Source organism: Streptomyces sp. NBC_00078 (assembly GCF_026343335.1).
GTDB lineage: Bacteria > Actinomycetota > Actinomycetes > Streptomycetales > Streptomycetaceae > Streptomyces.
On sequence record NZ_JAPELX010000001.1, the window covers coordinates 8,156,332 to 8,212,592 of the forward strand.

At 70.8% G+C, this 56,261-nt stretch carries 48 protein-coding genes, 1 tRNA gene and 7 pseudogenes (2 of these 56 only partly in view); 27 read left to right on the forward strand and 29 right to left on the reverse strand.

Annotation, left to right across the window (positions count from 1 at the left end; genetic code table 11):
- From OOK07_RS37950 to OOK07_RS37960, 3 genes are all read right to left on the reverse strand, one after another.
- Positions 1-2,310, reverse strand: partial view of an RICIN domain-containing protein gene (locus OOK07_RS37950; protein ID WP_266801018.1) — the 5' portion only. It extends 744 nt beyond the left edge of the window; only the first 2,310 of its 3,054 coding nucleotides appear in the window; the start codon lies at positions 2,308-2,310; its stop codon lies off the left edge, out of view.
- A gap of 852 nt (positions 2,311-3,162) precedes the next feature.
- Positions 3,163-3,879 carry a GH12 family glycosyl hydrolase domain-containing protein gene (locus OOK07_RS37955; protein WP_266801019.1) on the reverse strand — a complete coding sequence of 239 codons (717 nt, stop codon included), beginning with the start codon at positions 3,877-3,879 and terminating at the stop codon, positions 3,163-3,165.
- 136 nt (positions 3,880-4,015) lie between these two features.
- Positions 4,016-4,144: a hypothetical protein gene (locus OOK07_RS37960; protein WP_266801020.1), complete on the reverse strand. Its 129-nt coding sequence runs from the start codon at positions 4,142-4,144 to the stop codon at positions 4,016-4,018.
- Between the two features lie 1,068 nt (positions 4,145-5,212).
- Between OOK07_RS37960 and OOK07_RS37965 the strand changes: the two genes are divergently transcribed.
- On the forward strand, positions 5,213-6,595 hold the full coding sequence (locus tag OOK07_RS37965; RefSeq protein ID WP_266801022.1) for a condensation domain-containing protein: 1,383 nt from the start codon (positions 5,213-5,215) through the stop codon (positions 6,593-6,595).
- 356 nt (positions 6,596-6,951) lie between these two features.
- On the opposite strand, the pseudogene OOK07_RS43855 reads toward OOK07_RS37965, so the two are convergent.
- The 4 genes and pseudogenes from OOK07_RS43855 to OOK07_RS37980 all read right to left on the reverse strand — a co-directional run bounded on the left by OOK07_RS43855 (position 6,952) and on the right by OOK07_RS37980 (position 9,954).
- Positions 6,952-7,586 (reverse strand): annotated as a pseudogene (locus tag OOK07_RS43855) (copper amine oxidase).
- A 67-nt stretch (positions 7,587-7,653) separates the two neighbouring features.
- Positions 7,654-8,601, reverse strand: a pseudogene (locus OOK07_RS43860) (copper amine oxidase); the annotation flags it as partial.
- A 120-nt stretch (positions 8,602-8,721) separates the two neighbouring features.
- Positions 8,722-9,144: pseudogene (locus OOK07_RS37975) on the reverse strand (family 43 glycosylhydrolase); the annotation flags it as partial.
- 48 nt (positions 9,145-9,192) lie between these two features.
- The gene (locus OOK07_RS37980; RefSeq protein WP_266801023.1) at positions 9,193-9,954 is read right to left on the reverse strand and encodes a TetR/AcrR family transcriptional regulator; all 762 of its coding nucleotides are present in this window, start codon (positions 9,952-9,954) and stop codon (positions 9,193-9,195) included.
- A gap of 228 nt (positions 9,955-10,182) precedes the next feature.
- Between OOK07_RS37980 and OOK07_RS37985 the strand changes: the two genes are divergently transcribed.
- The gene (locus tag OOK07_RS37985) at positions 10,183-11,526 is read left to right on the forward strand and encodes a glycosyltransferase (RefSeq protein WP_266801024.1); all 1,344 of its coding nucleotides are present in this window, start codon (positions 10,183-10,185) and stop codon (positions 11,524-11,526) included.
- 213 nt (positions 11,527-11,739) lie between these two features.
- Here OOK07_RS37985 and OOK07_RS37990 read toward each other — a convergent pair whose 3' ends face one another.
- The 5 genes from OOK07_RS37990 to OOK07_RS38000 are packed head-to-tail and all read right to left on the reverse strand — an operon-like array spanning position 11,740 to position 14,816.
- Positions 11,740-11,862 (reverse strand): hypothetical protein, encoded by a 123-nt coding sequence (locus OOK07_RS37990; RefSeq protein WP_266801026.1) that lies wholly within the window; start codon positions 11,860-11,862, stop codon positions 11,740-11,742.
- Positions 11,862-12,242 (reverse strand): hypothetical protein, encoded by a 381-nt coding sequence (locus OOK07_RS43340; protein ID WP_323183017.1) that lies wholly within the window; start codon positions 12,240-12,242, stop codon positions 11,862-11,864. Before OOK07_RS43340 ends, OOK07_RS37990 begins: the two co-directional genes overlap by 1 nt.
- Positions 12,242-13,489 carry a glycosyltransferase family 2 protein gene (locus OOK07_RS37995; protein ID WP_323183018.1) on the reverse strand — a complete coding sequence of 416 codons (1,248 nt, stop codon included), beginning with the start codon at positions 13,487-13,489 and terminating at the stop codon, positions 12,242-12,244. Before OOK07_RS37995 ends, OOK07_RS43340 begins: the two co-directional genes overlap by 1 nt.
- Positions 13,486-13,749, reverse strand: a complete 264-nt coding sequence (locus OOK07_RS43345) for a UDP binding domain-containing protein (RefSeq protein ID WP_323183049.1) — start codon at positions 13,747-13,749, stop codon at positions 13,486-13,488. The genes OOK07_RS37995 and OOK07_RS43345 overlap by 4 nt, the downstream gene beginning before the upstream one ends.
- A gap of 17 nt (positions 13,750-13,766) precedes the next feature.
- The gene (locus OOK07_RS38000) at positions 13,767-14,816 is read right to left on the reverse strand and encodes a nucleotide sugar dehydrogenase (RefSeq protein ID WP_323183020.1); all 1,050 of its coding nucleotides are present in this window, start codon (positions 14,814-14,816) and stop codon (positions 13,767-13,769) included.
- Positions 14,817-14,975: 159 nt separating this feature from the next.
- On the opposite strand from OOK07_RS38000, the pseudogene OOK07_RS43865 reads away from it, so the two are divergent.
- Positions 14,976-15,179, forward strand: a pseudogene (locus OOK07_RS43865) (glycoside hydrolase family 15 protein); the annotation flags it as partial.
- An 81-nt stretch (positions 15,180-15,260) separates the two neighbouring features.
- On the opposite strand, the pseudogene OOK07_RS38010 reads toward OOK07_RS43865, so the two are convergent.
- The 6 genes and pseudogenes from OOK07_RS38010 to iolC form a co-directional block, all read right to left on the reverse strand.
- Positions 15,261-15,784, reverse strand: a pseudogene (locus tag OOK07_RS38010) (NAD-dependent epimerase/dehydratase family protein); the annotation flags it as partial.
- 173 nt (positions 15,785-15,957) lie between these two features.
- Positions 15,958-16,740: a GntR family transcriptional regulator gene (locus OOK07_RS38015; protein ID WP_266801028.1), complete on the reverse strand. Its 783-nt coding sequence runs from the start codon at positions 16,738-16,740 to the stop codon at positions 15,958-15,960.
- A 124-nt stretch (positions 16,741-16,864) separates the two neighbouring features.
- On the reverse strand, positions 16,865-18,751 hold the full coding sequence (gene iolD, locus OOK07_RS38020; RefSeq protein ID WP_266801030.1) for a 3D-(3,5/4)-trihydroxycyclohexane-1,2-dione acylhydrolase (decyclizing): 1,887 nt from the start codon (positions 18,749-18,751) through the stop codon (positions 16,865-16,867).
- Positions 18,751-19,653 carry a 5-deoxy-glucuronate isomerase gene (gene iolB / locus OOK07_RS38025; protein WP_266801031.1) on the reverse strand — a complete coding sequence of 301 codons (903 nt, stop codon included), beginning with the start codon at positions 19,651-19,653 and terminating at the stop codon, positions 18,751-18,753. Before iolB ends, iolD begins: the two co-directional genes overlap by 1 nt.
- 28 nt (positions 19,654-19,681) lie before the next feature.
- Positions 19,682-20,560, reverse strand: a complete 879-nt coding sequence (locus OOK07_RS38030) for a Cgl0159 family (beta/alpha)8-fold protein (RefSeq protein WP_266801033.1) — start codon at positions 20,558-20,560, stop codon at positions 19,682-19,684.
- Between the two features lie 13 nt (positions 20,561-20,573).
- Positions 20,574-21,551 (reverse strand): 5-dehydro-2-deoxygluconokinase, encoded by a 978-nt coding sequence (gene iolC / locus OOK07_RS38035; protein ID WP_266801035.1) that lies wholly within the window; start codon positions 21,549-21,551, stop codon positions 20,574-20,576.
- A gap of 288 nt (positions 21,552-21,839) precedes the next feature.
- On the opposite strand from iolC, the gene OOK07_RS38040 reads away from it, so the two are divergent.
- Genes OOK07_RS38040 through OOK07_RS38060 form a run of 5 tightly spaced genes read left to right on the forward strand, consistent with a single transcriptional unit; the run spans position 21,840 to position 26,797 of the window.
- Positions 21,840-22,859: a sugar ABC transporter substrate-binding protein gene (locus tag OOK07_RS38040; RefSeq protein ID WP_266801037.1), complete on the forward strand. Its 1,020-nt coding sequence runs from the start codon at positions 21,840-21,842 to the stop codon at positions 22,857-22,859.
- Complete coding sequence (locus tag OOK07_RS38045; protein ID WP_266802216.1) at positions 22,859-23,935, forward strand: ABC transporter permease; 1,077 nt, start codon at positions 22,859-22,861, stop codon at positions 23,933-23,935. Before OOK07_RS38040 ends, OOK07_RS38045 begins: the two co-directional genes overlap by 1 nt.
- A gap of 4 nt (positions 23,936-23,939) precedes the next feature.
- A complete protein-coding gene (locus OOK07_RS38050) occupies positions 23,940-24,854 on the forward strand; it encodes an ATP-binding cassette domain-containing protein (RefSeq protein ID WP_266801039.1) in 915 nt (304 codons plus the stop codon).
- 1 nt (position 24,855) lies between these two features.
- Entirely contained in the window at positions 24,856-25,758 is a 903-nt protein-coding gene (locus OOK07_RS38055; RefSeq protein ID WP_266801040.1) for a sugar phosphate isomerase/epimerase family protein, read from the forward strand.
- 19 nt (positions 25,759-25,777) lie between these two features.
- Positions 25,778-26,797 (forward strand): Gfo/Idh/MocA family protein, encoded by a 1,020-nt coding sequence (locus OOK07_RS38060; protein ID WP_266801041.1) that lies wholly within the window; start codon positions 25,778-25,780, stop codon positions 26,795-26,797.
- Between the two features lie 5 nt (positions 26,798-26,802).
- On the opposite strand, the gene OOK07_RS38065 is transcribed toward OOK07_RS38060, so the two are convergent.
- Both OOK07_RS38065 and OOK07_RS38070 read right to left on the reverse strand, forming a co-directional pair.
- Positions 26,803-27,246 (reverse strand): GNAT family N-acetyltransferase, encoded by a 444-nt coding sequence (locus tag OOK07_RS38065; RefSeq protein ID WP_266801043.1) that lies wholly within the window; start codon positions 27,244-27,246, stop codon positions 26,803-26,805.
- A 34-nt stretch (positions 27,247-27,280) separates the two neighbouring features.
- The gene (locus tag OOK07_RS38070; RefSeq protein ID WP_266801044.1) at positions 27,281-28,222 is read right to left on the reverse strand and encodes a MerR family transcriptional regulator; all 942 of its coding nucleotides are present in this window, start codon (positions 28,220-28,222) and stop codon (positions 27,281-27,283) included.
- Between the two features lie 104 nt (positions 28,223-28,326).
- On the opposite strand from OOK07_RS38070, the gene OOK07_RS38075 reads away from it, so the two are divergent.
- Positions 28,327-29,922, forward strand: coding sequence for an alpha/beta hydrolase (locus OOK07_RS38075; protein WP_266801045.1), 1,596 nt, complete (start codon positions 28,327-28,329; stop codon positions 29,920-29,922).
- On the opposite strand, the gene OOK07_RS38080 is transcribed toward OOK07_RS38075, so the two are convergent.
- The 4 genes from OOK07_RS38080 to OOK07_RS38095 form a co-directional block, all read right to left on the reverse strand.
- Positions 29,871-30,893: a Gfo/Idh/MocA family protein gene (locus tag OOK07_RS38080; protein ID WP_266801046.1), complete on the reverse strand. Its 1,023-nt coding sequence runs from the start codon at positions 30,891-30,893 to the stop codon at positions 29,871-29,873. The genes OOK07_RS38075 and OOK07_RS38080 overlap by 52 nt on opposite strands.
- A 284-nt stretch (positions 30,894-31,177) precedes the next feature.
- Complete coding sequence (locus OOK07_RS38085) at positions 31,178-32,182, reverse strand: Gfo/Idh/MocA family protein (RefSeq protein WP_266801047.1); 1,005 nt, start codon at positions 32,180-32,182, stop codon at positions 31,178-31,180.
- 106 nt (positions 32,183-32,288) lie between these two features.
- Positions 32,289-33,065 (reverse strand): SDR family oxidoreductase, encoded by a 777-nt coding sequence (locus tag OOK07_RS38090; RefSeq protein WP_266801048.1) that lies wholly within the window; start codon positions 33,063-33,065, stop codon positions 32,289-32,291.
- Positions 33,066-33,081: 16 nt separating this feature from the next.
- Positions 33,082-34,245, reverse strand: a complete 1,164-nt coding sequence (locus tag OOK07_RS38095) for a phytanoyl-CoA dioxygenase family protein (protein WP_266801049.1) — start codon at positions 34,243-34,245, stop codon at positions 33,082-33,084.
- A 130-nt stretch (positions 34,246-34,375) separates the two neighbouring features.
- Between OOK07_RS38095 and OOK07_RS38100 the strand changes: the two genes are divergently transcribed.
- On the forward strand, positions 34,376-35,419 hold the full coding sequence (locus tag OOK07_RS38100; protein ID WP_266801050.1) for a LacI family DNA-binding transcriptional regulator: 1,044 nt from the start codon (positions 34,376-34,378) through the stop codon (positions 35,417-35,419).
- A gap of 11 nt (positions 35,420-35,430) precedes the next feature.
- Positions 35,431-36,048, forward strand: a complete 618-nt coding sequence (locus OOK07_RS38105; protein WP_266801052.1) for a poly-gamma-glutamate hydrolase family protein — start codon at positions 35,431-35,433, stop codon at positions 36,046-36,048.
- On the opposite strand, the gene OOK07_RS38110 is transcribed toward OOK07_RS38105, so the two are convergent.
- The gene (locus OOK07_RS38110) at positions 36,035-37,189 is read right to left on the reverse strand and encodes a Gfo/Idh/MocA family protein (RefSeq protein ID WP_266801053.1); all 1,155 of its coding nucleotides are present in this window, start codon (positions 37,187-37,189) and stop codon (positions 36,035-36,037) included. The two genes, OOK07_RS38105 and OOK07_RS38110, sit on opposite strands and share 14 nt — an antisense overlap.
- 133 nt (positions 37,190-37,322) lie before the next feature.
- Here OOK07_RS38110 and OOK07_RS38115 point away from each other — a divergent pair, with 133 nt between their 5' ends.
- Positions 37,323-38,327: a LacI family DNA-binding transcriptional regulator gene (locus OOK07_RS38115; protein ID WP_266801054.1), complete on the forward strand. Its 1,005-nt coding sequence runs from the start codon at positions 37,323-37,325 to the stop codon at positions 38,325-38,327.
- Between the two features lie 23 nt (positions 38,328-38,350).
- Here OOK07_RS38115 and OOK07_RS38120 read toward each other — a convergent pair whose 3' ends face one another.
- Positions 38,351-38,695, reverse strand: coding sequence for a cupin domain-containing protein (locus OOK07_RS38120; protein ID WP_266801055.1), 345 nt, complete (start codon positions 38,693-38,695; stop codon positions 38,351-38,353).
- 121 nt (positions 38,696-38,816) lie between these two features.
- Between OOK07_RS38120 and OOK07_RS38125 the strand changes: the two genes are divergently transcribed.
- From OOK07_RS38125 to OOK07_RS38155, 7 genes and pseudogenes are all read left to right on the forward strand, one after another.
- The gene (locus OOK07_RS38125) at positions 38,817-39,329 is read left to right on the forward strand and encodes a hypothetical protein (protein WP_266801057.1); all 513 of its coding nucleotides are present in this window, start codon (positions 38,817-38,819) and stop codon (positions 39,327-39,329) included.
- A 38-nt stretch (positions 39,330-39,367) separates the two neighbouring features.
- Entirely contained in the window at positions 39,368-39,961 is a 594-nt protein-coding gene (locus tag OOK07_RS38130) for a hypothetical protein (protein ID WP_266801059.1), read from the forward strand.
- Between the two features lie 26 nt (positions 39,962-39,987).
- Positions 39,988-40,872, forward strand: a complete 885-nt coding sequence (locus tag OOK07_RS38135) for a dioxygenase family protein (protein ID WP_266801061.1) — start codon at positions 39,988-39,990, stop codon at positions 40,870-40,872.
- Positions 40,869-41,951 (forward strand): maleylacetate reductase, encoded by a 1,083-nt coding sequence (locus tag OOK07_RS38140; RefSeq protein WP_266801063.1) that lies wholly within the window; start codon positions 40,869-40,871, stop codon positions 41,949-41,951. Before OOK07_RS38135 ends, OOK07_RS38140 begins: the two co-directional genes overlap by 4 nt.
- A 52-nt stretch (positions 41,952-42,003) precedes the next feature.
- A pseudogene (locus OOK07_RS38145) lies at positions 42,004-42,096 on the forward strand (PIG-L family deacetylase); the annotation flags it as partial.
- 182 nt (positions 42,097-42,278) lie between these two features.
- Positions 42,279-43,778: a sensor histidine kinase gene (locus OOK07_RS38150; RefSeq protein WP_266801065.1), complete on the forward strand. Its 1,500-nt coding sequence runs from the start codon at positions 42,279-42,281 to the stop codon at positions 43,776-43,778.
- A 38-nt stretch (positions 43,779-43,816) separates the two neighbouring features.
- Positions 43,817-44,461 (forward strand): response regulator transcription factor, encoded by a 645-nt coding sequence (locus OOK07_RS38155; RefSeq protein ID WP_266801067.1) that lies wholly within the window; start codon positions 43,817-43,819, stop codon positions 44,459-44,461.
- 361 nt (positions 44,462-44,822) lie between these two features.
- Here OOK07_RS38155 and OOK07_RS38160 read toward each other — a convergent pair whose 3' ends face one another.
- On the reverse strand, positions 44,823-45,629 hold the full coding sequence (locus OOK07_RS38160) for an alpha/beta fold hydrolase (RefSeq protein WP_266801069.1): 807 nt from the start codon (positions 45,627-45,629) through the stop codon (positions 44,823-44,825).
- 161 nt (positions 45,630-45,790) lie between these two features.
- On the opposite strand from OOK07_RS38160, the gene OOK07_RS38165 reads away from it, so the two are divergent.
- From OOK07_RS38165 to OOK07_RS38175, 3 genes and pseudogenes are all read left to right on the forward strand, one after another.
- Entirely contained in the window at positions 45,791-46,366 is a 576-nt protein-coding gene (locus OOK07_RS38165; RefSeq protein ID WP_266801071.1) for a PadR family transcriptional regulator, read from the forward strand.
- A 2-nt stretch (positions 46,367-46,368) separates the two neighbouring features.
- Entirely contained in the window at positions 46,369-47,349 is a 981-nt protein-coding gene (locus OOK07_RS38170) for an NADPH:quinone reductase (RefSeq protein WP_266801072.1), read from the forward strand.
- Positions 47,350-47,567: 218 nt separating this feature from the next.
- A pseudogene (locus tag OOK07_RS38175) lies at positions 47,568-48,256 on the forward strand (EamA family transporter); the annotation flags it as partial.
- A 283-nt stretch (positions 48,257-48,539) separates the two neighbouring features.
- Here the strand turns inward: OOK07_RS38175 and OOK07_RS38180 are convergent.
- Entirely contained in the window at positions 48,540-49,118 is a 579-nt protein-coding gene (locus tag OOK07_RS38180) for a TetR/AcrR family transcriptional regulator (RefSeq protein WP_266801073.1), read from the reverse strand.
- Positions 49,119-49,463: 345 nt separating this feature from the next.
- On the opposite strand from OOK07_RS38180, the gene OOK07_RS38185 reads away from it, so the two are divergent.
- Together OOK07_RS38185 and OOK07_RS38190 are read left to right on the forward strand one after the other, a co-directional pair.
- Positions 49,464-50,912, forward strand: coding sequence for an MFS transporter (locus OOK07_RS38185; protein ID WP_266801074.1), 1,449 nt, complete (start codon positions 49,464-49,466; stop codon positions 50,910-50,912).
- Between the two features lie 181 nt (positions 50,913-51,093).
- Positions 51,094-51,167 (forward strand) — tRNA-Pro (locus OOK07_RS38190).
- A gap of 105 nt (positions 51,168-51,272) precedes the next feature.
- Here OOK07_RS38190 and OOK07_RS38195 read toward each other — a convergent pair.
- A complete protein-coding gene (locus tag OOK07_RS38195) occupies positions 51,273-51,521 on the reverse strand; it encodes a tyrosine-type recombinase/integrase (protein ID WP_266801076.1) in 249 nt (82 codons plus the stop codon).
- Between OOK07_RS38195 and OOK07_RS38200 the strand changes: the two genes are divergently transcribed.
- From OOK07_RS38200 to OOK07_RS38210, 3 genes are all read left to right on the forward strand, one after another.
- Positions 51,514-51,843: a hypothetical protein gene (locus OOK07_RS38200; protein ID WP_266801078.1), complete on the forward strand. Its 330-nt coding sequence runs from the start codon at positions 51,514-51,516 to the stop codon at positions 51,841-51,843. The genes OOK07_RS38195 and OOK07_RS38200 overlap by 8 nt on opposite strands.
- A 272-nt stretch (positions 51,844-52,115) precedes the next feature.
- On the forward strand, positions 52,116-53,456 hold the full coding sequence (locus OOK07_RS38205; RefSeq protein WP_406313026.1) for a poly(ethylene terephthalate) hydrolase family protein: 1,341 nt from the start codon (positions 52,116-52,118) through the stop codon (positions 53,454-53,456).
- A gap of 114 nt (positions 53,457-53,570) precedes the next feature.
- Positions 53,571-56,261: the 5' portion of an RICIN domain-containing protein gene (locus OOK07_RS38210; protein WP_266801080.1), read on the forward strand. 3 nt of this gene lie beyond the right edge of the window; only the first 2,691 of its 2,694 coding nucleotides appear in the window; the start codon lies at positions 53,571-53,573; its stop codon lies off the right edge, out of view.

Here is a 56,261-nt window from a genome sequence, read left to right on the forward strand (position 1 = left end):
CGCGTGACTCCAACTGCCGTTGTAGGTCACCGCGGTGGCGGCGTCGTCCACATTGGTCGCCGGGTGGCCCAGGTTGAGGTACTCGACCGAGTCGGTGAACGTGGTGCTGCCCGACTTCGTGGTCGACAGCACCAGGTACACGCGGGTGCCGCTGGCTGGCGCCTTGAACGAGACCGGCCGGGTGACCCGGGAGCCGAGCGGGATGGTGAGGGGTTCGCTTCCGGACGCGATGACCGCGCCGTCGGGCCGGTCGAGTCGCGCCGTCCAGTTGAAGTCGACGGAGGTGTTGCTAAGGTCGTCGTTGAAGACGGTGATGTTCCGGGTGATGGTGGTGTTGTAGTCGTAGGTGTCCACCTTCTGCGGGAGCGGGAAGGTGCCGTTATCGTCCGACTGGCCGGAGGCCGACCAGTAGGGCAGGTCGACAGCGGCGATCGGGTTGAACGCGGCCTGGATCCGCTGGATCTGCGGGTTGCTCCAAGGAGCGGTCAGGTTGTCCTCGCCGTAGACCGGGTGGCCGCCCTCTTCGGGGACGAAGTCGGTGCTCTTCACGCCGGGTACGAAGCCGGCCCAGCCGGACAGCAGGGTGTAGGGGCGCAGGTCGCTGGCGTCCTTGGCGCGCTTGGCGATCGTCGCGGTGGCGAACCACTCGAAGCCCTGTTTGGTGTTGGACTTGTTCCAGACGTACTCGCCCTCACCGTCGGGCCGGCCGGCCAGGTCGGCGTGCGCCTCGCCGTAATTGCCGATGCCGTCGATGTAGTGCGAGAAGACGGCGAAGTTGCCGTTCAGCAGGTTGGGCCACGGGTTGGTGTTCCAGGCGGTGTCGGCGCTGACCGGCCGGGTGCCGTCGTTGCCGTTCATCGCCGCGTACAGGTCCTTCTCGAAGGACTCGGAGTCGAAGCTGCTGATGTCCGCCTCGTTGCTCTGGCTCCAGCGGATGATCGCGGGGTGGTTGCGGTCACGCAGGGTCAGCGCCTTGGCGTGGTTGACCATGTTGTCGTGCCCGGCGACGAAGTCCTGGCAGCTGCAGGTGCCGCGGATCGCGGTCTCGTCGATGACCATCAGGCCCATCTCGTCGGCCACGTCGAGCATGTAGGGGCTGGCCGGCTCCTGGTGGATGCGGACCACGTTGTAGTTGAGCCGCTGGTAGTTGTCGACCGCCTGCGGCCAGCCGCCGTTGCCGCTGGACGGCGGGAGGAAGCCGGGCAGCGTGTCATAGGCGTCGCCCTTGCCGCCGTTGTCGATCCGGTCATAGTCCGCGCCCTGCAAGCTGTCACCGCGGAAGTTCACGCGCACGCCGTTGACGTAGTAGTACTCGCCGTTCTGGGTGGTCTCCCGGAACCCGAACCGGTAGGTGGCGTCGCTGGTGTGGCCGTCGTCGGTGGATGCGTGCACCGACAGCTTGTGCAGCTGGGCGCGGTACCCGGAACGGTAGGGCACGTTCGGCCACCAGTACGAGGAGGAGCCGAGGTTCCACGCCACCGGGCCGACCGTCACCTTGGCGGTCGAGTGGGCGGCCACGGTGACCGTCTTGCTGGGCAGCGCCGGGTAGTTGAACGACCCCCCGCTGTCCGAGGCGAGCGCGCCGGTCAGCGTCACCGACCGCGAGCTGCCGGAGGTGTTCGTCACGGACACGTCGTAGGTGAGGGTCTTGTCGGCCACGGAGGTCCGGACGAATGCGTCGCTGACGTGCACCGCCGGGTACACGCGCATGAACGCCGAGCGGTAGATGCCCTGGGGGATCGCCTCGGACCAGTTGGCGGCGTCGGGAACCAGGGTCTGCTTTCCAGTCCCGTTCATCAGGGCGTAGCGGCCCTTGACGTTCACGCTGATGGTGTGGGTGGTGCCGGGGGCGGCGAAGGCGGATATGTCGAAGTTCGACTGAGTGAAGGAGGTGGTCTGGGTGGCGACCACCTGTCCGTCCACCGACAGCGTCGCCTCATGGTTCACCGCGCCGAACTCGATCCACACCGACTGCGGCTGTCCCGTGTCCGGCACGGTCACGGTGCGCGAGTACGTCGCCTCGTTCACGTCGGTGAAGCCCTGCTTGTACCAGCCGCCGCCGGGCACGGTGATCGACGTCGCCGCGCGGCCCTTCGGAGTGAAGCTCCACGTTCCGGCCAGGTCGACCGATCTGATCGCGGCGTTGCCCGCGGTGAACCCGTTGATGTCCGATGCCGTTGTGGCGGACGCCGAAACCGGCGTGGCGGACGCCGGTTTCGGCGCCGCCAGGACCGCGGCAAGCAGTGCCGCGAGAGCCACGGACAACTGCGCGAAACGTCTCCGCCGTGGCGGCGGTCTGTGCTGGCGCATGATTACTCCTCGGTGTGCGGATCCGAAACAATGTGAACGCCTGCATCCGCCACCCACGGAATGTTCTGATTGTCACGGCTGGAGTGGCGAAGGCGATCGACGACTGGGCTCGTACTCAAGCCCGTCTCGATGTGGTGTCAAGCAGCGTTCGTGCTTGATCGAGAACTGGTGACAGCGGCTCCCGGTACATCCGGGTGGGCGTCTGTACCGGCCGCGAGTACGCGGACAGCCGCCGCCGTCATGACGCGGGCGGCTGCCGCGCCGATGACAGCGCATGACCGACACCGCGAGTTCTTCGAGGAACTGACGGGCGTGGTCCGCGCGAGCTTCTTCACCGGCGACGAGGTCGATGGCGCCCGATCGCTGGGCTAAGCGGTCGCGGTCCGCACCGATCACCAGGTCACGCTGCCCGCAGGCAGGGAACTGGTCTGCGCGAAAGCGATGGGGCTGGTACCGGGCGCGGGGCTGGCAGCGGATGCGCACCGGCACCGCCGCCCTGGTCGCCTTTGCCTTTCGCAGTCTCGACTCGATCACTGCGTCCGGTGCCCTCGGACTGTGAGGCCGTGTTGATCACTGAAGGACATGCGGGCCCCTGTCTTGATGCGTCAAGGAGCTGCCTGGCCTCCAACGACAGCAGCTGGAACATGGGATGTATATATAGGACGCATCGAAGGCGCTGTCCATACTTCGCACAGATAAAGATGATCGAGGAGGCGGCTTACCTGTGGTTATAGTGAAATCGATGTGAGTCTGTGCGCAGCAGTCGGTGCGCTTCTTCTTGAGTCATGGGACCTATTGCTACGCTGTCGCCGCCTGCGCGATGTCCCGGGGACGCCTGTGCTCCTCGCGGCGTCAGAAGCCCGCGACGCCCCAGGAACCGGCGGTGTAGTTGCCCGGCCCGAACTCCCAGCCCGCCATGATGCTGTTGAGGTACTGGTCGTTGGTGTAGTAACCCCTGTTGATGCCGTAGTTGAAGAACGGGGTGAGGCTGCCGGACCACCAGCCGGACCTGCTCGTGTCGAGGTAGCTGATGGTGTTGCCGCCGTCCTTCCAGTGGTACTCGTAGATGTTCCAGGTACGGCCGCCGAGGCTGACGTTGGTCGCGGTCGGGACCGCGTTGCCGTTGGCGTCATAGGCGTTGGACAGCGGCTGGGTGCCCGACCAGTTGAGCCAGATCATCAGCTCGGTCTTGGAGTTGCGGTTGGTCGGCCCGGGGGTCGGGTCGATGAATATGTCGTACGTGGCGTCGTAGCGTGAGCCGGAGTTCGGGTACGCCGACTGGCTGAACCACGTCGTGTTGTTGGAGCTGATGGCGCTGAGCTTCTTGGGGAGTGTGGTCACCGGGGACTTGGTGCCCCAGTCCGTGCCGTCGACCATGGCGACGAATCCGGTGCCGGTCGAGGAGTTCACACCCCAGGACGCGTCGTTGCTGTACCACGTCGAGGCGCTGCCGCCGGTCGAGTAGTGCTTGAAGTAGTACGTCGATGAGGCTGCCCCTGCCGAGTTCGGCAAGGTGAAGACGAGAGCCAGAGCCGCGGGAAGTGCGGCCCAGCCGATACGGAATTTCATCAGCCCTCCTGAATGGGTGCTGAGTGGGGGGATCACACAGGAGAGGAGAAGCCGGTCGTCCTGCCCTGGCGGCAGGGCCACGTCGGTCTCCCCTTCGGGACGGTGGATATGGATCGCGGTGACCGGGAGCCGGACCTCACGCCAGGTCGCCGTGGATGACTCCGCGTCCGTTGGTCCCGAAGTAGATGCGGCCGTGGACCCGGAGGTCTCCGGTCGTGTTGTTGCCGGTCGAGCCGTACTGGCGGCGGTTGTCGTTGATGCGCATCGACGAGGAGGGGGGAGCCGCCGCAGGCAGTCGGCAGTGGTGCGAGAGGGGCGGCGCCCGCTGCACCCGCGGTCCTCCGCAGGGCCGCTCGGCGGTTCATCTCGACGCTCATGTCTCGTTGCGGCCCTTCGTTCTCGTGGATCCGATCGGTGGGCGGGCCGACGCTGGGTCGACCGGTGGCGTGATGTCGGGAGCCCTGGAGAAGGTGTCCGTCGATGCGCTTCGACGTTTCGAGGAGACTAACGGCGCGTTTCCGAGCGCGACAACGGGCCGTTCAGGTCACTTTTCGGTAACAGGCACGGCCTGGGGGGCCGGTGCCCCGCGTCCTCGATACGGCTTCACCGCGGGTGAGTTCGGTCTTTTGGTGAGCTCGTCAGGGACGGGAGCGGGTGCGGGGAAAAGGCTTGCGCCGGTTTAGTGGCCTGTGATTGACGCGTGGCTCAACGCCATGCAGCGTCGAAGCGCTTCGATGCCGAAGGTGTGATCGCAGGGAGCCGCGTGCCGCCCGTACCGAGCCTCCGAACCCGTCACCGACTTCCGTTCCACGACCCCGCGCTGTCCCTCGCCCAACCGAGGTACGGCGCTGGGCCGAGCCCACCGGCCACGAATGCTTCGTCTGCAGCGACGCCGGAGCCGTGACCAACCTGGTCGACTCACGCACTACTTCCACGACCACGCCGCATCCCACGCGTGGGCGGCACGCTCGTCCGACGTCACCCTGGAGACGGGGGAGACGGGGGAGACGGGGGAGACGGGGGAGACGGGGGAGACGGTGGCGCCGGCGGCCGGTACGGCTGGCGCACGGTCAGCGCGCCGCCGCCCCCGGAGGTGACCGGTGAGCACGATCCGCGTCTCTTCTGCGGGGGCACTGTCCACCTGGCAGCGATCGCAGGCGGGAGGCCGTGACACAACGCCTCCGTCGTCGTCGCGGATCCCAACTCCCATGCTCTGACGCACGCGGGCCGCGCGGCTCTATCCTCTGCCTGAACATGGGGCGCCCGCACCCCTCCGCGCGTCACCCGCGAGACGTGCCGCGCCGCCGACGTACCAGAGGAGAGCCGAGGCGGTATGCGACAGACCGCACGCCATGACGTCGTCTTCGTCGCCGGCACCGCCGGCGAGCACGAGCTGACCTGGTCGCAGAAGGCCCATGACCGCGAAGAGTGCCAACCCCATCTCGACGGACCCCGCAACAGGAACGTCCGGATGGCGCGGGCACTCGACGGCACACCCGACATGGCCGCGGTGCTGCATGCCTTCGCTGCAGTCGTGGCCCACTGCGAGGCGCTGCGCACGCTGTATCCACGTGACGCGGACGGGCGCCCGCGCCCGGTCGTCGTGGCGTCCGGGGTGCTCCAGGTCGACGAGTACGGGTTCGAAGCCCAGGCGGACAACGACGAGTTGGCGGCCCTGGCCCTCCGTCTGGCCGAGCCCGGATTCGCCCCGGACGCCCTGCCGTTGCGGGCCGCCGTCGTCACCGTGGACTGCAGGCCCACCCAGGTCGTGCTGTCATTGCACCACTTCTCGGCGGATACGACAGCTGCCTGGATCGTGGCCGAACACATAGCCCGGCTGGCCGCCGATCCGGGCGCCGACCTCGGCTCGGGGTGGCAGCCACGGCAGATCGCGAGCTTCGAAGCCAGCCCCTCCGGGCTGCGTCACGCTCATCGTGTCGACACCCATGACCGGGCCATGCTCCGTCAGTCCGCCATGCCCGAACTCCAGGCGCCCGCGAGCCTCGACGGGGACGCCGTCTACCACCTCGTATGCCTCGACTCGGCGGCGGTCGCACTCGCCGCAACTACTCTGGCGCAGCAGTACCGGACGTCCGTGGCCGCGGTCCTCCAGGCCGCATACGCGTGCGCGCTCGCCGAGCACCTCGGCATCGGCACATGCGTGTTGAACACCGTCATAGCCAACCGGCAGACCGCTGTCGCCCGCGAGGCGGTGGCCCATATCGCCGGCCGGGTCCTCGTCCCGGTCGAAACGTCCCTGGGCGGCGACCGGTTCCCCGCGCTGTGCCGGGCCGTCGACGCGACGCTCCTGCGATCCCCCTCCCTCAGCCTGCGTGAGCCCGACCGCTACGCCAGGTCCCTGGACGAGGTCTCCGCCGAGCTGGGCCGCTCCGCGCACAATCCGTACATGGTCAACATCCGCCCCGTGGCGTCCCGAACGCTGATCCGGGCCCGCCCCGACAGGGCACAGGACATCGAGCGAGCCATGGCATCCAGCCGATACGGACACTTCCCCGGACCCGTCGACGCGTACTCCGGAAAGCTCTCCTTCGATGTGTGGAATCTGTCCGAGGAAGCCGGAATCAGTCTGGGGACGAATGCGGCCTCCCTCGACGCCGCGGACCTCGAAGAGATACTGCTGCGCTTCGAGAGGAGGCTGGTCGAGGCCGCGATCGGCGGGCACGCCCAACGGAGCGGGTCCTTCTCCGACGGATGACATCGCCCTTCCGGCGTGTGAACAACCCTGCGGGTCGATACACCTGGACGTCAGGTGCAGCAGTCCGACGCTGCAGGAAGCGAGGCGGGCTCAGGCCGCCGGAAGCGAGACCTGCATGCCGAAGATCGTCGATCACTACGCCCGGAGCCGTCCGATCATCCGTTCGGTCCGGTCGCTGATCGGCCGCCGTGGCCTGGTCGCGGGGCGGTGTCGCCGTCACCGTGTCCTGGCAGGCGCCGTCCGCCCTCCCACGCGGTGGGAGGGCGGTGCTCAGATCGACTCCGGCGACTGCACGTGCCGGCCGGCGGCCGCGTCTCCCACGGAGGCGCCGCCGGGGGAACGCTGGAGTCCGAACGTCACGAGGCCTGTTCCGTGCCGGGCTCATGGCCGGGGGCGCAGTGCGCGGTGCCGTGGCCGGCGGGCGGGGGGACGTCCAGCGAGGGGTTCCGGTCGAAGAACCCTGCCGGCTTCAGGGAGAAGCCGACGTAGTCACACGGCATGATCGGCCAGTTCTCGGGCCGTGGCAGGTGCGAGGTGCCGAAGGTGTGCCACAGCACGACGTCGGTGTTCAGCAGATCGCGTTCCTGCTTGACCCATTCGCCGATGCCGTCGCCGGGATGCTGGTTGGGGTAGTCACCGGCCGCGTGCAGTTCGGTGGGTGAGTAGCGGGTGACCCACAGATGCGTGCGGGCGAACTCCGCTGTCGGGCGAGATCGCTGTCCGGGGCCGCCAGCAAGGTCGGGCCGACGAAGGGTACGAGCTTGCAGACGACCGGTTCGCCTTGGCGGTTGAGCACGCCGGGGTTGATGATCTTCCAGGTGCGTGCGGTGAGCGGGTCGCACATCCGGCGGCTGTCCCGTTCGTTGCCGATCGGGGTCTTGCGCGCCACGATGGCGTTGCCGTAGGGATTGTCCGGTCCGATCGGCATGCCCACCGCGTCGACTTCCACGACGGTGTTGTCGGGGCCGTCGACTTCCAGGTCCAGCCGCATGTTGAACAGGTGCTGGTGGTTGGGTGCGTCCAGTTGCGGGGCCACAAGGGCTCCGAAACTGCGGGGTGGCGCCCGGTGCGATCGCCCGGGTCTGGACGATGCCGGTGAGTTTCGCCTCGAACTGGATTGTTCCGTCGAGATAGAAGTACCAGAAGAAGCCGTATTCGTAGTTGCCGATGGTGTGGATCGCCGACACGACGAAGCGGCGTGAGCGGCGGACCTCGGCCTGGTCCGTATAGCGGAAGTTCCAGTGCTTCCAGAGGATTCCGTAGTCCTCCTCGTGCAGACAGATCGCGTTCGTCACGGTGTGCGGAACACCCGATTCGTCGGCCGGCACCGCGTCCAGATAGCGGATCTCACCAAGGCAGTCGCAGCCCAGCGACAGGGAACCGACGGTCTTCCCGAGGTTGTACTCGCCGGCGTCGAAGACGTTGCGGAAGTAGAAGTCGTCGCTGGTGTCGCCGTAGGGCACGACCATCTCGCTGATGCTCGCACGGTGCAGGACCGACCGTCGACGGTCCCCGTCGAGGTAGGAGACATCGCTGATGACGAGTCCTTCGACGGTGTCGATATGCGCGTGCAGCCGCCACCGCTGCCGCTCGATGACGTGTCCGTCCAGCGTGAACGACGGGCCGTCGGGCTGGGTGATCTCCAGCGGGCGCAGATCCGTTCGGAGCGGGCCGACGCTGTCGACGTCGTAGTTTCCGCTCTCCGGGGGGACGGGAATCGGGTCGCCCTCGATGATCGCGGCCACGGACTGCTCGTTGCAGTCGATGACGAACACCAGGTTGCCGACCGGCCGGGCGTAGCCGTTGTCCTCCGGGAAGGTCCGCACGTATGCGCTGGCCCGGATGATGCGCCGGCGCGCGTCGATGCCGTCGATGGGGAGCGTTCCCGTGGACCAGGGATCGATCTGCAACAGGTCCAGGTCGTGGACTCCGTGCCGTTCGAGAGCGGCCACGGCCCGGGGATCCTTCTTCACGATGTCGTCCAGGGCCATGATCTCCTCGATCATGATGGCCGGCTGGATGCCCGGAAGATGGGTCCAGGACGTGAGGGTCCCGGTGGTGAGGTCGACACGCGCCTCGTAGGTGGCGGTGTCGGCGCGGTCGTAGACGACGAGGAACGCCGACCGGGGGAGCGGGGCGTGCGGATCGTGGTCGCGCACCGACTGCACGACGGTGAAGGGCCCGAGGAGCGAGTCGGAGACGGCGGTGATCGTGCCGCGCATGTAGTTCGCGACCTGGAACGGAGTGCCCCACTGGTTGGCGGGCGGCACCGGAAGCGGTCTGTCCTCGTTGTGCAGCGTCGTGAACAGGTAGTACCTGCCGTCCCGTTCGTGTACCTCAGGCGCCCATCCGCCGTCGCTCGCCCAGAGTTCGCGCTGCTCGGACGCCAGGAAGACCACGACGGGGCGCGTCCAGTCGCGCAGGTCCCGGCTGCGGTAGACCATCGTGCCGGTGCCGTCCACGCCTGACACGGATGGCTCGTTGGACGTGTAGAGGTGGTACGTACGGGTGCTGTCGTCGGCGACGACGAAGGGATCGTGCAGCGGCATGCCGGGAAGCCGAGTCAGCTCGTTGTCAGCCACCGTCGAAGAGTACGGTCACGCCATACCGGCGGAACCCGGGGCTCCCTTCCCGGAGATCTCGGTGAATCGGTCGAGCAGCGCGTCCAGCCCCACGGTCAGGCCCTCGGGGCCGCCGGGCTCGGTGAGGGTGGGGGCGGCTGCCCGGAGCCCCGGCAGTTCCTGGGGCGGCATGCGGTGCAGGCCGAGACGGAACGCCGGCTCCTGCTCGTCGGGGTTGTCCACCATGGGCCGCAGCTCCACGGACACATAGCCGAGCAGCCACGCGGTGAAGGCGCGGAAGACGGCCGCCGTGCCGGCGTCGTCGAGCCCGGCCTCCCGGAGCAGGGCGAGCACCCTCTCGTGGTCCTTCAGCACGGCGAGCGGGCGACGCGCGAGCGGCACGGCCAGCATGCGCGTGGTGAGCAGCGGGACCGCCTGGGGGTGGGCCAGGCAGACGTCGTACGTCGCCCGGGCGATCCGGTGGAGTCCGGCCCGCCAGTCGGGCGAATGGGTGTCCGTGGAGCCGGCTTCGGAGTCGGCGGCCAGGCGCTCATCGAGTTCGAGATAGAGCGCCTCGACCAGGCCGTCGAGCAGTGCGTCCTTGCCCGCCGCATAGCGGTAGAGCGCCATCGCCTCCACCCCGAGGTCCGCACCCAGTCGGCGCATGCTCAGCGCCGAGAGGCCTTCGCGGTCCACCAGTTCCAGTGCTGCGGCCAGCACGCGCTCACGACTGAGCCTGCCGTAACGCCCGCGGTCGCTGGCGCGACGCGTCGGGCCGGGATCCGAGCCTTGCGCCATCTCGCGTCTCCTTGCCATACGACCGCGGGACCTCTCCTGGGTGACGGCATCCGTATACGACGTAAACACGGATGCTACTCGGAAGCGGCGCCCTCCCCCTGTTCCCGTCTTGACCCGTATGTCCCGCGCGTCTAATGTACGTATACATCGTAAATATACGGACAAGGCTGTGTGAATTCTCTGTCCAGAGCCGCGACTCCCCAGGGCGTCCTCATCGAGGAGGGCCGAATGAACCGTCCACTGCGCGTCACGGTGGTCACCAACGCCGGAGTCCTCGGCGGTGCGGAACTCTGGCTGCTGTCGCTGCTCGACTCCACCGACCGGTTGGACGTGGACGTGGTGATGTTGGGGGAGGGCCCGCTGGGTGAGCAGTTCTGCCGACGGGGGGTGCCCTGCGTCACCCGGCCGACGGGCCGGACCGGAGCGGCGGTCGCGGCGTCCGCGATGTCACTCGCACGCCGGTTGCGGGCCGCCCGGCCGGACGTGGTCCTCGCCAACGGGATCAAAGCGGCATGCGTGTGCGCCCCGGCCGCGTGGCTTACCGGAGTGCGCTGCGTGTGGGCCAAGCACGACTACACCCACCCCCGTCTGATGAAGCTCCTGGCCACGCTCACCGACGACTGCGTGGCGACCGCGGAGGGACTGGTCCTCGCCTCGCTGCACCCGCGGGCCGTACTCGTACCGTTCCCCGCGCCGGAGGGCACCGCGCTGCCCCGCGAGGCCGCCCGCCGGGAACTGCTGCGACACGGTGCCCGGCTCGGAGCGGGCCCCGACGAGTCGCTGTTGCTCACCGTCAGCCGTCTGGTCTCCAACAAGGGCGTGGACGTCGCGATCGAGGCCTTGGCGAGGCCCGGGGGAGAGCGTTGGCGACTGGCCGTGGTCGGAGGTGAAGCGCCGACCGAACCGGGCGAGCAGAGCCGGCTCGCCAAGCTGGCCGCCGAGGCCGGAGTGAGCGACCGCGTCGACTTCACGGGCTGGATACCCGACGCCTGGCGGATCATCCCCGCGGCCGACGCGGTCGCGGTGCTGACCAAACCCACCCCGGCCATGCCCTATCCGGAAGGGTTCGGAGCGGTCGCACTGGAGGCCATGCGCTCCGCGGTCCCGGTGATCACCACACCGGGCCCCGTCGCCGACCGGGTTGCGCAACCGGGTGCGGCGCACGCCGGGATCGCCGTGCCGCCCGGCGACTGCTGCGAAGTGGGCCTGGCGCTGCGTCGGTTGACGGACGGCGACACCCGCCTTGCCATGGGCTCGGTGGGACAGCGACTGACCGCTTCCCATCCGGGCCCCGCCGAGTGCGCCGGCCGTTTGGCGCAGGTCCTGTCCGAGGCTGCCCGACTGCCCGGGACGGGGCTGACCGGGACCGCGCCGGTCTCGGTGGTGACCACCGTGCTCAACGAGGCCGGCACGATCGACCGGCTGCTCGGCCCGCTGGTGGAGGACGGGGACGAGATCGTGGTCGTCGACGGCGGCTCGACCGACGACACGGCCGACCGCGTCGAGGCGTGGGCGTCGAAGGACGCAGGCTCCTGTCCATCCGCGCCGCTGCCGAAGCGGCGGTGGCGTTGACGCGGGGCGCCGGCGGATCGGCCTGCCTGCTCAGGTACTTCTGGTTCGGGTAGTACTGCGTGGCCGCGTAGAACGGCAGCAGGAGCACGGCCAGGGCGAGCGCGATCAGCCCGGTGCGGAGCCATCAGTGGGTGAGCAGGCGGGCGCCTCGCCGCGTCCGGCCCCTCAGGCCGTCGAGCAGAGGTCCCAGCCTCGACAGGGCGTCGGCTGCGGTCACGGCAGGATGCCCCCTCGGGTGAGCACCATCGCGTACAGGAAGGCGACCACGGCGAACGACAGCAACAGGCCCAGCGCGCGCCCGAGTCTGCGCACGTCGAACTCGCGCGGCCCGTTCATCAGGTGGCGCTCCTCGACCAGACACCCCGCCGGATGGTGGCGAGGGAGTACGGCAGCATCCAGGCCAGCAGCAGGGTGGAGAGCAGGCCCATCGCCGGCCGGTAGATCCAGTGGTTGTCACCAGGGTTGTCGATCTTGAAGGCGAGGCCGTAGGCGCAGCCCTTGAGGATGATTCCGCACAGGTAGAGCAGGGTGAGGAAGGCCTCCCCGTGGGCCGGCGCCCAGATCATGTGCCGGAACGCCATGAACGGCGCGGCGCTCACCCACAGGACGTGGCCGTAGTAGAGGGTCGCCGGCCCCGGGCCCATGTGCCACATGAACGTACCGGTGAAGCACAGATTGCGGATGAAGCTCTTCTTCCAGCGGATCTGCTGCTTCATCAGGGGCCGGAAACGGGGCGGGGCGTTGGTCCACACCTTGGCCGAATAGACGTAGCCGACCCGCCATCTGCGCTCCGGGTAGTCCCGCTCGGTGACGAACGGCGAGTCGGCGTACTGGCACTTGAGCGCCTGGCCCTTCCACTTCTGCCCGAGGACGTAACCGGTGAGCTGGCGGTCGGTGGAGAAGCGGAAGGGGGCGCCATGAAATGGTCGTTGGCCCAGGCGGGCAGGTAGTTGAAGATGGCCTCGCGCCGGAACACGGCCAGCTGCCCGGAGACGCAGGTGACGGTCCCGAAGGTGGCCTCGGTCGCCTTCACCACCCGGAACTGGCCCTCGAACCAGACGTCCTGGGCCTTCGTCCAGAAGCTGAAGTCCGCGTTGAGCGCGCGGGCGTGACCGCTGACCGCACCCAGCTCGCGGTGTGCGACGAGTACCCGCACACAGCGGGCGAGGGCGTCCGGGGCCAGGAAGCAGTCGGAGTCGGTCATGGCGATGATGTCGCCGTCGGCCTCCTCGCAGGGGCGGACCAGGGCACCCTTCTTGCCGAGGTTCCTGTCCAGGCAGATGACCTTGATGTCGAGTTCCGTCTCCAGCCGGCGCAGCACGTCCTGGGTGCCGTCCTCGGACAGGTCGTCGACCACGACGACCTGGAGGTCCGGGTAGTCGCTGGTGGCCATGGAGCGCACACAGTTCTCGATGCACTCCACCTCGTCCTTGACCGCGAGCAGGAAGCTCACCTTCGGTGTGGTGGGCAGTGCGGGAAAGCTGTCGCGGTCCTTGGGCCGCTTGCGCATGGGGCGTTCCGACGGATCGTCGTAGCGGGTGTAGGCGAGGTAGAACATCGTGATGGTGCCGAGCAGGACGGTGAAGCCGTAGCTCAGCAGCAGCGGATCGCGCTGCAGTGCGTACGCCCCGCGCGCCAGGATCAGCAGCAGCAGCGGCAGCAGCAGCAGCGGCAGCAGACAGATGAGGACCAGCACGCGGCGTGCGTCGTAGCGGATGTCCGGGTCCATCCGGTCCAGCAGACGGCGCACCACCCCTGGCCGCTGCGGCCGCGCCGAGCGAAGGGGTGGCAGTGGCGGCGGTGCCGGCTTCTGTTTCGGCTTCGGCTGGGTGAGCACACCCCGGCCCGGCCCGGAGCGCTCCGGCAGCGGACCACGGGGCTGCCCCCCGGAGGCCCCCGGCCGGGGCGGGGCCGAGGCGGCACCCGCACCGGGGTGCCTGCGGCCGGTGTACGCGGCGCTCACAGGACCGCCTTGGCCTTGAGCGGGCCGAGTCGGTAGGTGGCGTCCAGCACGGCCGGCTGATCGGCGAGCCATTCCAGCTCGGTGCCCGGGTGCACCGTGTGCACCACGACCAGGTCCCACGGCTCCGCCTCCGGTTCGGCGACGCCGTCGAGCGTCAGGGGGCCGAGCGTGAGCGTGGGGATCAGCGGGTCCGTGAAGTGCACCTTGGCGCCCTCCGCGGCCAGTTCCGCCAGGATCTCCAGGGCAGGCGACTCGCGCAGGTCCGCGACGCCCGACTTTAGGAGACGCCCACCAGCAGGATCCGGGCGCCCGAGGTGCTGGTGCCCCGGTCGGCGAGGATGTCGCGCACGCGTCGCACCACCTGCCGGGGCCGGGCCGCGATCGCGGACATCGCCGTCTCGACGAGCGGGGAGGCGACGCGCATGGCACGCAACTGCCAGAGCAGATAGTGCCGATCGCAGGGGATGCAGTGGCCGCCCACGCCGGGCCCGGGATAGTGCGCCACGAAACCGTAGGGCTTGGTCGCCGCCGCCTCGATGATCGGTCGTGGCTGCAGGCCGAGGGCCCGGCAGTCCTCGGCGAACTCGTTGGCCAGCGCGAGGTTGACGGCCCGGAAGGTGTTCTCCCACAGCTTGGTCATCTCGGCCTCCTCGGCCGAGGAGAGCACGTGCACGGCGGGTGCGGTCCGACGCAGAACGGCCGCGGCCAGGCTGGTGCTCAACTCGCCCATGCCGCCGACCACGCGCGGGGTGCGGTCGTGCGGGTGCTCCGCACGGCCCGGGTCGATGCGCTCCGGGGAGAAGGCCACGAACACGTCGCTGCCGACCTGGAACCCGCGCTCCGTCAGCGGCTGCGCCAGCAGATCGCGGGTGGCGCCCACATACGTGGTCGAGGTGAGGATCAGCAGCTGACCGGGCACGGCGTGCTCGACCACCGAGGTGCACGCCGCGGCGAGGGCGCGAAGGTCGGGCACGAGGTGGCGGTCGATCGGCGTCGGCACACAGATCACGACGGTGCGGGCCCGGGCTGTCGCGGCGTGCTCGGACGTGATGGTGAACCGCGGGTAGTCCGCATGGGCCGCGAGGCGCCCGTGGTCGGTGGGCAGCAGGTCCACCTCGCCGCGGCGGATGGCGTCCAGCCGGCCCTCGCTGACGTCGACCCCGACGACCTCGTTGCCCGCGGCGAGCAGGGTGAGGCTGGTGGGCAGACCGACGTATCCGAGGCCGACGACGGCGACGGCTGCCGAGGCGTGGTCGAACTGCGCGGACTTGTCCTCGGGCCCGGGGGCGAGATCGAGGACCGCCGTGATGGGAGAGGCGCTGTTCATGCCGATGCCTCCGGGTTGCAGACCTGGTGGACGCTATATATTTACGACGTATACGTACATTTTTTCCCCATATGTGCACGGCGTCAAGTGGGTCGAGTTGACTGAACTGTCCTGCACTCCAAGGTCATGGTCTGGGTGGCCGCCGACCGCGCCTTGCGGATGGGGCGGCTGCTGGGCCGCGACGGCTCCTTCGGCGCATGGCACGCCCTGCGGGACGAGGTGCACCGCCAGGTGTGCCGGGAGGGCTGGGACCCCGGCCGGTGTTCCTTCGTGCAGTCCTACGGCTCCTTGGCCCTGGACGCCTCGGCGCTGCTGATGCCGCGGCTCGGCTTTCTGCCGGCCCGGGACGAGCGGGTGCGTGGCACGCTCCGGGCCATGCGCCGGCTGCATCACGGCGGCTTCCTCCGGCGGTACGCGCCGGACGGCGACGGTGTGCACGGCCAAGTGCCGCAGGCACAGCACGGTGTACTCGGGGCGGTGACGGCAGACGTCGGCGAGGATCTGCTCGCAGATCCACTTCGAGGACGCGTAGGGCGTGGCCGGCCGGACCGGGGTGGTCTCGTCGAGCAGACCGGCGGCGGCGTCGCCGTAGACGGCACACGAGGGGGGGAACACGAGCCGGTGGACGCCGTGTTCGTGCATGGTCCGCAGCAGCGCGGTGGTGCCGCCCACGTTGGTGTCGTAGCACTCGACGGGCGAGGCGGCCGACGCGTGCACGTATCTGCGTGCGGCGAAGTGCAGGACGGCGTCCACGGAGTGCCGGTCGAACACCGCCGACAGGGCGCGCCGGTCCCGGAGGTCCAGCTCGTAGACGGCGCCGACGAACCGGCCCGCGATCCGCTCCACCGGGGCGAACACCTCGGGTGTGCTGTTCGCGTAGTCGTCGACCACGATACCTCGTAGCCGTGGTCGAGGAGCTCGACACAGGCGTGGCTGCCGACGAAGCCCGCCCCGCCGGTGACAAGGATGGTGGACGCGGCCCAGCCGGCCCCCGGACGTGCACGTGCTCGCCGCTCCTTGTCCACGGTGCCTCACCGATGTGCGGAGGTGACGTCGTATGTTTACGACGTATATGTACGGCGCGCGCCTCGCTCCCCGGAGTCAAGCGGACCCTCAAGCGGCGGACCCTCAAGCGGATCCTTCACGGCCTGACGAGCAGCTGGAAGTCGAACGCGTACCGCGACGCCCGGTAGATGTGCGTCCCGTACTCGACCGGGCGGCCGGTGTCGTCGTACGCCGTGCGCTGCATCGTCAGCACGGCGGAGCCCTCCTCCTCGTCGAGGCGGGCCGCCTCCTCGGCGGTGGCGGAGCGGGCGCCGATGGTCTGGCGGGCACTGTGCAGGGTGATGCCCGCGGTGCGCATCATCCGGTAGAGGCCCGTCGACTCCAGGCGTTCGGTGTTGAGGTCGAGCAGTGTCGCGGGCAGGTGGTTGCACAGGAGGGCGACCGGCTGGCCGTGGGTGAGGCGCAGTCGTTCCAGGACGATGACCTCGCTGCCCTCCGCGATGCCGAGCGCGGCGGCGACGTCGGCGGGTGCCGGTCTGTGCTCGTTGCGCACCACCCGCGTGGCCGGGCCCTGGCCGGCCGCCTCCAGGTCGTCGTAGAGGCTGCTGAGCTCCAGAGGGCGCTTGACCTGGCTGTGCACCACCTGCGTGCCGACGCCGCGGCGGCGCACCAGCAGCCCCTTGTCGACCAGGGACTGAATGGCCTGGCGGACGGTCGGTCTGGACAGGCCGAGCCGGGTCGAGAGGTCGATCTCGTTGCCCAGGAGGTTTCCCGGGGCGAGGACCCCGTGCTCGATCGCCGCCTCCAGCTGCTGGGCGAGCTGGTAGTACAGCGGCACCGGACTGCCCCGGTCCAGGGCGAAGTCCAGCGAGTCGAGTGCTGCCGTCGTGGCACGTGGGCCGGCGCCGGTCCTCGCCATGGAGTACCTCCCTCTGATGGGTTGACGAATCGTCAGGAGTGGTTGGGGGAACCGAGGTTGATGCCCGCGTCGGGCCGGCGGGTGAGGGTCTTCATGGTGCAAGGGCCTTTCAGGTACGGGGAGTTCAGAGGTGACGGCGCCGGTCGACGACCTGGCGGTCGTACTCCTCGCGGGCGTTCGACGCCGCCTCACGGGAGGCGACCTCGGCCACCGGCACGTCCCACCAGGCCTCGGCCGGGAGAGCGGTCGGGGTGGCGGTGTCGGTCTCGACGTAGACGCAGGTCGGGCGGTCGGAGGCGCGGGCCGTGGCGAGCGCCTCGCGCAGCTCGCGCACCGTCTTGGCGCGCAGGACGTCCATGCCGAGGCTGCCCGCGTTGGCGGCCAGGTCGACCGGGAGCGGGGCACCGGAGAACGTCCCGTCGGCGGCCCGGTAGCGGTAGGCGGTGCCGAAGCGCTCGCCGCCGACGGCCTCGGAGAGACCGCCGATGGACGCGTAGCCGTGGTTCTGGATGAGCAGGAGATTGACCGGCAGGCCCTCCTGGACGGCCGTGACGATCTCGGTCGGCATCATCAGGTAGGTGCCGTCGCCCACCAGGGACCAGACCGGGGTGCCGGGGGTGGCCTGCTGGACGCCGATGCCGGCCGGAATCTCGTAGCCCATGCAGGAGTAGCCGTACTCCAGGTGGTACTGGCGGGGGCTGCGCGCCCGCCAGAGCTTGTGCAGGTCGCCGGGGAGCGAACCGGCCGCGTTGATCACGACGTCGTCGGCGCCGACGACCGCGTCCAGGGCGCCGAGCACCTGCGTCTGAGTGGGTACCGCGTTCTCGTCCGGCGCGCTGTAGGCCGCCTCGACGACCTCCTCCCAACGCGCCCTGCCGGCCCGGTACTCGGCCTCGTACCCGGCACCGACGTGGTGGTCGGCCAGCCCGTCCAGGAGCGCCTCCAGACCCGCCCGCGCATCGCAGACGAGCGGGCGCGCCGCCAGCTTGTGGGCGTCGAACGCGGCGATGTTGAGGTTGACGAACCGGACGTCCGGGTTCTGGAAGAGGGTGTGGGAGGCGGTCGTGAAGTCGGTGTAGCGGGTGCCGACGCCGATCACCAGGTCGGCTGCGCGCGCGATGTCGTCACTGACCGCCGTGCCGGTGTGGCCGATGCCGCCGAGGTCGGCGGGGTGGTCGTGGCGCAGCGAGCCCTTGCCCGCCTGCGTCGAGGCGACAGGGATGCCGGTGGCGTCCACCAGGGCCTTCAGCGCCTCCTCCGCCCGGCTGTGGTGGATGCCGCCGCCCGCGACGATCAGCGGACGCCCGGCGGCCCGGATCGCCTCCAGCGCCTTTGCCAGCTCGAACGGGTCGGGCGCGGGACGCCGTACGCGCCACACGCGCTCGGCGAAGAACTCCTCCGGCCAGTCGTACGCCTCCGCCTGCACGTCCTGGGGGAGGGCCAGGGTGACCGCGCCGGTCTCGACGGGGTCGGCGAGGACCCGCATGGCGTTCAGGGCTGACGGGATCAGGGCCTCGGGGCGGGTGACGCGGTCGAAGTAGCGGGACACCGGGCGCAGGGTGTCGTTGACCGACACGTCGGCCTCGGTCGGGTGCTCCAGCTGCTGGAGCAGCGGGTCGGCGGAGCGGGTGGCGAAGTAGTCGCCGGGCAGGAGCAGGACCGGCAGGCGGTTGATGGTGGCCAGGGCGGCGCCGGTGACCAGGTTCGTGGCACCCGGGCCGATGGAGGTCGTCACCGCCTGCGCGGAGAGGCGGTCGAGCTGGCGGGCGTAACCGACGGCCGCGTGCACCATCGCCTGCTCGTTGCGCCCCTGGTGGAAGGGCATCGCGGCGTCTGGTCCGATACCTGCCTCCATCAGGGCCTGACCGAGGCCCGCCACATTGCCGTGGCCGAAGATGCCCCAGGTGCCGGCGATCAGCCGGTGGCGTACGCCGTCGCGCTCGGTGTACTGGACGGACAGGAAGCGCACCAGGGCCTGGGCTGCGGTCAGGCGGCGGGTGGGGGTGCTCATCAGGACTTCTCCGGGGCCGTGTAGAGGGGGAGGCGGGGGTCGACCGGCTGCTCGGGCCAGGTGTCGCGGACCCAGGCGTGATCGGGGTGGTCGCAGATCAGCCAGGCGCGCTCGGGCTCGGGGCCCGCCATGACGTTCAGGTAGTACATGTGGTGGCCGGGCACGGCCATGGACGGCCCGTGCCATCCGTCGGGGATCAACACGACGTCACCGCTGCGGACTTCGGCCAGGACGTCCGTGCCCCGGCCCTGCCCGGACGGGGAGACGCGCTGGTAGCCGAGACCGGGTGTGCCGTCGTGGTCGGCGAACTCGAAGTAGTACACCTCTTCGAGGACGGACTCCTCGCCCGGCCGGTGCTCGTCGTGCTTGTGCGGCGGGAAGGACGACCAGTTGCCGCCCGGCGTGATCACCTCGACCGCGATCAGCTTGTCGCACTCGAAACCCTGTCCGTCAGCTGCCGCCGCGCCGAAGTTGTTGACCTGACGGGAGGAGCTGCCCGTGCCGCGCAGCTCCACCGGTACGGCCGAAGCCGGTCCGTAGCGGGCGGGCAGCCGCCGGACGCAGCGCGCCCCGGTGAGCGCGAACCGTCCACCGGCGTCGGACGTGACCGTCGTACGGGCGTCCCTGGGTACGTAGGCGAAGTCGCTGACGCCACTGAACACGCTGTCGCGGCCGGCGAGTTCGAAGGTGTCGTGGCCGAAGTCGTCGGCGGCCGACACCGTGCAGCCACCGCTCAGCGGCAGCACGATCCACTCGCTGTCGCCGGTGTCGAAGGTGTGCGCGCCGCCCGGCGGCAGCTCCAGGACGCGCAGGCTGGAGTAGCCCCAACCGGCCTTTTCCGGCGTGATGTCCACGACGTAGGGGCCGCCGAGGGCCTTTCCGGCGGGAAGGTGATACGTCATTGCGTTCCTCCGTGTCACGACAACCACGTCACAGCAGGCCTACGGCCGTGTCGACCGCTGCTTCCACACTGCCCCCGGCCGGGTAGAGCAGCGACCGGCCGACGACCAGGCCCTGCACCGTGGGCAGCTTGAGGGCCTTGCGCCAGCGCTCGTACGCGCCCTCCTGGTCCTCGCCCACCTCACCGCCGAGCAGGACGGCCGGCAGCGTGGAGGCCTCCAGGACCTCGCCCATGTCGTCCGGGTCGTCGGTGACGGGCAGCTTCAACCAGGTGTAGGCGGAGGTGCCGCCGAGGCCCGAGGCGATGGTGATGGACCTGGTGACGGCCTCGGCGGACAGGTCGTTGCGGACCCGGCCGTCGATCCGCAGGGAGACGAACGGCTCGACGAACAGGGGGAGCCGGTGTGCCGCCATGGCGTCGACGGCGCGGGCGGTGGACTCCAGGGTCGTCAGCGAGCCCGGGTCGTCGTAGTCGATACGCAGCAGCAGCTTGCCCGCGTCGAAGCGCAGACGGGCGATGTCCTCGGCGCGGTGGCCGGTGAACCGGTCGTCCATCTCGAAGACCGCGCCCGCCAGGCCCCCGCGGTTCATGGAGCCCATGACGACCTTGTTCTCCAGCACCCCGAGCAGGAGGAGGTCCTCCAGGATGTCGGCGGTCGCCAGCACCCCGTCGACGCCGGGCCGCGAGAGCGCGATGCACAGGCGCTCCAGCAGGTCCGCCCGGTTGGCCATGGCGAGTGGGCGGTCGCCGACGCCGAGCGCACCGCGGGCCGGGTGATCGGCGGCCACGATCATCAGACGGCCGCTGTCGCCGACGAGCGGGCGGCGGGCGCGCCGGGCGGCCGCTTCGGCGACGGCTTCGGGATGGCGCGCCCTGACCGAGACGAGGTCGGGGATGCTGATGGTCAACGAAAGGCTCCGTTCAGGCAGTGGTGCGCGCGAGGAGGTCTTCGACCTCGGCCTCGGTGGGCATCGCGGAGGAACAGGCGAGACGGGAGGCGACAAGGGCACCGGCCGCGTTGGCGTACCGAACGATTTCGGCCAACTCCCAGCCGGACAGCAGCCCGTGGACGAGGGCGCCGCCGAAGGCGTCGCCCGCGCCGAGGCCGTTGGCCACCTCGACCGGCACCGGCGGAATCTCGGCGGTGGTGCCGTCGCGGTGCACCGCGAGCACGCCCTTGGGGCCCTGCTTGACGACCGCCAGCTCCACACCGGCCGCCAGCAGCGCCTCGGCGCAGGCTCGCGGCTCGCGGACGCCGGTGGCCACCTCGCACTCGTCGAGGTTGCCGACGGCGACCGTGGCGTGCCGCAGCGCCTCCGCGTAGTACGGGCGGGCCTCCTCCGGGTCCTTCCAGGCCGCGTCGTTCCACAGCACTGGCCGCCAGTCGAGGTCGAAGACGGTCGTCCCCGCCCTGTCGCGCGCCTTGAGGGCGGCGAGTGTGGCCGAGCGGCTCGGCTCCTCGCTCAGTCCGGTGCCGGTGATCCAGAAGACCCGGGTCGCCCGAATGGCGAAGAAGTCGAGCTCCTCGGTGTGTATCTCCAGGTCAGGGGCTTTAGGCTGCCGGTAGAAGTAGAGAGGGAAGTCGTCCGGAGGGAAGATCTCGCAGAAGGTCACCGGTGTCGGGTAGGCGGCGACGGGCGCGACCCAGCGGTCGTCGACGCCGAACTCCTTCAGCGCCTCGTGCAGATAGGTGCCGAAGGGATCGTCCCCGGTACGGGTGATCACCGCGGTGGAGCGGCCGAGCCTTGCGGCCGCAACCGCCACATTCGTCGCCGAACCGCCGAGGAACTTGCCGAAGGTCTCGACCTTCGCCAGGCCCACGCCCGACTGCAGGGGGTAGAGATCCACCCCGATACGGCCCATAGTGATCAAGTCGAAGGGCTGGACTGACTCGGCCATGCGCGACGCTCCTCGTGTGGGGGTGCGGGTCCCGGAGGGCCTGCCGCCTCCCAGGTGTAGGCCTCGAAGGGCGACACTGTCAATAGTTTGTACTTACATTCGGACCTGTTCGTGAAATGATGTCTTAACAAAGTATTGACAGGGGGCACGGCCGGGGGTTTGATCCCGTCCCAGGCCAACCGCCGCGTTTGCGGCAGGCGACCCGGACATGCCAAGATCCCGGGCCCTGGATCTTCGTGATCCCCTTCTCCCTTTCCCCCCGCAACGCACAGTGAGGTGCCAGGAAAGATGGACCGCTCTTCTCACCCCCGCTCCCGCAGATTCGTACCCGTCGTGGCGGTGGCCGCAGCAGCTGCCCTGACCCTTGCCGGCTGTTCCAGCAGTTCGGGGGGCAAGAAGTCCGAAGAGGGCGGCGCCAACGCCTCGGCCGGCAAGGCGACCACGCCCCGCATGACCGTCGCGCTGGTCACGCACCAGGCTCCCGGAGACACCTTCTGGGACATCGTCCGCAAGGGCGCCCAGGCAGCCGCGGACAAGGACAACATCAAGCTCATCTACTCCGCCGACCCGAACGCGGGCACCCAGTCCAACCTGGTGCAGAACGCGATCGACCAGAAGGTCGACGGCATCGCGGTCACTCTCGCAAAGCCGGACGCCCTGAAGGGCGTCATCGGCAAGGCGAAGTCGGCGAACATACCGGTGGTGGGCCTCAACTCCGGTCTCAGCGACTGGAAGAAGCTCGGCCTCATGGAGTTCTTCGGCCAGGACGAGACGGTGGCCGGTGAGGCGCTCGGCAACAAGCTGAACGCACTCGGATCCAAGAAGGCCCTCTGCGTCATTCAGGAGCAGGGCAACGTCGGCCTCACCCAGCGCTGCGACGGCGTGGAGAAGACGTTCTCCGGCAAGCTGGAGAGGGCCTATGTCAACGGCACCGACGCGCCGTCCGTGCAGTCGACGATCACCGCCAAGCTCAAGCAGGACAGCGCGATCGACCATGTGGTCGCCCTCGGCGCCCCGATCGCCCTGATCGCCGTGCAGTCGGTCAGCGACGCGGGCAGCAAGGCCAAGGTCGCCACCTTCGACCTCAACAAGGAACTGACCGGAGCCATCAGCAAGGGCACCATCGAGTTCGCGGTGGACCAGCAGCCGTATCTGCAGGGCTACCTGGCGGTCGACTCGCTGTGGCTCTACAAGAACAACGGCAACTACAGCGGCGGCGGTGAGCAGCCCGTCCTGACCGGGCCGGCCTTCGTCGACAAGTCGAACGTCGACGTGGTCGCCAAGTTCGCCGCGAAGGGCACTCGGTGATCCGTATGACCCAGCACGCCGAGCCGGCGGTGAAGACACCGCCGGCCCCCGGCCCCAAGGGGAGCGACGGCCGTACGGCCGAGCGTCCCCTGATGGTCAGGGTGTTGGCCCGTCCCGAGGTGGGCGTCTTCCTCGGCGCCGTCGCGGTGTACGTGTTCTTCCTGATCGCGGCGCCGCCGGTGCGCGACGGCAGCTCGATGGCGAACATCCTCTACCAGTCCTCCACACTCGGGATCGTGACGATCCCGGTGGCCCTGCTGATGATCGGCGGCGAGTTCGACCTGTCGGCCGGTGTCGGGGTGATCACCTCGGCGCTGACCGCGAGCATGATCAGCTACCAGCTGACGATGAACGTATGGGTCGGTGTGATCGCCGCGCTGATCGTGTCGCTGGGCATCGGGTTCTTCAACGGCTGGATGGTGGTCAAAACCGGCCTGCCCAGCTTCCTGGTCACCCTGGGCACCTTCCTGATCCTGCAGGGCGTCAACCTCGCGGTGACCAAGATGGTCACCGGCAACGTGGCCACCGACGACATCAGCAACATGGACGGCTTCGACCAGGCCAGGAAGGTCTTCGCCTCCAGCTTCGACATCGGCGGCGTCCAGGTGAAGATCACCGTCTTCTGGTGGCTGCTGTTCGCGGCGATCGCCTCGTGGGTGCTGCTGCGCACCAAGTACGGCAACTGGACCTTCGCGGTCGGCGGCAACAAGGAGTCGGCCCGCGCGGTCGGTGTCCCGGTGGCCTTCACCAAGATCTCGCTGTTCATGCTGGTCGGCTTCGGTGCCTGGTTCGTGGGCATGCACCAGCTGTTCTCGTTCAACACCGTGCAGTCCGGCGAGGGCGTCGGCATCGAGCTGATCTACATCTCCGGGGCGGTGATCGGCGGCTGCCTGCTGACCGGCGGCTACGGCTCGGCGATCGGCCCGGTCTTCGGCGCGTTCATGTTCGGCATGGTGCAGCAGGGCATCGTCTACGCCGGCTGGAACCCCGACTGGTTCAAGGCCTTCCTCGGCGTCATGCTGCTCGGCGCCGTCCTGATCAACCTGTGGGTCCAGCGCGCCATGACCAGGAGGTGACCCGATGACAAGCAACGGAACCGGAACTCACGGAGCCATCCTCCAGGACACCGTGCCCGAGGGCGAGGACAGCCCGATCGTCGAACTGCGCGACGCGGGCAAGTCCTACGGCAACATCCGTGCCCTGCACGGGGTGAGCCTGCAGGTCCGCCCCAGCCAGGTCACCTGTGTGCTGGGCGACAACGGCGCCGGCAAGTCCACCCTCATCAAGATCATCTCGGGGCTGCACCAGCACACCGAGGGCGAGTTCCTCGTGGACGGCGCCCCGGTGCGCTTCTCCACCCCGCGCGACGCGCTCGACAAGGGCATCGCCACCGTCTACCAGGACCTCGCGACCGTCCCGCTGATGCCCGTATGGCGCAACTTCTTCCTCGGCTCCGAGATGACCAAGGGCCCCTGGCCCGTGCGCCGCCTCGACATCGAGCGGATGAAGAGGACCGCGGACGAGGAACTGCGCAACATGGGCATCGTCCTGGACAACCTCGAACAGCCCATCGGCACCCTCTCCGGCGGCCAGCGCCAGTGCGTCGCCATCGCCCGCGCCGTCTACTTCGGCGCCCGCGTGCTGATCCTGGACGAGCCCACCGCCGCGCTGGGTGTGAAGCAGTCCGGCGTCGTGCTCAAGTACATCGCCGCGGCCCGCGACCGGGGCCTGGGCGTCATCTTCATCACCCACAACCCGCACCACGCCTACATGGTCGGCGACCACTTCAGCGTGCTGCGCCTGGGCACCCTCGAACTCTCCGCCGAACGCAGCGACATCACCCTTGAGGAACTGACCAACCACATGGCCGGCGGCGCCGAACTCGCCGCACTCAAGCATGAGTTGTCCCAGGTCAGTGGTGTCGACGTCGAGGGGCTCCCCGAAGCGGCCGACCTCACCGCCACCGTGGCCGAGACCCCGGAAGGAACCTCCTGACATGGCCGGCGCCCTGGACCGCATCCGGGTCGGATCGGCGCCCGACTCCTGGGGCGTCTGGTTCCCCGACGACCCCCGGCAGGTGCCCTGGGAACGCTTCCTCGACGAGGTCGCCGAGGCCGGCTACCCGTGGATCGAGCTGGGCCCGTACGGCTACCTGCCGACGGACCCGGCCCGACTCACCGACGAGATCACGAAGCGGGACCTGAAGGTCTCGGCGGGCACCGTCTTCACCGGGCTGCACCGCGGCCCGGCCGTCTGGGAGTCCACCTGGGAGCACGTCAGCCAGGTCGCCGCGCTCACCCAGGCCATGGGCGCGCAGCACCTGGTCGTCATCCCCTCCTTCTGGCGGGACGACAAGACCGCCGAGATCCTGGAGCCGCCGGAGCTGACCCACGAGCAGTGGGCCCATCTGACCAAGGGCATGGAACGGCTCGGGCACGAAGTGAAGGAGACCTACGGCCTCGACATCGTCGTGCACCCGCACGCCGACACCCACATCGACACCGAGGACCACGTCGAGCGCTTCCTCGACTCCACCGACGACGAACTGGTCAGCCTCTGCCTGGACACCGGGCACTACGCCTACTGCGGCGGCGACAGCGTCAAGCTGATCGAGACCTACGGCGAACGCATCGGCTATCTGCACCTCAAGCAGGTCGACCCGGAGATCCTCGCGGACGTAGTGCAGAACGAGGTCCCCTTCGGCCCCGCGGTGCAGCGCGGAGTGATGTGCGAGCCCCCGTCCGGTGTGCCGGAGCTGGAACCGGTGCTGGCCGCGGCGCAGCGGCTCGGGGTGGAGCTGTTCGCCATCGTCGAGCAGGACATGTACCCCTGCGAGCCGGACAAGCCGCTGCCGATCGCCGTGCGGACACGCAAGTTCCTGAGGTCCTGCGGCGCCTGACCGTCCAAGGGGGACGACCATGGCTCAGCCCGGAACACTGCAAGTCGCCGTCGTCGGCACCGGCAAGATGGGCGCCGACCATGTACGCCGTATCCAGGAGGTCACCAGCGGGGCCAGAGTGACCGCCGTCGTGGACGTGGACGCGGAACGCGCCAAGGCCGTCGCGGCTCGCGTCGACGGCTGCACCGCCTACACCGACCCGGCTGCCGCCATGGCGGCAGCCGATGTCGACGCCGTACTGGTCGCCTCCCCGGGGCCCGCCCACGAAGCGGCCCTCCTGTGGGCGTTCGAGCACGGTCTGCCCGTCCTGTGCGAGAAGCCGCTCACCCCCGACGCGGCGTCCGCACTGCGCGTGCTGGAGGCCGAACAGCGGCTGGGCCGGCGCCTGGTCCAGGTCGGCTTCATGCGGCGCTACGACGCCGAGTACATGAAACTCAAATCCCTGCTGAACACCGGTCAGCTGGGTCGCCCGCTGATGCTGCACAACCGGCACCGCAACGTCGCCTCCCCGCCCGGGTGGAGCAGCGAGATGCTCATCAACGACTCCGTCGTGCACGAGATGGACGTGACGCGCTGGCTCCTCGACCAGGAGATCACCGCCGTCACGGTCCTGCGTCCGACGCCGTCCGCCAACGCGCCGGACGGGATCCAGGACCCGCAGTTCGTCGTCTTCGAAACCGACGGCGGCGCCGTCGTCGACGTCGAGATCTTCGTCAACTGCGGCTTCGGCTACCAGGTCCAGGCCGAGATGGTGTGCGAACGCGGCATCGCCCGCATCGGCGACGGCCACGCCATGGTCACCAACATGGCCGGCCGCTGGGGCGGCACCATCGCCCAGGACTTCGTCGAACGCTTCGCCGACGCCTACGACCGCGAGGTCCAGGCCTGGGTCGACGCCACCCGCCGCGGCGAGGTCACCGGCCCGAGCGTGTGGGACGGCTACGCGGTGGCGGCGGTGTGCGAGGCGGGGGTGCGGGCGCTGGAAGAGGGCGGCCGGGTGGAGGTGCGGCTGGTGGAGCGGCCTGCGCTGTACCGCTGACGTACTCAGATCTCCGTACGGGTGAAGACCATCCGGGGCTGACCGGGGCCGTTGTACGCCTCCTCCAGACGGACATCGAAGCCCAGGCGGCGATGGAAGGCCACGGAACCCTCGTTGCCGACGGTCGTGATCGCCTTCAGCCGGACCGCGCCCTGACGCCGCGCGGCCTCGGCGAAGGCCGCGTACAACGCGCGCCCCAGACCGATACCGCGGGCGTCGTCCCTCGTCGCGACCACATGCACGTACCCGGTGCCGTCGGGCGTGACGAAGCCGAGCAGATAGCCGAGGATGCCGTCGTCCGAACGGGCGACCAGACACGTCGGCCCGAACTCGTGCACCAGGGGCAGGAGATGGAGGGCGCGCGTGTCGCGGTCGCCCCAGTAGCGGGCGTGGTCCGCCAGGACCTGCTGGATGTCGGTGACATGGGCGGGGAGGATCCGTGCGGCCATGGCGCCGATCATGACAGAGGCCGCAGGCGCGGGTTCAGGCGGTCGCCGCGGTCTGCTCGGCCAGGGCCGCGAGCAGCCAGTCGTGCGCCGATCCGGGGGTCGGCTCCGGACGGCCGCCCGGAGGGGTCACCACCACGGTCACCAGCTCCCAGTAGCGGTCGATCCGTGGGTCGGCCGCGAGCTGCCGCGCCAGCAGCCGGCGGAAGTCCGGGGTGTCCCGGGTGCCGTACGCGCTCGCGTACGCGGCGACGAAGGCGTCCAGCGCCTCGTCGGGGCACGGGGCGAGGTCCCGGCGCAGTCGCTCGCCCGCCAGGTCGTACGCCTCGGCGAGGCCCGCGTACAGGACGGTCGACCCGCGGGCGCCCGCGGCCCGGTGCGCCTCCGGCTGCGGCTGCCCGGCGCCGGTGCACGGGCCGGTCGTGAGGGCGTGCAGCCGGGCGAACGCGAGCACCTGGGCCGGGTCCGGATCGTCCGGCGGCTGCGGAACCGCCACCTCCAGGAACGCGGCGACCGACCGCGCCGGCATCCGCACCGGCAGCCAGGCACGCCAGAACCGGGCCAGCGGGGCCGTACTCGGCGGGGCGCTCACCGCACCGATCAGACGCAGCCGGTCGGCCCGCTCCCCGGGCGGACACTCCTGCACCAGCCGCAGCGCGGCCTCCCGCCAGCGCAGGGCCCTCAGCTCGGAGCCGAGTGCGTCCAGCCGGCCGGCCACCGCCTGCTCGAACGCGCCGCCCGGCTCGCCCTCAGCCTCGTCGAGGACGCGGCGTACCTCGGGCAGCGGCAGGTCGAGGCCGCGCAGGGAACGGATCAACCGCAGCCGGTCCAGGGCGCCGTGGCCGTAGCGGCGGTGTCCGCCGGCGCTGCGCGAGGTCTCCGGCAGCAGACCGCGGTCGGAGTAGAAGCGCACCGTCTTGACGGTGACGCCCGCATGTTCGGCTAGCTCCCCGATGCTCCACAGGCCGTCGTAGGACATGGACGGTTGAACCTCCCTCAGGGGGAGTTCCTACGGTACCGGCGAGCGCGGACCTGGCGGAGGGGGCCAGGTCCGCGGACGGCGGCGTACTGGAGGAGACGTTCATGACCGTATTCATTCTGGTGGCAGGCGCGTTCACCGGCGCACACGTGTGGCAGGACACGGCCGCGCGGCTGGCCGCGTCGGGCGCGGAGGTGCACGCGGTCGCCCTCACCGGACTCGACGGGTCCCGGCGCGGTACGGGGGTCCGCATCGACCTGGAGACACACATCGCGGAAGTGATCGCGGCGATCGACTCGGTGGACGCGGCGGCCGGTGGGGACATCGTGCTGGTCGGCCACGACTACGGCATCCATCCCGTGGTGGGTGCCGCCGACCGGCGGGCGGAGCGCATCGCCCGGATCGTCTGCCTGGACACGGGGATGCCCAAGGACGGCGTCCCGGCCCTGGCCGCGGTGCCCGACCCGGACCTGCGCGCGCGGGTGGCCGAGCGTGCCGGGACGGGGGCCGGGACTGAGGGGGCCGACGGGATGCCGGCGCCCAAGTCCCGTGCGGAATGGCAGCGTTGGGGCAGCACCGCCGGCGTCCCCGGCATCGCGCTGGACCGGCTCGTCGCGCTGGCCGCACCGCAGCCGACGGCCACCCTGCTCCAGCCGCTGCGGCTGACCGGCGCGGTGACCGCGGTCCCCACCACCGGCGTGCTGTGCACCAAGAACGGCGCGAGCATCGCGCTGGTCCAACAGCTGGTGAGCCTGGGCGACCCCGACCTGCGGTTCCTGACCGATCCCCGGGTGACCTTCTTCGAACTGGCCACCGGACACTGGCCGATGCTGTCCTGCCCGACCGAACTCGCGGTGGCCCTGCTGCGCGCCGCGGCCGGCGAGGGACAGCGGCTCAAGCCGGCCGACGACACCCAACCGCCCCCGCATCTACGGCCGTTCCCGCTGGACGTGCCCCAACTCCCGCGCGAACGCAGGGGCAACGTCGACCTGTACCTGCCGCCCGACGCCGAGGACCCGCGCCCGGCGGTGGTCTTCGTGCACGGCGGCCCGGTGCCCGCCGGGGTCCGGCCGACCCCGCGGGACTGGCCGACCCTGATGGGGTACGCCCGCCTCGTGGCAGCGCAGGGTGCGGTGGGCGTCACCCTGGACCACCGGCTGCACGACGTGGCCGACTACGAGCGCGCCGCCGAGGACGTGGCCGCCGCGGTGGAACTGGCGCGGGCCGACCCGCGGGTGGACGCGGACCGGATCGCGCTGTGGTTCTTCTCGGCGGGCGGGCTCGTCATGGCGGACTGGTTGCGGGCTCGACCGGTGTGGCTGCGCTGCGTCGCCGCGACCTATCCGGTCCTGGCGCCGCTGCCGAACTGGGGGGCGGCCGGCAGCAGGTTCTCGCCCGCCGAGGCGGTGGCGCACGCGGGCAACCTACCGGTCGTACTCACCCGCGTGGGCCTGGAGATGCCCGAGATCGCCGTCACCGTCGAGGAGTTCCTGGCCGCGGCCAAGGACGCCGGGACGGACGTCGAGGTGGTCGACGTACCGCACGGCCGACACGGCTTCGAGACGCTCGCCCCCGTCGACGAGTGGCGTGACGCCGTCCACCGCGCGATGGGGTCGGTGCTGGCGCGTCTGACGCCGACGGCGTTCGCCTACCCGCCCACGACCGAGCGCGGCCGGGGCTCGAACCCCGCCACCCGGTAGCACGCGTCGATCAGCGTCATCGTCGCCACCGCGTCGTCCGCGTCCAGCGGCAGCGCAACGCCCTCCCGGACCCGCGCCGCGAACGCCTCCAGCTGGTACGTGTACGACGACCGGGTCCCGAGGTGTTCCGTCCGCTCGCCCTTTGCCGTACGGACCACCAGCCGGTCGTCGAGCTGGGGGAGGACGAAGTTCGGGGCGTGGACCTCGCCCCGGCTGCCGACGATGCGGCAGCTCATCTCCAGCTTGTCGTACGCCATGTGGCAGCGCGCCGACCCGCTGGCCCCGCCAGGGAACTCCAGGTCGGCGTCGAGCCATTCGTCGACGCCCGGTGCGCCGGCCCGCTCCCCGCCTCGCGCACGGGCGAGGCGCGGCGCGCCGCCCGCCCAGGGCGCCAGCATCCGCTGCGCGTGCAGGCTGTAGCAGCCCAGGTCCATCACGGCGCCGCCGGCGAGCGGCAGGGACCAGCGCGGGTCGGTGTCCGCGGGGGCCGGGATCGCGACCGTCGTCTCCACCCGCTGCAGGTCGCCCAGTTCACCGCTTTCGAGCAGCTCGTGCAGACGCCGGGTGAGCGGGTGGAAGAGGTAGTGGAACGCCTCCATGAAGACCGTGCCGGCCTTCGCCGCCGCCTCCCGCACCTCGGCGGCCTCCTCCGCGTTGCTCGCGGACGGCTTCTCGCTCAGTACGTGCTTGCCGGCCGCGAGGGCGGCGCTGTTCCACGGGCCGTGCAGGCCGTTGGCGAGCGGGTTGTAGACGACCTCGACCTCGGGGTCGGCGAGCAGGCCGGCGTACGAGTCCGCGACCCGCTCCACGCTGTGCCCGGCGGCGAAGGCCTCGGCGCGGGACCGGTCGCGGGCGGCCACCGCGACCAGGCGGTGTCCGCCCGTGCGGGCGGGGTCGATCAGGGCGCGCTCGGTGATCCGTGCGGCGCCCAGGACGCCGATGCGCAAGGGGCCGCGGACCGTGTCGCTCATGACTTGGTTCCTCCTCGGTGCGTTACTGGTCGTAGGCCCGGCCGTCGACGTGCACGCTCTGGAACCTCCCGGCCACCGTCTCCTGCTCCTCCACGACGGTCACCCGGTGTCCGGCGCGCTCCTGTTCACGAGGGAGGGCGAGCCCGCTCGGCCCGTGCCGTTGACGATCACGCCGCGCAGGGTAACTCCTCGCGGGAGACGGCGCGTTCACGAGGTGTCGGGGTACTCGTGTTCCGGGCGCCGGAGGCCGCCCCGCGCCCGGAACACGAGATCTGCGGGCACCGTCAGGCGGTGCGGACCTCGGCGATCGTCACGGGCCGGTGCTCGTGCAGCGACAGGGTGCACGCGTCGGCGATCCAGCCGGCCTCCAGCGCGTCCGCCACCGTGCAGGGTGAGGGCCGGGCCCCGGCGACGACCTCGGTGAACGCGGTGAGTTCGGCACGGTAGGCCTCGGTGAAGCGGTCCATGAAGAAGTCGTGCGGGGTGCCGGCCGGGAAGGTCACGCCGGGCTCGACCGAGCGCAGCGGCAGCTTGTCCTCCAGGCCCACCGCGATGGAGTCCTGGAATCCGTGGATCTCCATGCGGACGTCGTAACCTCGGGCGTTGTGGCGCGAGTTGGACACCACGGCGATCGTGCCGTCGTCCAGGGTGAGGATGGCGCCGGTGGTGTCGGCGTCGCCCGCGGCCTTGATGTAGTCGGCGCCCCGGTTGCCGCCGACCGCGTACACCTCGGCGACCTCGCGGCCCGTCACCCAGCGGATGATGTCGAAGTCATGCACGGAGCAGTCCCGGAAGATGCCGCCGGACGCGGCGATATACGCGGCCGGCGGGGGCGCCGGGTCCAGCGTGGTCGACCGTACGGTGTGCAGCTTGCCCAGCTCGCCGCTCCGCACGGCCGCGCGGGCGGCGACGAAGCCGGCGTCGAAGCGGCGGTTGTAGCCGATCTGGATCGGCACATCGCTGCCCTCGACGGCCTTGAGGACCTCGGCCCCCTCGGCCATCGTCCTGGCGACGGGCTTCTCGCAGAAGACCGGGACACCGGCCTCGACCCCGGCCAGGATCAGCCCGGGATGTGCGTCCGTCGCGGCCGCGATCACGATGCCGTCCACACCGGCGGCCAGCAGGGCCTCCGGCGAGTCCACGACCTCGCCGCCGAAGCGCTCCGCCGCGGACTTGGCGGCGTCCGCGAACGGGTCGGTGAGCACCAGCGACTCGACCGCGTCGAGTCCGGAGAGGGTCTCGGCATGGAAGGCGCCGATGCGGCCGAGGCCGAGGATTCCGATACGCATGAGCTCCGCTGCTTTCCTGGTGTGTGGTTGCTGTTCGTCGCCGGGACCGCATCCTGGACCCCGGTCGCCTTCGGGCCCGTCCTCGATCGCCGGACGGGCGTGAATATCAGTCCAGGCCGCCCAGGACGTTCTGGTCCCAGTCGATCACCGAACCGGTGACGACGCCCGAGCGGTCCGACAGCAGGAAGACGGCGAAGTCCGCGATCTCGTCCGGCTGGCCGAGCTTGCCCATCGGGAGCCTGGCCGCGGCCTCCTCGCGCCAGTCGTCGTCGGCGTCGTGGAACTTCCTCTGCGTGGCGTCCTCGCCCTCGGTCGCCGTCCAGCCGATGTTGAGGCCGTTGATCCGGACCCGGTCCCAGCGGTGCGCGTGCGCCGCGTTGCGGGTCAGGCCGATCAGGCCCGCCTTCGCGGCGACGTACGGCGCCAGGAACGGCTGCCCGCCGTGCGCCGAGGACGTGATGATGTTGACGACCGTGCCGGGTGCCTTGCGGGAGACCATGTCCGCGACGGCGGCCTGCATCGCGAAGAACGGCGCCCTGAGGTTGATCGCGATGTGCTGGTCGAACAGCTCGGGAGTGGTGTCGAGGAGCGTGCCACGGGAGGTCAGGCCTGCGGAGTTGACCAGGCAGTCGATCCGCCCGTACGCGGCGACCACGTCACCCACGGCGGTCCTCGCCTGCTCGGCGTCCGAGAGGTCGGCGCGCACGAACATCGCCTTGCCGCCGGCGGCCGTCAGCTCGGTCACCAGCGCCTCGCCCGGTGCCGGACGCCGCCCGGTCACGGCCACCACGGCGCCCTCGCGGACCGCGGCCCGTGCGATGGCGGCGCCGACGCCCTGGCTGCCGCCGTTGACGAGGACGACCTTGTCGTCGAGAAGTCCCATGGCGTTCGTGGTCCTTTCAGCTTTCGCGGCGTTCGGCGCCGGCCCGCAGTGCGTCCCGAAGAGCCTCGGGCGTCCATGACTCGCGCAGTGCGCGCCGTACGACGTCCGCCTGCGCGGGCGGGGCCAGTCCGTCGACCGGCGGATCGCTGTCGAGGTTGGTGGGGAAGGGGTAGCTCTCGGCGCTCGCGGCGATCACGTTCTCCAGCCACTCCTCACCGACCCCCTCGCTGCCGCGCCTGAGCAGCACGGGGAACATCGCGTTCGCGACGGCCTCGCGGTCCACCGTCTCCATGGCCCGCCCGAAGGCGGAGGACACCTGCAGCAGGTTGGCCATGCGGCGGATGTCCGCCGAGCGGTTGGTGCCGGCCGCGTGGAACAGCGCGGGGTTGAAGAAGGCCGCGTCGCCCTTGGAGAGGGGGAGCTGGACGTGGTTGGCCTCGAAGTACGCCTGGAATTCCGGCAGTCGCCAGGCCAGGTAGCCGGGTTCGTACTGCTGCGAGTACGGCAGGTACATCGTCGGCCCGGACTCGACGGGCATGTCGCAGTGCGCGACGGCGCCCTGGAGGGTGAGCACGGGGGAGAGGGCGTGCACATGCGCCGGGTAGGCGGCCGCGACCTCGTTGGACAGGAAGCCCAGGTGGTAGTCCCGGTGCACGGTCTGCGCCGCGCCGCCCGGGTTGACCACGTTGACCTGCGAAGTGACCTGGTAGCCGGGGCCGAGCCAGGCCGTCGAGACCAGCGCCAGGACGTCGCTCGCGTAGTAGTCGGCGAACGCCTCGGGGTCGTACAGGGCAGCCTTCTCCAGCGCGTTCCACACACGGTCGTTGGCGCCCGGCCTGGCGAAGTGGTCCCCGGCGCTCGCGCCCGAGGCGCGCTGCTCTGCGACCAGGGCGTCGAAGACGGCGCTGAGCCGGTCGACGACGGACGGGTCGGGAAACGCGCCCTCGAAGACCACGATGCCGGGGCCGTCGGCCAGGGCCCGGACCAGCTCGGCCCGCACGGGGTGCCGCTCGGCCTTGCGCAGCCGCTCGCTGTCGTAGACCAGGACGCCCTGCTCCACGGCCGAGGCGTGCGGGTAGTCGGCGAGGTCGGTCCTCCGCTCGACGAGCTCCCGGAAGTCGGCCAGGTCGCAGTCCCGCTCGGACAGCCAGGCGCGGTGGTCCACGGGGGTGGCGGACATCGGCGTCCTTTCGGTCGGGGGGACGGCACGGCTCTCGGTGACAGCGTCGGGCCGCGCTGCCATTCTTGTCATGACAAACCCGTCGAACAACCGGCACGCGGCCATCAAAAACCCCTCAAGGAGCCACCGTATGGGCCATCCCTTCCCGATCCGGGAGATCGCACGTCAGGCGGGCCTGAGCGAGGCGACCGTCGACCGGGTCCTGAACGGCAGGGGCGGCGTCCGGGAGAGCACCGCGCGGGAGGTCCAGCAGGCCATCGCCGACCTGGACCGGCAGCGCACCCAGGTCCGCCTGGTCGGCCGCACCTTCATGATCGACATCGTGATGCAGACGCCGGAGCGGTTCTCCACCGCCGTACGCGCCGCCCTGGAGACGGAGCTGCCCTCGCTCCACCCTGCCGTCGTCCGCTCGCGCTTCCACTTCCGCGAGACGGGCCCGGTGGCCGAGCTGACCCGCACCCTGGACCGGATCGCCCGCCGCGGCTCGCAGGGCGTGATCCTCAAGGCCCCGGACGTCCCCGAGGTCACCGCCGCGGTCGGCCGGCTCGCCGAGTCCGGCATCCCCGTCGTCACGCTCGTCACCGACCTGCCCGCCACCGCCCGCCTCGGCTACGTCGGCATCGACAACCGGGCCGCCGGAGCGACCGCCGCGTACCTCATGGGCCAGTGGCTGGGCGAGCGCCCCGGCAATGTGCTCACCAGCCTCAGCAGCGGCTTCTTCCGCAACGAGGAGGAGCGCGAGATGGGCTTCCGCAGCGCCATGCGCACCCACCACCCGGACCGCACACTGGTCGAGATCGCCGAGGGCCAGGGCCTGGACGCCACCCAGTACGACCTGGTCCGCGCCGCCCTCGCACGCGACGGGGACATCCGCGCCGTCTACTCGATCGGCGGCGGCAACATCGCCACCCTGCGTGCCTTCGAGGACCTGGGCCGGGAGTGCGCGGTGTTCGTCGCCCACGACCTCGACCACGACAACACCCGCCTGCTGCGCGAGCACCGCCTCTCCGCCGTCCTCCACCACGACCTGCGCCAGGACATGCGCGAGGCCTGCCACATCGTGATGCGTGCCCACGGCGCCCTGCCGCCCGCGGGGCCTACGCTGCCGTCGGCGATCCAGGTGGTGACGCCGTACAACATGCCACCGCAGGCGACGAGTCGAGGAGACGGGTGACGAGGAGACGGGTGACGACGAGGACCGAGCACGTGGAGATCGAGGGTGTCCGCCTCCTGGCCACGCTCACGACGGGCGGCGAGACGGGACTTCTCGCGCTGCACGGCAGCAACGAGGGCGGTACCGCCGAACTCGCGCGCTCCGTGGCCGAGCGCTGCGGTGCCACCAGCCTGGTCTTCACCCAGCCCGGCGCGCGGGAGCCGGTGCACATCCCGTCCCCGCGCATGGCCGTGGAGCACTGCGCACTCCTGCGGGTGTTCCTGTCCCACGTCGCCGTCACGGTCTCCCTGCACGGCCACATGAGACGGGCGACGCCACGGTCCATCTTCCTGGGCGGGGCCAACCGTCCCGCAGCGCACCTCTTCGCCTCGGGGCTGAGCGCCCTGCGCCCGGAGTTCGACCCGGTCACGGACCTCGCCGACATCCCCGCCGCGCTGCGGGGCGTGCACGCCAGGAACCCGGTGAACCTGACCCGCGACGGCGGAGTCCAGGTGGAACTGCCGCTCTCCGCCCGGACCCGGCGGCCGGGCTGGGACCCGGAGGTCCCCGACACGCCTCCGCCGGCCGTCGTCGACGCCCTGGCCGCCGGCGTGGGACTGCTGGCGACCCGGCCCGTCACCCGACGCTGACCCACGCGCCGCTCTCCGCCGAGCGCACCATCGCCTCCAGTACGGCCGCACTGTGCACGGCGTCCGGGAGCGTGGCCCCCTGGGGCCTGCCCTCCGCGATCGAGCGCAGGAAGCGGTGCGCCTCGATGACCTTCAGGTCGTCGTAGCCCATGCCGTTCGCCGCGCCCGGCTGGAACGCGCCGAACTCGCCGTCGCCCGGGCCGACGTACACCGTGCTGACCGGCTGGTCCTGGTACGTGGTGCCGCGGCCGACGCCCAGCTCGTTCATCCGGCGGAAGTCCCAGAACACCGCGCCCTCGGTGCCGTGCACCTCGAAGCCGTAGTTGTTCTGCTCGCCCACCGAGACCCGGCAGGCCTCCAGGACGCCGCGGGCGCCGGAGGCGAAGCGCAGCAGGCAGTTCACGTAGTCCTCGTTCTCGACCGGTCCCAGCTCGCCGCCCGCGGCGCGGGTGTGGCCGGCGGTCGCGCCGGTGGGGCGGGCCCGCTCGGGGATGAACACGGCGGTGTCGGCGGTCAGCGAGACGATGTCGCCGAGCAGGAACCGGGCCAGGTCCGCGCCGTGCGAGGCCAGGTCGCCGAGCACGCCGCTGCCGCCGCGCTGCTTCTCGTAGCGCCAGGTCAGGGCGGATTCGGGGTGGGCGGCGTAGTCGCTGAACAGACGCACGCGGACATGGGTGACGGTGCCGATGGCGCCCGAGGAGATGAGTTCGCGGGCGGCCTCGACGGCGGGCGCGTTGCGGTAGTTGAAGCCGACGGCTCCCTGGACGCCCGCTTTGGCCACCGCATCTGCGACCGCCTGCGCGTCCGCCGTACTCAGCCCGACCGGCTTCTCGATCCAGATGTGCTTGCCGGCCTCGGCCATCGCGACGCCGATCTCACGGTGCAGGAAGTTCGGGGCGGTGATGCTGACCGCCTGGACCCGCGGGTCCCCGGCCACCTCGCGCCAGTCCCGGGTGGTCGAGGCGAACCCGAACTGCGCGGCGGCCTCCTCGGCCCGGCCCGGCACCTCCTCGGCGACCGTCACCAGCCGTGGGCGCAGGCCCAGCCGCGGGAAGTGGTGCGGGACGCGGGCGTACGCCTGGGTGTGCACCCGGCCCATCCAGCCGAACCCGACGACGGCGACACCGAGCGAATCCACCATGACAGCCCCTCTTTGGACCGGTCCATATCTTGTCCAGGCCACCCTGAAGCCCGTGCTCAGCGACTGTCAACCCTCACCGGAGCTTCACCGGAGCCTTTGACAGGCCATGGCAGCCCGTGGAACGGTCCACAGCATGAAAGCGCCGACGATCCGCGATGTGGCCGAGCGGGCCGGGGTGTCCAAGTCGCTGGTCTCGCTCGTGCTGCGCGGCGCCGACCAGGTGCGGCCCGAGAAGCGGGAGGCCGTGCTGCGGGCGGTGCGGGAGCTCGGCTACCGGCCCAACGCGGCCGCGCGCAGCCTCAGCGAGCAGCGCACCCGCACGGTCGGCGTGCTCCTCAACGACCTGCGCAACCCCTGGTTCGTCGACCTGCTCGACGGCCTCAACTCACTCCTGCACGACCACGGCCTGCGGATGCTGCTGGCGGACGCCCGCCTCAACCGCCGCACCGGCCAGGACCCCGCCGACCCGCTTCTGGACCTGCGGGTGGACGGCCTCGTCGTCGTCGGCACCCTGCCCGACCCGGCAGCCCTCGGCAGGGCCGCCGAGCGCATCCCCGTGGTCGTCGCGGGCGCCCGCGAACCGGCCCCGGCGGGCGTTGACGTCGTGGCCGGCGACGACGAGCACGGCGCCCGGCTGGTCACCGAGCACTTCATCGGGCTCGGCCACCGGCGCATCGCGCACATCGCGGGCTACGGCGCCGTCGGCGAGCTGCGCAGGCGGAGCTTCGAGGCGACGATGCGGGCGCACGGCCTCGCGGACCGGGCACCGGTCGAGCCGAGCGACATGACCGAGGAGGGCGGCTACCGCACCGCCGTGCGTCTGCTGAGCCGCCCCGGCCGGCCCACCGCCCTCTTCGCCGTCAACGACATAGCCTCCGTCGGCGCGATCTCGGCCGCGGAGGAGCTGGGTCTGCGCGTCCCGCACGACGTGTCCGTGGTCGGCTACGACAACACGAGCATCTCCCGCCTGCGCCACGTCTGGCTGACCACGGTCGACAGCGCCGGCCACGAGCTGGGGCGCCGGGCGGCCCGCTGCCTCCTGGACCGCTTCGAGCGGCCGGGGGGAGAGGGCCGACTGAGCCTGACGGCACCGACGTTGGAGATCCGCGGCACGACAGCCGCACCGCTCACGAACTGACGCCGTTCACAGCATGGCGCCGTTCACGGGGTGATGGCGTACGCCTTCCGCAGCGTCTCGTGCACCGTCCAAGTCGTACGGTCGCCCTCGCGCAGGACGGCCATGTCCCCGGGCCTCACCGTCAGCGTGGGCCCGCCCTCGACCTCGACGGTCGCCGACCCGCTGATGACGACGAACAGTTCGTCGGCCTCCGTGTCGGTGACGACGCCGGGCGTGATCTGCCAGATGCCGCGGATCTGCTTCCCGTCCGCGGACTCCCAGACGACCTTGCCGGTCACCTCCGGAGTCCCGGACACGATCTGCTCCGGGTCGAGGGGCTCGGGCCTCAGCTCGGCGTCCGGGATGTGCACAACGAAGCTGTGGGTCATGGGCCGACCCTAACGAGGTCGCCGGGCGCCGTGCGTGGACACTGTGTGCGCTGTCGGCCCGGGCGGGAGGACACTTCGTCGCGACTGGCGGCCCCGCGGGCGCCGGGTGATCGTGGAGGGCATGGCGCAGACCACGACGGCCGTCCCCGGGCCACGGCAGCACGACACCCGCGAGGCCGTCCTCTTCGGCGGCGTCTACGGCGCCGTACTGGCCTGCTCCATGGTCGCGGCGCTCAGCCAGTACGGCCACACGTCCCGGGCCAGCCGCCGCTACGACGCGCTCTGGCTGCTGGTCACCGCGCTTGCCTCGGCTCTCGCCCACGGCTACGCGCACTACATCGCCGAACGTGAACCGCACCGCCGCTGGGACGTCCTGCGCGCCCTCGTCGACGAGTGGCCTCTGGTCACGGCCGTGCTGCCGACGGTGCTGCTGCTCGCCGGGGCGGGCTGGGGCTGGTGGCCGCCGAAGGGGGTGGAGTACGCGGCGTTCGTGCTGAACATCGTCCTGCTGTTCACGCTCGGACTGGTGACGGCGCTGCGGTCGCACCGCTCCTCGCCCGTCGCCGTTCTGATCGGTCTGGTGGACGCTCTGCTGGGCGTGATCGTCGTCGTGGCCAACGCGATCATCAAGTGAGGGCGCCAACCACCCCCGTCCTGCCTTAGGGTCTGCGCGTGGGGACGGACATGGACGGCGCCATCGAACGCCGAAACACGGACGGGTACTGGCAGTTGGAGGTCGATCTGCTGGACTTCCGGCCGCCGCGGGACTACGTCGCCTGGGACTGTCTCTTCGGCGTGCGCGGGACGGGGGACGTGGAGCGTCCGCTGTTCGCCGACCGCGGACTGCCGGACGACGTCTCGGAACCGGTACGCGAAGCAGCCGTCGGCGACTACCAGCACAGCCACACCCACGTGAGCTGGGCCGAGGTCGCCGCGGCGGACTGGGACGCGCCGCTCGCGGCCCGGCCCGCCTGGTACTGGGCGCACAGGTCGGATCCGGGAGGCGAGCACCTCGTACGGGTGACCCCTACCCTGCGCGAGGCCGCCGCCCGCACCTTCGGATCGGACCTGCTCCTGGCGCCGCCGGAATGGCCTCCCGGTGCCGAGGTGCCTCTCGACGGCGCGGTGTACCGCCCGGTGGTCCTCACGGCGCGGATGCTCGCCCCGCCGGACGAGGGAACCTGGGCACAGGTGTGGAGCACGGTGCGGCACCTGGCGGCCGAGCACGGCGACGAGGACGTACGGCTCGTCGTCTGGTTCGGTTGACCCGCGCACCGGGGAAAGGAGCCGACATGACCACAGACGCCACAAAGGCGACGCACGCCACCGACGCGACGGTCACGGACGAGGCGGTGAGCAGCCTCGACGGCACCGCCGATCCGCGCCTGCGCGAGCTGCTCACCGGCCTGATCCGCCACCTCCACGCCTTCGCGCGCGAGACGCGGCTGACGCAGGAGGAGTGGGAGCGGGCGGTCGGCTTCCTCACGGCCACCGGGCAGACGTGCACGGACACCCGACAGGAGTTCATCCTCCTGTCGGACGTCCTGGGCCTGTCGATGCTGGTCGAGACGATCAACGGCGACCGCGCCCCCGGCGCCACCGAGTCGACGGTCCTCGGCCCCTTCCACATGACCGAGTCCCCGGTGCGCGAACTCGGCGCGAACATCGACCTGGTGGGCGGCGGCGAGCCCTGCGTGGTCAGCGGCCGTGTGCTGTCCCGCGACGGAACCGCGCTGCCGGGCGCCGTCGTCGACGTCTGGCAGGCCGACGGGAACGGCTTCTACGACGTCCAGCGCCCCGAAGAGCAGCCGCCGGGCAACGGCCGCGGACTGTTCACCGCGGACACCGAGGGCCGCTTCTGGTTCCGCACCTGCGTGCCGAGCCCGTACCCGATCCCCACGGACGGCCCGGTCGGCGACCTCCTGCGCGCGAGTGCCCGCCACCCCTACCGACCGGCCCACATCCACTTCATCGCCTCGGCCGCAGGGCATGCGCCGGTCACCACGCACATCTTCGTCGCGGGCAGCGACTACCTCGACTCGGACGCGGTGTTCGCCGTCAAGCCGAGCCTCGTCCAGGACTTCACCGTGACGGACGACCCTTCCCGGGCACGGGAGTTCGGCGTCGCGAACCCGTTCCGGCACGCCCGCTTCGACCTCGTGCTGGAGCGCTCGTGAAGGACGTCCTCGACTTCTCCTACGAGTCCCGGCCCGGGCGGGTCGTCTTCCGGCCCGGCGCGGCCACCACCGCGACGGCCGGTGAGGCCGCGGGGCTGGGCCTGCGGCGGCTGCTGGTGGTGTGCGGCCGCCACGGCGCGGACACCGCGCGGGCGGTCGCCGACTCGCTCGGCCCCGCCTGCGTGGGCCTGCACGACGGGGCCCGGATGCATGTACCCGCCGAGGTCGCCGACCGGGCCGTGGAGGTGGCCCGTGCGGCCGGCGCCGACGGACTCGTGGCCGTCGGCGGCGGTTCCTCGATCGGCCTGGGCAAGGCGATCGCCCTGCGCACCGGCCTGCCGCTGATCGCCGTACCCTCCACATACTCCGGCTCGGAGATGACCCCCGTCTGGGGCCTGACCGAACACGGCGTCAAACGCACCGGCCGCGATCCCGTCGTCCTGCCGCGCAGCGTCGTCTACGACCCCGCCCTCACCCTCTCCCTCCCCGTACCGCTCTCCGTCACCAGCGGCATCAACGCGATCGCCCACGCCGTAGAGGCGCTGTACGCCCCCGACACCTCACCACTGATCACGCTGATGGCGGAGGAGGGCGTACGGGCCATGACGGTGGCGCTCCCCGCGCTGGCCGACGCCCCGGACTCCCTTCCGGACCGCGGCCGTGCCCTGTACGGCGCCTGGCTGTGCGGGTCCTGCCTCGGCGCCACCACCATGGGCCTGCACCACAAGCTGTGCCACGTCCTCGGCGGCACCTTCGGCCTGCCGCACGCCGAGACACACACGGTGGTCCTGCCGTACGCCCTCGCCTACAACGCGCCCGCGGCCCCCGAAGCGGCCGCCACCGTGGCCCGCGCGCTGGACACGACCGACGCCCCGAACGCCCTGAGAGACCTGGCCGAGAGCCTCGGCGCCCCCCGCTCCCTCGCCGAACTGGGCCTGAAAGAAGCCGACTTGGCCAAGGCGGCCGGCCAAACCGTCGGCCAGGCATACGCCAACCCGCGCGAGGTGACCGTGGAAGGGGCGCTTGCCGTGCTGCGGGCGGCATTCGAGGGCGGTCCGCCGGAGTTCTCCGGCGTCTGACCGCTGTGGCTCCGGTGGTTGACGCGCACGCCGGTCCGCGGGAGCCGCTGCGGAGATGAGCGGCTTCAGGTCCGAGGGGTTCCTCGGCATCACCGGGGTGTGGGACACCAAGCGCAAGGCGATGGAATGCCTCGGCGCCCAACAGCCCTGCGCGGCTCGAAGCCGGGCGCACCGACCGGCGACCGGCCACCGTCGAGGAGGCGGGGCCGACGTCCGGCGTGTGTGGTGCCTGAACGTGGTGGTCGTACTCGGTACGGGCAGCCGGGTGTTGGTGCGAAGGGATGCGTAGCGGCCTCGCGGTGGGCGTGGGGACGGGACACTGAAGCCATGCACGACTCACCTGCGGGAGCGACGCCTCCGTCGACGCGCGGCGGCTTCGCCCGCGGCGCCGGTTCGGGGACCGGCGGCCGCGCGGCCGAGGACGCGGCCGCGCCCGCCAAGGGCCGGACCGCCCGTGGCGCTGGGGCCTCCGGCGTGATTCCCGCGGCCCGGCGGCCGACGGGAGCCGGCGTCGGCCGGTTGCGGTCTGTGCCGGCTGCCCCGTTCACCCGTCGTGCCTGGGCCGAGGCCGCGTACTGTCTGGCCGGCTTCCCCGTTGCCGTGGTCGGATTCGTCCTCGTCCTCGTGCTGCTCGCCCTCGGCACCGGCCTCACCGTCTCCCTCATCGGTGCCGTCCTCGGGCTGCTGCTCGTCGTGACCTCGGCAGCTCTCGCCCGCGCCTTCGCCGCCGTGTACCGCGGGCTGGCCGCAGGGCTGCTGGGGGAGCGGGTGCAGGCACCGCCGCCGCTGAGGCCCGCCGGCAAGTCCTTCGCACGGCTGGACGCACGGCTGCGGGACGCCGCCGGATGGCGCTCGGTGGCGTACGTACTGGTCAAGCTGCCTGTCGCGGCGCTGGAGCTGTATGCCGTGGCCTGGTGGTTCACCGGCCTGTTCAACCTGTCGGCGCCGCTGCGCTGGGCCGGCTTCGGCCAGCGGCCGCAGCACGGCATGGAGGGCGCGCCGACCATCACCCCCATCCCGGTCGGCGGCGGTGCCCCGCACAGCACCACCTTCGCCGGGACCTTCGTGGCCGCCGCCATCGGCGTCGCCACGCTCCTCGCGGCGCCCTGGGTCACCCGCGGTACCGTCGCCGTGGACCGCTGGCTGGTGCGTGCCCTGCTGGGGCCCGGTGAACTCGCCCAGCGAGTACGGAACTTGGAGGAAACCCGCGCCCTCGCCGTTGACGACTCCGCGGCCCGGCTGCGGCGGCTGGAGCGGGACCTGCACGACGGCGCGCAGGTACGACTCGTCGCGCTGGCCATGAGCCTCGACATGGCGAAGGAACGGCTGGGCGCGGAAGGCGAACCGGTCGCCGACCCCGATCGGTTGCGCCGACTGATCGAGACCGCCCACAGCAACGCCACCGAAGCCCTCACCGAGCTGCGCGACCTGGCCCGGGGCCTCCACCCGCCCGTGCTGGACGACGGCCTGCCCGACGCGCTCGCGACCCTGGCGGCACGCAGCACCGTACCCGTGGAGCTGGCCGTGGACGTCCCGGAGCGGCCCACGCCGGCGATCGAGACGATCGCCTACTTCTGCGCCGCCGAGATGCTCACCAACGTCATCAAACACAGCGGTGCCCGCCGCGCGGTCCTCGGCGTCAGCCAGGAGGAGGGCCTGCTGCGGATGAGAGTGACGGACGACGGCCGCGGCGGCGCGACGCTCGGCACGGGCAGCGGTCTCCCGGGCCTGCTGCAGCGGGTGCGCACGGTCGACGGCACCCTGGACGTCACCAGCCCGGAGGGCGGGCCGACCGCGGTGACGGTGGCGTTGCCGCTGCACGCGTGAGCAACGATCAGGGGTCGAGGCCGTGAGAGCATGCCCGTATGCGCATCGTGATCGCCGAAGATGCCGCGGTGCTACGGGAGTTGCTGGCCGAGATGCTCACCGAGCGCGGCCACGAGGTGTGCGCCGCCGTCGGTGACGCCGACGCGCTGCGCGCGGCCGTGGCCGAGCACCGGCCGGACGTCGGAGTCATCGACATCCGGATGCCGCCCACCCACACGGACGAGGGCCTGCACGCCGCCGTCGACATCCGGCGGGAGCGTCCCGGTACCGGGGTTCTGCTCTTCTCCCAGTACATCGAGACCAAGTACGCCATGAGACTGCTGGCCTCGGGCTCGGCCGGCGTCGGCTATCTGCTCAAGGACCGGGTCGCCAACGTGGCCGAGTTCACCGACGCCCTGTCCCGGGTGGCGGCGGGCGGGACGGCCCTCGACCCCGAGGTCGTCACCCAACTCGCCGGTGCCGGCCGCCGGACCGACGCCCTCGAAACGCTGACGGCACGAGAGCGCGAGGTGCTGGCGCTGATGGCGGAGGGCCGGTCGAACGCCGCGATCGCCCAGACGCTGGGGGTGTCGGCCGGCACGGTGGAGAAGCATGTAACCGCCGTCTTCGGCAAGTTGGGCCTCCCGGCGTCCGAGGACGCGAACCGGCGGGTGCTGGCGGTCCTGCGCTACCTCGGCGCATGAGCAGCCGGCCCTGATCGTCCGAACCCGACCGGCTCCCGGCGGAATGATGTCCGTGCGTCCCGCTGCTGAACATGCCGGTTCACCCGCGCCGCCGAGGCAGCCGAGCGAGCGCGCCGGGAACGGCGGGTCAACCAAAGTGGGGTAGCGCCGAGGTAAGCCCAAAAGCCGCCAGTACTTGATCTTCTTGCTCCGAGGTGTCTTGGCCGCCTACTCGGTCTCCGTTCGCGAGCGGGACCGGGGTACCAGGACGCCACGGCTGGCCGGGGCCGCGGTCGGCGGGGGCAGGGGTGGCGCTCGACGTCGCCGGCGTCACTCGGGGCCTCTTGAGGAACCGTCGCTTGTGAGAGCAGGGATGTCGGCTTCAGTCAGGCAGGCTGGCGGCGAAGGCGGTGATGGCGTCGGCGAGGGCGTGGGGGCCGGTGAGGAAGGCGTCGTGGGCTTCGCCGGGGATCTCGATGAGGCGGGCGTCGGGCAGGGCCTGGTGCAGGCGGCGGGAGACATCGGTCAGCCAGCGAGGGCTGAGTTCGCCGATCACGAGGAGCGTCGGGGTGTCGAGGGCGGCGAAGCGGGCGAGGTCATCGCCGAAGCTGTCCATCGCGCGCATCTCGCGGGCCCACGTCGGGGTCATGGACGCGCGGACGGCCCAGAACGGGGTCTGGCGGAACTCCTCGATGGCCTCGTCAGGGAATTTCAGAAAGTTCCGCAGCCCGAGGGTGAGGGCCTGGTCGAGGTCACCGGCCTGGACGGCCTTCTCGAAGGGCGCGAGCGCGTCGCCGCCGACGGGGCCGCCCAGCGGGATCGGGGGCTCGTAGAGGATGAACGCCGCCGGGGGACGGTTGAGGGCGTGGGCGAGGGTGACCAGTCCGCCGTAGGAATGGCCGAGCAGGATCGCGTCGGGGCCGGCGAGGTCGAGGACGGCGGCGATGTCGTCGGCCTCCCGCTGGATGGTGTGCTCGCTGTTGTCGCCACTGGCGCCCCGGCCGCGGCGGTCGATCGCGTAGGTCGTGAAGTGCGGGGCGAGCAGGTCGGCGAGGATCTGCCAGTCCTGGGCGGCGTTGAGGGCGCCCGGGGAAACGACAAGGGGGCGGCCCTGGCCGGTGATCGTGACGGCGACCTTCGTGCCGTCGGCGGAGACGACGTGGGCCTGGCGGGGAGTAGCAGCAGTCATGGTCTTCTTCCTTATGCCGCGCTCCGGAGAGGGAGGCTGATCAGGCAGGGTGCGGGGCGGATGGCCCGGGGCGGCCCTCCAGGCGGCGTGAAAGGGCGCCTCCGAATTCACCGTAACATCGAAACGATGTACACATCGTTTCGATGTGAGATCCTGGGGTCATGCTGGAACTCGCGATACTCGGCTTCCTCGCCGAAGGCCCACTGCCCGGTCACGAGCTGCGCCGCCGCATCACGGACCTGACCGGCTACAGCCGTCCGGTCAGCGACGGCACCCTCTACCCGGCGATCAGCCGGCTGACCAAGGCCGGGCTGATCGAGCGGCACGCCGCACCCGAGGCGGGCGGCGGCCGGTACGCGCTGAACCTGACGGACGCGGGGCGCGAGGACATGCTGCGGCGGCTGCGGAAACCGGCCGAGCACGAGATCACCGACTTCTCCCGCTGGTTCGTGATCCTGGCGTTCCTCTCGCTGCTGCCCGAGCGGGCCGAGCAGCACGCCGTGCTGCGTCGCCGCCTGGACTTCCTGGAGGCTCCCGCCAGCTTCTTCTACGACGGCGACACACCGTTGCGCGCCGAGCAGGTCACCGACCCTTACCGCCGCGGCATGATGCTCACCGCCCGCGCCACCAGCCGCGCCGAACGCGCCTGGCTCCACGAGGTCCTGGACGGCGACGCCATCCCAGGGGCGGACGAGCATCCCCGCCCCCAGGCCCACACCCGTGATCGGAAGGACTGAACATGCTTGCGTCCTGGTACGACCAGCAGGGCCCTGCCGCCGAGGTGCTCCAGTACGGTGAGGTGCCCGACCCCACCCCCGGCCCCGGTGAGGTGCGTGTCCGCGTCACCGTCTCCGGCACCAACCCCGGCGACACCAAGAAGCGGCGCGGCTGGACCGGCTCGGCCATGCCCTATCCGCGGGTGATCCCGCACAGCGACGCCGCCGGCATCATCGACGCCTTCGGCGACGGCATCGACGCGCGCCGCGTCGGGCAGCGCGTGTGGGTGCACGGCGCCCAGTCCTACCGCCCCTTCGGCACCGCCGCCCAGTACACCGTCGTCCCCGGCGACCTCGCCGTCCCGCTGCCCGACCACCTGTCCGACGACCTCGGCGCGAGCCTGGGCATCCCCGGCATCACCGCACACCGCACCGTCTTCGCCGACGGCCCCGTCGACGGCCAACTCGTCCTCGTCAACGGCGTCCTGGGCGGGGTCGGCTCCCTGGCCGCCCAGCTCGCCCGCTGGGGCGGGGCCACGGTCATCGGCACCGTCCGGCGCGGCACCGACCTGGACCGGATCGATCCCGCGGTCGTCTCCCACGCCATCGCCCTCGACTGCGGCGACCCGGCCGCCGCGATCCGCGCCCACGCACCCCATGGCGTGGACCGGATCATCGAGGTCGCCCTGTCCGACAACGCCGACCTGGACGACGCCGTCGCCGCGAACGGCGCCACCATCGCCGCGTACGCCACCCGCGAGGACCGCACCGAGATCCCGTTCTGGACGTGGTTGTTCAACAACGTGACCCTGCGCCTGCTCGGCAGCGACGACTTCCCCGACCAGGCCAGACGCCAGGCCGCCCGGGATCTCACCGCCGCAGCCGCCGTCGGCGCCCTCACCGTCGATGTCGGCGACCGCTTCCCGCTCGCCGACATCGCCAAGGCCCACGACCGTATCGACGCCGGCGGCCGGGGCCACGTCCTGATCGACGTCCCGCAGTAGAGAAACCCGGCGGAACCTCCTCGCTCTTCCCCATGGTCGTTGCCCGGAAATCGGCCCGGCGCCCCGCTCTGGCCCCACGGTCGCGATCAGGTCGTTTCCGCAGGTCAGAGACGCGAGAGCGCCCCTTTCCCGGCCGGGTAGGGTGGAGCGCATGTGCATCGCGGTTCTCTCGCCTCCGTCGGCCCGCTAAGCGGGTCGCTATCGACACCAGCGCGCCACTCGCCGGTACCGGCACCGGCCTGGCCGTCTTCCAGACGGCGTACTTCGCGGCAGTGCAGGACACGGGGCTGGCGGTGGGCACCATCGTCACGCTTGGTGCCGCCCCGGTGTTCACCGCCGCCGCCGGACGCCTGTTCCTCAAGGAAAGCGTCGGCCGCGGCGGTGCCCTGGCCGTCGCCGGCGCGCTCGCCGGGCTCACGGTGCTGGTGCTGGGCAACGAGCCGGGGGTCGTGCAACCCCTGGGCGTGGTAACGGCGCTGCATCCGCCGCCGGGTACGCCGTGACCAATGTGCTGGGGAGGTGGACCGGACAGCACGGCACCGGCGAGGACCCTTTCACCCTCACCGTGTGGTCGTTCCTCGTCGGTGCGGCCCTGATGCTGCCGCTCGCCTGGAACGAGGGCCTGGTGCCGCACAGCGCGCACCTGGCCGAGGTGGCGCTGCTGATGTTGTACGTCGTCGCGGTCACCACGGCGCTCGCGTATCCGCTGTACTTCGCGGGCGTCGCTGCGGTCCGGGCGGCCACCGCGTCCGTGATGATGCTCCGTGAACCGGTCAGCGCGGCCGTCCTTGCGGTGCTCTTCCTGGGCGAGCGGCTCACCGCGGCAACCGTCGCAGGCACAGGGGTACTGCTCGGGGCCATCGCCTGCCTCGCGGTCGCCGAGTCCCGGCTGGAGGCCAGGGTCTGAACGCCGTGAGGTGACACACGACGGTGGGGGTGCGCCGGGGTACATTCCCGGCGCACCCCCACCGCCGGGGCCGGCCGCGCCCGTCAACCCACCAGGCCTCGTCCGGTCAGGCCGCTGTCCCGAAGCCCTCGGCGCGCAGGTCCTTGTCGCGGAGCTGGGTGAAGTCGACGTCGAGTTTCGGTTCGTATGCCCCGGGCTGGATGCCGAGCTCGTGGGTGGAGTACTCGCCGAACCGCTTGATGTCTCGGTCAGGTACGGCGCAGCTCCTCGGCGGCGGGCAAGCTCAGCGCCCGGCGCGCACCCCGTCCAGCGCGATGGCAAGCACCCGGTCCCGCTGTGCGTCGTCGCTGAAGACCGTCCCGGTGACGCCCGCGACCATCCGCAGCAGGTCGCTGAAGTCCATGTCCTTGCGGGCCACGCCTGCCTGCTGTGCCCGCTCGAAGAGCGGCCCGCCTGCCGCGTACATCGACTCGCGGCAGGCCTCGAAGATCTCGGACTCGTCGTCGAGCGCCTCGCGCACGGCCCGCTTGGTCACCATGTATCCGGTGAACCGGGCCAGCCAGGAGGTCAGGGCCCGCCACGGCTCCAGGCCGGCGACCTCCTCGGCGACGCGGACGAGTTCGTTGACCTCGTCCGCGTACACGGTCTCGAACAGCTCGCGGCGAGACGGGAAGTTCCGGTACAGCGTGCCGATGCCGACCCCCGCGCGACGCGCGATGTCCTCCAGGGACGCCTCGGCGCCGTGCACGGCGAACGCCTCGCGCGCAGCCGCCAGCAGGGCGTCGTAATTGCGCGCGGCGTCCTTCCGATGGGGGCGCTTGGACGCCACGAGCTCACGGACGGGGAACGGCTGGGCCGACACTGCTGCCTCCCGGGGCGGTACGAGGTTGAACCGGAGGTGAGCCTCCGGTACAGTGGAGGGGTGCCTCCACTTTAGCAGTGTGGGTGCGCTCGCCGCGGATGCGTGCGGCCGCACGCATCCGCGACACGACGACACCCGGTGATTCCGCGGACCGCGCCGCAGCGCAGCGCGTGATCCGCCCACGTACCCCGTATCGACCACCTCACTTCCAGCTCCACCACCTTTCCGCGACCGCTCACCACCGCGGCCGTCGGCGTGCCCGCTGCCGTCCCGTCGGCAGTCCGGGTCCGTACGACCGTGGCCCGAGATCCTCGGCCGCACCCCGTTCGTTCGGAGAGGCTCTTCATGCCCCGCAAGTCCACCCGTCTCACCTTCGCGGTCCTCGCTACCGGTGCCGGTGTGTTCGCCATGCTGCAGTCGCTGATCGCGCCGGCCCTGCCGACCGTCCAGCACGCCATGCACACCTCACAGTCCACCGCGACCTGGGTGATGACGGCCTATCTGCTGTCCGCCTCCGTCTTCACCCCGATCCTCGGCCGCGTCGGCGACCTGATCGGCAAGAAGCGCACCCTCGTCTCCGTCCTGCTGGTCGTGCTGCTCGGCTGTCTGCTCGCCGCGCTCGCCCCGAACATCGGCGCCCTGATCGTCGCCCGGGTCGTCCAGGGCGTCGGCGGCGCGCTCTTCCCGCTCTCCTTCGGCATCATCCGGGACGAGTTCGCTCTGTCCGAGGTCAGCAGCAGCATCAGTAACCTGTCCGCCGTGATCGCCGCGGGCGGCGGCGTCGGCATCGTCGCGGCCGGCCCGATCGTGTCCGCGCTCGACTACCGCTGGCTGTTCTGGATCCCCGTCGCCGTCGTGGCGCTCACCACTCTGATAGCCCTGCGCTACGTCCCCGAGTCGCCCAACCGGGCGGAGGGGAAGGTCAGTTGGCTGGGCGCCGGCCTGCTGTCCGCCTGGCTGGTGGCGCTGCTGCTGCCGCTGAGTCAGGCGAGCGTGTGGGGCTGGGGATCGGTGAAGACGGTCGGTCTGTTCGCCGCGGCGGTCGTCCTGTTCACCGCATGGCTGCTCGCCGAGGCCCGTTCCCGCACTCCGCTGATCGACCTGCGCGTCATGCGGCTGCCGGCCGTGTGGACCACCAACACCGCGGCCCTGCTGTTCGGCGCCGGCATGTACGCCCTCTGGTCCTTCCTGCCCGGTTTCGTCCAGACGCCGAGCTCCGCGGGCTACGGCTTCGGCGCGAGCGTCACGGCCTCCGGGATGCTGATGCTGCCCATGCTGGTGGCGATGTTCTTCTCGGGCATCCTGAGCGGCCGCCTGGAGCCCGTCGTGGGCGCGAAGGCACTGCTGACGGCCGGCGCCGCACTCGGCGCCCTCGCCCTCGGCCTGCTCGCCGCCCTGCACGACCAGCAATGGCAGATCGCCCTGGTCTCCGGCGTGTTCGGCCTTGGCATCGGCCTCGCCTTCGCTTCCATGGCCAATCTGATCGTCGGCAGCGTCCCGGCCTCCCAGACCGGCGCAGCGACCGGCATGAACGCCAACATCCGCACCATCGGCGGCTCCATCGGCGCCGCCCTCACCAGCGTCCTGGTCACCGGCCACCTCCAGCCTTCGGGCCTGCCGTACGCCTCCGGCTACACCCACGGCTTCGCCCTGCTGGCGGTCCTGTGCCTTGCGGCGGCGTTGGCGGCCCTGCTGGTGCCGGTGCAGCGCCCGCGACGCCTCGCGGGGACACCGCAGGCCACCTCCGAGACACCGGCGAAGCCGGAGCCGGTGGCCCCGGGCACCCGAGGCTGACCTCCACGGAGGCGACCCGGATCCACCGGGCCGCCTCCGCCGCGAAGGGTCGGCCGTAAGGACAGCTACGGGGGCGCCGACAGGGACGGTTACGGGACGGCCGCAGGACACCGGTGAGAACACCGGTGTACGTACGGTAAAGTTGACCTGCGCGTTCACGCGGTTCACCGCGGCAGCGCAGCGGGACGTGGCGCAGCTTGGTAGCGCACTTGACTGGGGGTCAAGGGGTCGCAGGTTCAAATCCTGTCGTCCCGACTGGAGACAGTCACAGGTCAGGGCCGATTTCGGAGGTATCCGAAATCGGCCCTTGATCATTTTTGGGGACCAGCTGGGGACCGGCGTCCTTGACCGAGGTCAGCGTCACCACGATCGGGCCCGGCAGCGAGCGCGGGGCGCGCGCAATACGCTGAGGTGTGCAGAGAGCGCCGCCCCGGCGGCCGTGATCTTGTGTACGTCGGGGCGAAGGTAGCGCTGGGTGGTGGTCAGGGAGCCGTGCCCGGCGATGCGTCGCAGGACGTGGACCTGCACGCCTGCGTCGGCGAACCAGGTCAGTCCTGTGTGCCGGAGGTCGTGGCGGCGCAGGTGCTCGTAGCCCAGCTTGGTGACCACGTCGTCCCAGTGGGTGGCGTCGCGCAGGACGGCGGTGGAGATGCGTCCGCCGCGCGGGCCGGCGTTTCATGGCCGGTGGGATCCCAAGGTCCGGAAGCAGCGGGTAGCGGATCAGGTCGTGGCCACCGGTGACGCGTGTGAGCCGGAGCAGATGCATGGCGTCGGTGACCGCTTCGCGCTCCAGCGCGGCGCGGGCCGCGGTTCGATCTCCGCCGCTGTCTTCGAGTGCCTCGGCCAGGCGCCGGTACAGGAACTCCGTCGCGGCATCGCGCGGCCCCGGCAGATGCTGACGGCCATCCTGCTGACATGGGATCTCTGTTAGGAAGATCGACTGTCTTGATCGCCTTCCTCGCTTCACTGTGTGGGTGAACTGGCCCTTGAAGTTGACGCATTGCTGTGGCATCTTCACCCCGCAGTGGACGCGACGCGCCATACATCCCAGCACTGAAGTGCTTGGTCTTATCTCAACTCCTTTGTGCACGCCAACATTCAGGCACTCTCGCTATTCCCGTCGGGAGGTTCACCATGCCGATGTCGAGATCAACGCCAGGGCGCGCCGAAGCGGGGAGGGTGAGAACGAGGCGGTGGTCGTGGATGGCGGCGGTGGCGGCCCTGGCAGCCGTCGCGGCGGTCGTCGCTGCGATGTTCGTGGTGGCACCGGCGTCAGGCGCCGCCGCGCCGCGGGCCGCCCAGAGCAATCCGTACAATCGCGGCCCTGATCCCACCGTGGCCGGCATCGAGGCCTCGCGCGGTCCGTTCGCCACTGCGCAGATGGGTGTGGCGCCGGGTAACGGTTTCAATGGCGGGGTGATCTACTACCCGACGGAGACGACCCTGGGCACTTGGGGGGCACTGGCGATCGTGCCGGGCTACACGGCACTGTGCGCCCAGGAGGAGGCCTGGATGGGCCCGTGGCTCTCCTCGTTCGGATTCGTGGTGATCTGCATCGAGACCAACAGCCGCACCGACGGCGCCGACGCCCGGGCCGCCGAACTGCTGGCAGGGCTGAACTGGCTGACCACGCGCAGCCCTGTCAAGGCGGAGGTCGACCCGAATCGGTTGTCCGTACTCGGGCACTCCGCGGGCGGAGCCGGAGCGATCATCGCTGCGGAACACCAGCCGTCGCTGAAGGCGATGATCGGCCTCGCTCCGGGATTCCCGGGCAACGGCCTGACCATGGCCACCAACACGGTGCCCACTCTGGTCATCGGCGGCCAGAACGACACGGTCGTCACCCCCTCCTATCTCAGCAGTCTGTACGCCACGCTGCCCAGCACCACGCAGAGCGGTTTCGCACAGATCGCCGGAGCGGACCATGTGTACTACACCCGTCCGAACAACGTGGAGATGAAGCTGCTGATCCCCTGGCTGAAGGTGTTCGTGGACAGCGACACCCGCTATACGCAGTTCCTCTGCCCGGCACTGCCGGATCCCTCCACCATCTCGGCCTACCAGCCGAAGTGTCCGTACGTGCCCCTGGACGGTTCGACGCCGTCACCGAGCACGTCGGGTGGGTCCCCCTCGCCGACGCCGACTGCCGTCGGTCGGCCGGTCCACGCGGTGGGTGCCGGCAAGTGCCTGGACGTACCGGGTCTCAGCACAGCAGCGGGCACGCAGACGGAGATCTACACCTGCAACCACGGGGACAACCAGTCGTGGACGCATACCTCCTCCGGTCAGCTGACGGTGTACAGCGATACCTTGACCATGTGCCTGGATGCCAACGCACAAGGCGCCAGTCCTGGGACGAAGGTGCAGATCTGGCCGTGCAACGGCGGCTCGAACCAGCAGTGGAATGTGAACGCGAGCGGCACCATCACCGAGGCACGGTCCGGTTTGTGCCTGGACGTGACCGGCGCGTCCACCGCGAACGGCGCCTTGGTCGAACTGTGGACCTGCACCGGCGGAGCCAACCAGCACTGGACACTCGGATAGCCCGACAAGCGGCGCCGCTACACCCAGGCAGCGAATGGCCAGGGCAAGTTCCCCCAAGGCATCACGACCCACACCGTCTCCCGTTCCCCGCCCCCAGCGAAAGAGGAATGTGTGATGCGACAACACCATCCGCCGCAGCGCCGCCGACACCCGGCGTTGTGGTGCGTGGCCGCCGTGGCGCTGCTGACCGGCGCCGTGGGAACACAGCCGGCCACGGCGGCCGCCCCTCGACCCGCGGCGGCCGTTGCCACCTCGCCGGCCTCCGGCACCGACGGCGTCACCGCTGGCAACGCCGCGATCGCCTCGGCCGACCTGGCCGGCACGTGGGGGTTCACCCCGGCGGGCCGGTCGGCGACGTCGATCACGGTGCCGGGCGGCGGCTGGTACAAGCAGGGCTTCACCGATGTGAACGAGGCGGTGTACTCCCGCACCATCACCGTGCCGGACTCCGGGCAGCCGCAGTCCACGTGGATCGAGTTCGGCGCGGTCAACCACCAGGCGACCCTGTCGGTCGACGGGCGGACGGTGGCGACCAGGACCACCGCCTTCACGCCGTCGAACTTCGACATCAGCGCGTACGCGGCACCGGGTACCACGCACACCATCACGGTCGATGTGAAGGGCAGGGGCGCCCTGAAGAACCCCGCGAACGGCAGGTATTTGGTTCCCGACGCGGCCGACTGGGCCGAGGCCGTACCGCAGGGGATCTTCCGTTCGGCGTTCCTGCGCGTGTATCCGGCGGTGTATGTCAGCGACACGTTCGTCCGCACGTCGGTGGCCAATCAGACCCTCACCTACGACGCGTCGGTGACCAACACCTCCGGCGCCGCGCGGACGGTGACGCTGACCGGTTCGCTCGCATCGGACAACGCCACATCGTTCAACTACCCGGCGCTGCCGAGCAGCACGGTGACCGTGGCCGCCCACTCGACCGTCAAGGTGACGGTCGGGCCGGTGGCGTGGAACCTGGGCTCCTCCTCGTACTGGTGGCCCAACGTCCCCTACCGGCAGGGGTATCGCGCCCAACTGCACCGTCTGACGGTCCACACGGCGACCGACGACGGCCGCACCAGCGACGCGACCTACCGCTTCGGATTCCGGGAGAGCAGCCAGAACGGCGAGTACTACCACCTCAACGGCGTGCGCGTGAACTTCCGCGGCGACAACCTCCAGGGCGCGGACTACGACCGCATCAACAACGGCGGCAAGGGCGACGCCTACGACACCCTGCCCGGCTTCCTCGCGCCCTCCTCGGGCAACGGCGGCTGGCCGCAGGCGGTCGACAACTACCAGCGGCTGAACTACAACGTGGTCCGCATTCATCAGGAGCCGGCCAGCCCCTACATGCTCGACGTGGCCGACGAGATGGGCCTGATGATCATCGACGAGACCGGCATCCGCGGCTCCAACAGCCTTCAGGACTTCGTCGCCGGGCACGACAACATGGTCGACCACGCCCGCGCGCTGACCCTGCGTGACCGCAACCACCCGGCGATCATCCGCTGGAGCCAGAGCAACGAGCCCGGCAGCAGCGGTATGGACTCGGAGCAGTTCGAGAAGGACCTGTACGCGGCGATGAACGGCAACGACGGCACCCGGCCGGTCAGCGTCGACGCGTGGGTCGGCGCCCCGGCCAACCCCTACCCCACCATGACATACGCCAACTTCGATGTCTTCGGGCACTACTTGGACGGCTTCGGCACCTACGGCGAGAAGGTCGTGTCGGTGCCCGGCCGGCCCGACGGCGAGGGCGAGTACATCTGGCCGAAGTGCAACACCAAGCAGGGCTTCGAGTGGTTCGCCACCACGATGGTTGCCAAGCGCGGCAAGGACGCCAGCGACTTGCGCCCCTACACCCTGCTGTCCGCCTGGGCGGGCGTCATACCCGGCGTCCGCACCACCGACTTCACCCCCGAAGAGGGCGGCCATCCCGTCTACGGCGCCGACAACCTCTCCGACCCGTGGAGCAATCCGCAGATCCAGCGGGTGCAGGCCGCGTTCAACCCGGTCGCCGCGATCGACCTGCCCTACTGGTCGGCCTCCGGTGTGTCGGACTCCAACGGCGCCTTCCCCCTGCCGCAGGCCGTGCCCGGCTACTCCGCCAACACCACGGTGAACCGCACCATCACCGTCTTCAACGACGACTTCGCCAATTCCGCCGTGGACTTCACCTGGAGCGCCCACCTCGACAGCCCCGGCGGCACGGTGATCGGGTCCGGCAGCACGACCCTCACAGTCCCGCTGGGTTCGCGGGTGACCCAGCCGGTGTCCTTCACCACCCCGGCCTCCGGCTCGCGGGTGTACCTCGTCCTGTCGACCGGCAAGTCCGGCACGCCCACGTTCAGCGACGCGGTCGAGTACTTCACGTTGAGCGGCGGCGGGAGCACCGGTCCCGCACCAGGCACCTACCGCATCGTCAACCGCAACAGCGGCAAACCGCTCGCCATCACCGGCAACTCCACCGCCGACGGCGCCAAGGCCGTCCAGCAGACCGGGAACGCGACCTGGACCCTCAGTTCCGCCCAGGACGGCGCCTACACCCTGCGCTACACCGCGAGCGGCAAAATGCTCGACGTCAACGGCTCCTCCACCACGGCCGGACTGCAGTTGCAGCAGTGGTCCGCCAACGGCGGCACGAACCAGCAGTGGTACCTCCGGCACACCGGTGACGGGTACTACACCATCGTCAGCCGCGCCAGCAGCCTGGCCGCCGATGTGTACGGCCAGTCGAAGAACGACGGAGCCGCCATCGTTCAGTGGACCGCCAACAACGGCGCCAACCAGCAATGGCAGCTGACACCGGCC

Bases quoted from the DNA above. Each gene is read 5' to 3' on its own strand.
- iolC (WP_266801035.1), bottom strand. From the start codon at position 21,551: ATGGCCGAGTCAGTCCAGCCCTTCGACTTGATCACTATGGGCCGTATC.
- iolD (WP_266801030.1), bottom strand. From the start codon at position 18,751: ATGAGCACCCCCACCCGCCGCCTGACCGCAGCCCAGGCCCTGGTGCGC.
- OOK07_RS38135 (WP_266801061.1), top strand. From the start codon at position 39,988: ATGACCACAGACGCCACAAAGGCGACGCACGCCACCGACGCGACGGTC.
- OOK07_RS43340 (WP_323183017.1), bottom strand. From the start codon at position 12,242: ATGAAGCAGCAGATCCGCTGGAAGAAGAGCTTCATCCGCAATCTGTGC.
- OOK07_RS38060 (WP_266801041.1), top strand. From the start codon at position 25,778: ATGGCTCAGCCCGGAACACTGCAAGTCGCCGTCGTCGGCACCGGCAAG.
- OOK07_RS38075 (WP_266801045.1), top strand. From the start codon at position 28,327: ATGACCGTATTCATTCTGGTGGCAGGCGCGTTCACCGGCGCACACGTG.
- OOK07_RS38040 (WP_266801037.1), top strand. From the start codon at position 21,840: ATGGACCGCTCTTCTCACCCCCGCTCCCGCAGATTCGTACCCGTCGTG.
- OOK07_RS38055 (WP_266801040.1), top strand. From the start codon at position 24,856: ATGGCCGGCGCCCTGGACCGCATCCGGGTCGGATCGGCGCCCGACTCC.
- OOK07_RS38170 (WP_266801072.1), top strand. From the start codon at position 46,369: ATGCTTGCGTCCTGGTACGACCAGCAGGGCCCTGCCGCCGAGGTGCTC.
- OOK07_RS38115 (WP_266801054.1), top strand. From the start codon at position 37,323: ATGAAAGCGCCGACGATCCGCGATGTGGCCGAGCGGGCCGGGGTGTCC.
- OOK07_RS38120 (WP_266801055.1), bottom strand. From the start codon at position 38,695: ATGACCCACAGCTTCGTTGTGCACATCCCGGACGCCGAGCTGAGGCCC.
- OOK07_RS37990 (WP_266801026.1), bottom strand. From the start codon at position 11,862: ATGAACGGGCCGCGCGAGTTCGACGTGCGCAGACTCGGGCGCGCGCTG.
- OOK07_RS38125 (WP_266801057.1), top strand. From the start codon at position 38,817: ATGGCGCAGACCACGACGGCCGTCCCCGGGCCACGGCAGCACGACACC.
- OOK07_RS37955 (WP_266801019.1), bottom strand. From the start codon at position 3,879: ATGAAATTCCGTATCGGCTGGGCCGCACTTCCCGCGGCTCTGGCTCTC.
- OOK07_RS38085 (WP_266801047.1), bottom strand. From the start codon at position 32,182: ATGCGTATCGGAATCCTCGGCCTCGGCCGCATCGGCGCCTTCCATGCC.
- OOK07_RS38095 (WP_266801049.1), bottom strand. From the start codon at position 34,245: ATGTCCGCCACCCCCGTGGACCACCGCGCCTGGCTGTCCGAGCGGGAC.
- OOK07_RS38090 (WP_266801048.1), bottom strand. From the start codon at position 33,065: ATGGGACTTCTCGACGACAAGGTCGTCCTCGTCAACGGCGGCAGCCAG.
- OOK07_RS38160 (WP_266801069.1), bottom strand. From the start codon at position 45,629: ATGACTGCTGCTACTCCCCGCCAGGCCCACGTCGTCTCCGCCGACGGC.
- OOK07_RS38100 (WP_266801050.1), top strand. From the start codon at position 34,376: ATGGGCCATCCCTTCCCGATCCGGGAGATCGCACGTCAGGCGGGCCTG.
- OOK07_RS38110 (WP_266801053.1), bottom strand. From the start codon at position 37,189: ATGGTGGATTCGCTCGGTGTCGCCGTCGTCGGGTTCGGCTGGATGGGC.
- OOK07_RS38050 (WP_266801039.1), top strand. From the start codon at position 23,940: ATGACAAGCAACGGAACCGGAACTCACGGAGCCATCCTCCAGGACACC.
- OOK07_RS38065 (WP_266801043.1), bottom strand. From the start codon at position 27,246: ATGGCCGCACGGATCCTCCCCGCCCATGTCACCGACATCCAGCAGGTC.
- OOK07_RS38080 (WP_266801046.1), bottom strand. From the start codon at position 30,893: ATGAGCGACACGGTCCGCGGCCCCTTGCGCATCGGCGTCCTGGGCGCC.
- OOK07_RS38150 (WP_266801065.1), top strand. From the start codon at position 42,279: ATGCACGACTCACCTGCGGGAGCGACGCCTCCGTCGACGCGCGGCGGC.
- OOK07_RS38015 (WP_266801028.1), bottom strand. From the start codon at position 16,740: ATGGCGAGGACCGGCGCCGGCCCACGTGCCACGACGGCAGCACTCGAC.
- OOK07_RS37965 (WP_266801022.1), top strand. From the start codon at position 5,213: ATGCGACAGACCGCACGCCATGACGTCGTCTTCGTCGCCGGCACCGCC.
- OOK07_RS38155 (WP_266801067.1), top strand. From the start codon at position 43,817: ATGCGCATCGTGATCGCCGAAGATGCCGCGGTGCTACGGGAGTTGCTG.
- iolB (WP_266801031.1), bottom strand. From the start codon at position 19,653: ATGACGTATCACCTTCCCGCCGGAAAGGCCCTCGGCGGCCCCTACGTC.
- OOK07_RS37985 (WP_266801024.1), top strand. From the start codon at position 10,183: ATGAACCGTCCACTGCGCGTCACGGTGGTCACCAACGCCGGAGTCCTC.
- OOK07_RS38185 (WP_266801074.1), top strand. From the start codon at position 49,464: ATGCCCCGCAAGTCCACCCGTCTCACCTTCGCGGTCCTCGCTACCGGT.
- OOK07_RS38000 (WP_323183020.1), bottom strand. From the start codon at position 14,816: ATGAACAGCGCCTCTCCCATCACGGCGGTCCTCGATCTCGCCCCCGGG.
- OOK07_RS37980 (WP_266801023.1), bottom strand. From the start codon at position 9,954: ATGGCGCAAGGCTCGGATCCCGGCCCGACGCGTCGCGCCAGCGACCGC.
- OOK07_RS37960 (WP_266801020.1), bottom strand. From the start codon at position 4,144: ATGCGCATCAACGACAACCGCCGCCAGTACGGCTCGACCGGCAACAAC.
- OOK07_RS38205 (WP_406313026.1), top strand. From the start codon at position 52,116: ATGGCGGCGGTGGCGGCCCTGGCAGCCGTCGCGGCGGTCGTCGCTGCG.
- OOK07_RS38165 (WP_266801071.1), top strand. From the start codon at position 45,791: ATGCTGGAACTCGCGATACTCGGCTTCCTCGCCGAAGGCCCACTGCCC.
- OOK07_RS38070 (WP_266801044.1), bottom strand. From the start codon at position 28,222: ATGTCCTACGACGGCCTGTGGAGCATCGGGGAGCTAGCCGAACATGCG.